The 45,793-nt window shown below is 32.3% G+C and carries 41 protein-coding genes and 2 tRNA genes; 11 read left to right on the top strand and 32 right to left on the bottom strand.

The window, feature by feature from the left end:
• Nucleotides 1-53: 53 nt before the first annotated feature.
• Nucleotides 54-126, top strand: a tRNA-Phe gene (locus FJV36_RS07820).
• Between the two features lie 184 nt (nucleotides 127-310).
• On the opposite strand, the gene FJV36_RS07815 is transcribed toward FJV36_RS07820, so the two are convergent.
• The 7 genes from FJV36_RS07815 to FJV36_RS07785 all read right to left on the bottom strand — a co-directional run bounded on the left by FJV36_RS07815 (nucleotide 311) and on the right by FJV36_RS07785 (nucleotide 4,608).
• A complete protein-coding gene (locus FJV36_RS07815; protein ID WP_158728210.1) occupies nucleotides 311-676 on the bottom strand; it encodes a hypothetical protein in 366 nt (121 codons plus the stop codon).
• Nucleotides 677-738: 62 nt separating this feature from the next.
• Nucleotides 739-1,128, bottom strand: coding sequence for a hypothetical protein (locus FJV36_RS07810; protein WP_158728209.1), 390 nt, complete (start codon nucleotides 1,126-1,128; stop codon nucleotides 739-741).
• Nucleotides 1,129-1,191: 63 nt separating this feature from the next.
• Nucleotides 1,192-2,064: a leucine-rich repeat domain-containing protein gene (locus tag FJV36_RS07805; protein ID WP_158728208.1), complete on the bottom strand. Its 873-nt coding sequence runs from the start codon at nucleotides 2,062-2,064 to the stop codon at nucleotides 1,192-1,194.
• A 30-nt stretch (nucleotides 2,065-2,094) separates the two neighbouring features.
• Nucleotides 2,095-2,625 carry a hypothetical protein gene (locus tag FJV36_RS07800; RefSeq protein ID WP_158728207.1) on the bottom strand — a complete coding sequence of 177 codons (531 nt, stop codon included), beginning with the start codon at nucleotides 2,623-2,625 and terminating at the stop codon, nucleotides 2,095-2,097.
• A gap of 69 nt (nucleotides 2,626-2,694) precedes the next feature.
• Entirely contained in the window at nucleotides 2,695-3,144 is a 450-nt protein-coding gene (locus FJV36_RS07795; protein ID WP_158728206.1) for a hypothetical protein, read from the bottom strand.
• Between the two features lie 5 nt (nucleotides 3,145-3,149).
• Nucleotides 3,150-4,193: a tetratricopeptide repeat protein gene (locus FJV36_RS07790; RefSeq protein ID WP_158980984.1), complete on the bottom strand. Its 1,044-nt coding sequence runs from the start codon at nucleotides 4,191-4,193 to the stop codon at nucleotides 3,150-3,152.
• A gap of 16 nt (nucleotides 4,194-4,209) precedes the next feature.
• Entirely contained in the window at nucleotides 4,210-4,608 is a 399-nt protein-coding gene (locus tag FJV36_RS07785) for a hypothetical protein (protein WP_158728887.1), read from the bottom strand.
• Nucleotides 4,609-4,711: 103 nt separating this feature from the next.
• On the opposite strand from FJV36_RS07785, the gene FJV36_RS07780 reads away from it, so the two are divergent.
• The gene (locus FJV36_RS07780; RefSeq protein ID WP_158728888.1) at nucleotides 4,712-4,924 is read left to right on the top strand and encodes a helix-turn-helix domain-containing protein; all 213 of its coding nucleotides are present in this window, start codon (nucleotides 4,712-4,714) and stop codon (nucleotides 4,922-4,924) included.
• Between the two features lie 98 nt (nucleotides 4,925-5,022).
• On the opposite strand, the gene FJV36_RS07775 is transcribed toward FJV36_RS07780, so the two are convergent.
• The 3 genes from FJV36_RS07775 to FJV36_RS07765 form a co-directional block, all read right to left on the bottom strand.
• A complete protein-coding gene (locus tag FJV36_RS07775; protein WP_158728889.1) occupies nucleotides 5,023-6,174 on the bottom strand; it encodes a hypothetical protein in 1,152 nt (383 codons plus the stop codon).
• A gap of 165 nt (nucleotides 6,175-6,339) precedes the next feature.
• On the bottom strand, nucleotides 6,340-6,780 hold the full coding sequence (locus tag FJV36_RS07770) for a JAB domain-containing protein (protein ID WP_158728890.1): 441 nt from the start codon (nucleotides 6,778-6,780) through the stop codon (nucleotides 6,340-6,342).
• A 76-nt stretch (nucleotides 6,781-6,856) separates the two neighbouring features.
• Nucleotides 6,857-7,264, bottom strand: coding sequence for a hypothetical protein (locus FJV36_RS07765; protein WP_199250894.1), 408 nt, complete (start codon nucleotides 7,262-7,264; stop codon nucleotides 6,857-6,859).
• 265 nt (nucleotides 7,265-7,529) lie between these two features.
• Between FJV36_RS07765 and FJV36_RS07760 the strand changes: the two genes are divergently transcribed.
• Together FJV36_RS07760 and FJV36_RS07755 are read left to right on the top strand one after the other, a co-directional pair.
• Nucleotides 7,530-8,768: an ImmA/IrrE family metallo-endopeptidase gene (locus tag FJV36_RS07760; RefSeq protein ID WP_158728891.1), complete on the top strand. Its 1,239-nt coding sequence runs from the start codon at nucleotides 7,530-7,532 to the stop codon at nucleotides 8,766-8,768.
• Nucleotides 8,769-8,780: 12 nt separating this feature from the next.
• A complete protein-coding gene (locus FJV36_RS07755) occupies nucleotides 8,781-10,481 on the top strand; it encodes a DUF6035 family protein (protein WP_158728892.1) in 1,701 nt (566 codons plus the stop codon).
• Nucleotides 10,482-10,518: 37 nt separating this feature from the next.
• Here FJV36_RS07755 and FJV36_RS07750 read toward each other — a convergent pair whose 3' ends face one another.
• From FJV36_RS07750 to FJV36_RS07720, 7 genes are all read right to left on the bottom strand, one after another.
• Nucleotides 10,519-10,749 carry a hypothetical protein gene (locus tag FJV36_RS07750; RefSeq protein WP_158728893.1) on the bottom strand — a complete coding sequence of 77 codons (231 nt, stop codon included), beginning with the start codon at nucleotides 10,747-10,749 and terminating at the stop codon, nucleotides 10,519-10,521.
• Between the two features lie 102 nt (nucleotides 10,750-10,851).
• The gene (locus FJV36_RS07745) at nucleotides 10,852-11,952 is read right to left on the bottom strand and encodes a DUF3871 family protein (RefSeq protein ID WP_158728894.1); all 1,101 of its coding nucleotides are present in this window, start codon (nucleotides 11,950-11,952) and stop codon (nucleotides 10,852-10,854) included.
• Entirely contained in the window at nucleotides 11,921-12,799 is an 879-nt protein-coding gene (locus tag FJV36_RS07740; RefSeq protein WP_158980982.1) for an AAA family ATPase, read from the bottom strand. The genes FJV36_RS07745 and FJV36_RS07740 overlap by 32 nt, the downstream gene beginning before the upstream one ends.
• Before the next feature lie 199 nt (nucleotides 12,800-12,998).
• Nucleotides 12,999-14,435 carry a hypothetical protein gene (locus FJV36_RS07735; RefSeq protein ID WP_158728931.1) on the bottom strand — a complete coding sequence of 479 codons (1,437 nt, stop codon included), beginning with the start codon at nucleotides 14,433-14,435 and terminating at the stop codon, nucleotides 12,999-13,001.
• 4 nt (nucleotides 14,436-14,439) lie between these two features.
• Nucleotides 14,440-14,724 (bottom strand): helix-turn-helix domain-containing protein, encoded by a 285-nt coding sequence (locus FJV36_RS07730; protein ID WP_158728930.1) that lies wholly within the window; start codon nucleotides 14,722-14,724, stop codon nucleotides 14,440-14,442.
• Nucleotides 14,725-14,782: 58 nt separating this feature from the next.
• The gene (locus FJV36_RS07725) at nucleotides 14,783-15,520 is read right to left on the bottom strand and encodes a hypothetical protein (protein WP_158728929.1); all 738 of its coding nucleotides are present in this window, start codon (nucleotides 15,518-15,520) and stop codon (nucleotides 14,783-14,785) included.
• 11 nt (nucleotides 15,521-15,531) lie between these two features.
• Nucleotides 15,532-16,782 (bottom strand): tyrosine-type recombinase/integrase, encoded by a 1,251-nt coding sequence (locus FJV36_RS07720; RefSeq protein ID WP_158728928.1) that lies wholly within the window; start codon nucleotides 16,780-16,782, stop codon nucleotides 15,532-15,534.
• A gap of 213 nt (nucleotides 16,783-16,995) precedes the next feature.
• Here FJV36_RS07720 and FJV36_RS07715 point away from each other — a divergent pair.
• Nucleotides 16,996-17,081 (top strand) — tRNA-Leu (locus FJV36_RS07715).
• 329 nt (nucleotides 17,082-17,410) lie between these two features.
• Nucleotides 17,411-19,024, top strand: a complete 1,614-nt coding sequence (gene pafA / locus FJV36_RS07710) for an alkaline phosphatase PafA (RefSeq protein ID WP_158728927.1) — start codon at nucleotides 17,411-17,413, stop codon at nucleotides 19,022-19,024.
• A 64-nt stretch (nucleotides 19,025-19,088) separates the two neighbouring features.
• Here the strand turns inward: pafA and lysA are convergent, their stop codons facing one another.
• The 3 genes from lysA to gltB all read right to left on the bottom strand — a co-directional run bounded on the left by lysA (nucleotide 19,089) and on the right by gltB (nucleotide 26,598).
• Nucleotides 19,089-20,309 carry a diaminopimelate decarboxylase gene (gene lysA, locus FJV36_RS07705; RefSeq protein ID WP_158728926.1) on the bottom strand — a complete coding sequence of 407 codons (1,221 nt, stop codon included), beginning with the start codon at nucleotides 20,307-20,309 and terminating at the stop codon, nucleotides 19,089-19,091.
• A gap of 305 nt (nucleotides 20,310-20,614) precedes the next feature.
• On the bottom strand, nucleotides 20,615-22,069 hold the full coding sequence (locus FJV36_RS07700) for a glutamate synthase subunit beta (protein ID WP_158728925.1): 1,455 nt from the start codon (nucleotides 22,067-22,069) through the stop codon (nucleotides 20,615-20,617).
• Between the two features lie 2 nt (nucleotides 22,070-22,071).
• Nucleotides 22,072-26,598, bottom strand: a complete 4,527-nt coding sequence (gene gltB / locus FJV36_RS07695; protein WP_158980980.1) for a glutamate synthase large subunit — start codon at nucleotides 26,596-26,598, stop codon at nucleotides 22,072-22,074.
• Nucleotides 26,599-27,002: 404 nt separating this feature from the next.
• Between gltB and sucC the strand changes: the two genes are divergently transcribed.
• Both sucC and FJV36_RS07685 read left to right on the top strand, forming a co-directional pair.
• Nucleotides 27,003-28,196 (top strand): ADP-forming succinate--CoA ligase subunit beta, encoded by a 1,194-nt coding sequence (gene sucC, locus FJV36_RS07690; protein ID WP_086453873.1) that lies wholly within the window; start codon nucleotides 27,003-27,005, stop codon nucleotides 28,194-28,196.
• Nucleotides 28,197-28,349: 153 nt separating this feature from the next.
• Nucleotides 28,350-29,918, top strand: coding sequence for a YdiU family protein (locus tag FJV36_RS07685; protein WP_199250896.1), 1,569 nt, complete (start codon nucleotides 28,350-28,352; stop codon nucleotides 29,916-29,918).
• Nucleotides 29,919-29,949: 31 nt separating this feature from the next.
• Here the strand turns inward: FJV36_RS07685 and FJV36_RS07680 are convergent, their stop codons facing one another.
• The 3 genes from FJV36_RS07680 to FJV36_RS07670 all read right to left on the bottom strand — a co-directional run bounded on the left by FJV36_RS07680 (nucleotide 29,950) and on the right by FJV36_RS07670 (nucleotide 31,675).
• Entirely contained in the window at nucleotides 29,950-30,471 is a 522-nt protein-coding gene (locus tag FJV36_RS07680) for a hypothetical protein (RefSeq protein WP_158728922.1), read from the bottom strand.
• A gap of 77 nt (nucleotides 30,472-30,548) precedes the next feature.
• Entirely contained in the window at nucleotides 30,549-31,205 is a 657-nt protein-coding gene (locus FJV36_RS07675) for an oxidoreductase (RefSeq protein ID WP_199250895.1), read from the bottom strand.
• Nucleotides 31,206-31,207: 2 nt separating this feature from the next.
• On the bottom strand, nucleotides 31,208-31,675 hold the full coding sequence (locus FJV36_RS07670) for a DUF1456 family protein (protein ID WP_086453877.1): 468 nt from the start codon (nucleotides 31,673-31,675) through the stop codon (nucleotides 31,208-31,210).
• A 132-nt stretch (nucleotides 31,676-31,807) separates the two neighbouring features.
• Between FJV36_RS07670 and FJV36_RS07665 the strand changes: the two genes are divergently transcribed.
• The gene (locus tag FJV36_RS07665; protein WP_158728921.1) at nucleotides 31,808-32,209 is read left to right on the top strand and encodes an excinuclease ABC subunit B; all 402 of its coding nucleotides are present in this window, start codon (nucleotides 31,808-31,810) and stop codon (nucleotides 32,207-32,209) included.
• Here the strand turns inward: FJV36_RS07665 and uvrB are convergent.
• Both uvrB and rlmF read right to left on the bottom strand, forming a co-directional pair.
• The gene (gene uvrB, locus FJV36_RS07660; protein WP_158728920.1) at nucleotides 32,206-34,197 is read right to left on the bottom strand and encodes an excinuclease ABC subunit UvrB; all 1,992 of its coding nucleotides are present in this window, start codon (nucleotides 34,195-34,197) and stop codon (nucleotides 32,206-32,208) included. The two genes, FJV36_RS07665 and uvrB, sit on opposite strands and share 4 nt — an antisense overlap.
• Before the next feature lie 60 nt (nucleotides 34,198-34,257).
• Nucleotides 34,258-35,202, bottom strand: a complete 945-nt coding sequence (rlmF, locus tag FJV36_RS07655) for a 23S rRNA (adenine(1618)-N(6))-methyltransferase RlmF (RefSeq protein ID WP_158728919.1) — start codon at nucleotides 35,200-35,202, stop codon at nucleotides 34,258-34,260.
• A 141-nt stretch (nucleotides 35,203-35,343) separates the two neighbouring features.
• Here rlmF and FJV36_RS07650 point away from each other — a divergent pair, with 141 nt between their 5' ends.
• Nucleotides 35,344-36,228: an alpha/beta fold hydrolase gene (locus FJV36_RS07650; RefSeq protein WP_158980978.1), complete on the top strand. Its 885-nt coding sequence runs from the start codon at nucleotides 35,344-35,346 to the stop codon at nucleotides 36,226-36,228.
• On the opposite strand, the gene FJV36_RS07645 is transcribed toward FJV36_RS07650, so the two are convergent.
• The 7 genes from FJV36_RS07645 to trmD form a co-directional block, all read right to left on the bottom strand.
• Nucleotides 36,225-36,887, bottom strand: coding sequence for a thiamine diphosphokinase (locus tag FJV36_RS07645; RefSeq protein ID WP_158728917.1), 663 nt, complete (start codon nucleotides 36,885-36,887; stop codon nucleotides 36,225-36,227). The two genes, FJV36_RS07650 and FJV36_RS07645, sit on opposite strands and share 4 nt — an antisense overlap.
• 33 nt (nucleotides 36,888-36,920) lie before the next feature.
• Nucleotides 36,921-37,742, bottom strand: a complete 822-nt coding sequence (locus FJV36_RS07640; RefSeq protein ID WP_158728916.1) for a DUF4249 domain-containing protein — start codon at nucleotides 37,740-37,742, stop codon at nucleotides 36,921-36,923.
• A 29-nt stretch (nucleotides 37,743-37,771) separates the two neighbouring features.
• Nucleotides 37,772-40,153 carry a TonB-dependent receptor gene (locus FJV36_RS07635; protein ID WP_158728915.1) on the bottom strand — a complete coding sequence of 794 codons (2,382 nt, stop codon included), beginning with the start codon at nucleotides 40,151-40,153 and terminating at the stop codon, nucleotides 37,772-37,774.
• Between the two features lie 145 nt (nucleotides 40,154-40,298).
• Nucleotides 40,299-42,521, bottom strand: a complete 2,223-nt coding sequence (locus tag FJV36_RS07630) for an NADP-dependent isocitrate dehydrogenase (protein ID WP_158728914.1) — start codon at nucleotides 42,519-42,521, stop codon at nucleotides 40,299-40,301.
• A gap of 265 nt (nucleotides 42,522-42,786) precedes the next feature.
• Nucleotides 42,787-43,137, bottom strand: a complete 351-nt coding sequence (gene rplS, locus FJV36_RS07625; RefSeq protein WP_086453886.1) for a 50S ribosomal protein L19 — start codon at nucleotides 43,135-43,137, stop codon at nucleotides 42,787-42,789.
• Between the two features lie 267 nt (nucleotides 43,138-43,404).
• Nucleotides 43,405-43,773, bottom strand: coding sequence for a four helix bundle protein (locus tag FJV36_RS07620; protein ID WP_158728913.1), 369 nt, complete (start codon nucleotides 43,771-43,773; stop codon nucleotides 43,405-43,407).
• A gap of 302 nt (nucleotides 43,774-44,075) precedes the next feature.
• Nucleotides 44,076-44,753 (bottom strand): tRNA (guanosine(37)-N1)-methyltransferase TrmD, encoded by a 678-nt coding sequence (trmD, locus tag FJV36_RS07615; RefSeq protein ID WP_086453888.1) that lies wholly within the window; start codon nucleotides 44,751-44,753, stop codon nucleotides 44,076-44,078.
• 286 nt (nucleotides 44,754-45,039) lie between these two features.
• On the opposite strand from trmD, the gene FJV36_RS07610 reads away from it, so the two are divergent.
• Nucleotides 45,040-45,672: an SLATT domain-containing protein gene (locus FJV36_RS07610; protein ID WP_158980976.1), complete on the top strand. Its 633-nt coding sequence runs from the start codon at nucleotides 45,040-45,042 to the stop codon at nucleotides 45,670-45,672.
• The last annotated feature ends 121 nt before the right edge of the window (nucleotides 45,673-45,793 follow it).

Here is a 45,793-nt window from a genome sequence, read left to right as displayed (position 1 = left end):
AGCCCATTCTAATCGGATGGGCTTTTTTTATATCATTTACTTTTTACAAGTAAGGTACCTTAGCTCAGATGGTAGAGCAATGGACTGAAAATCCATGTGTCCCTGGTTCGATCCCTGGAGGTACCACAAAAAATTTCCGTAACAAACTTATTTTTAAGTAGTTACGGATTTTTTGTTTTGTGATTTGTACGATTTTTGTATTGCTGGTTTGATATTCATTATTTTAAATGTCCTTTATTTTATTGAAAGTTCAGGTTTCTATATAATTATTGTATTGTTAAAAAACTCTAAATATGATAATTTGATATAATTAGAAAGTTAATATTTTTTCACTTGTTACAATTACACAATATTTTTTACTGCAGGTAATTAACAATAAAAAACAATTTTTAAAATTTTCAGATTCAATCTTTTTGCTAATTTTTAAATTTAGCTTTTCTATTAAATCGGGATATTTATCAGATTCTATAAAATAGAAAATACCAGCAAGAAAATCACAGTTGTAAGCTAATATGGTTTTCTGAACTTCAAAGTCAAATATAGTAATTTTATTGTTTCCTATATATTGGTATACTTCATATCTCAAATTGTTTTCAAAAATAGTTTCTACCCAATCTAAATCAAATTCGTGTTTTTCGTATTGCTCCCCTATTTTGAATCTTATTTTTCTACTCATAGAAATTCATTTAAACAACAAAACCACCTTTTTGAGGTGGCTTTGTTATAGTTATAATCAATTTAGAGCTTTGTAAAAACCATATTTTGACCATTAACAGCTACAGTTATTGTATTTCCATTAACAGCTCCTGTGTAGCTTATATTCTTATTGAACAGTTTATTAAGATTGTTTGGAGATACTTCTATATTAAATGAAAAAGTTGCATTTGGTATATTGTAATTGTATGTTCCAAGTAGGTTTCCATTAGGTTGAGTAATTGAAACTTGTGTTGTAGAGTTTGAAAAATACAGCACAAAATTTGAACCATTTTGAACAGATTTCCATTCTGTTTCTCCAATTGAATCAGGAGCATTAACTGAATTTGTGTTATCTTCACTTTTTGAACAAGAGGTTGCAAGCATTGCAATTGTTGCAATCGTTGCAACTAAAAATAATTTTAATTTTTTCATTTTGGTTTAAATTTATTAAGTTTATTGTTTGTTTTTCAGTTATTTACAATGTATTCTAATCGTTTATTGGATAAAATTTAAAACATAATTAGATTGATAGTAGTTTAAATAAAAATGGGTTTTGTCTTCATCAATAATTGTTGGTCTATTGGTTATTTTTTCTAATCGTTTTGTCATTTCTTGGAATAACTTTTTGTATTTTTTCTCTAAAAATTCTTCATTTTCCGAAATTGTATCTGGAATTTCAATCCATGAAGATTCAGGATGAGCTTCTTCAATTCCAAACATTACTATTTCTATTTTGCTTTCATTTTGAATGATAATCATTTTGTAATAAGGAAAAATAAAATTTTCAAAGCCTGTTTCTCCCGCTCCTTTTATTAGATAATGAACACTACAAATAGGATTATTTTTTAGAATGTTTAATACATCAATTTCATTGTCAATTAATCCTAAATAAAGCTCTTTTATATTTTTCAAATGAGCAATTGGTTTTATAGAAGTACAAGGATTGTTTTCAATATTTAGATGTTCTAAATCAGTATGATTGTATAATGCTTCAATGTTGGTTATTTTATTGTCGTGTGCAATAATTTTTTTCAGTTTGATATTGTTTTTCAATGATTCTAAATTAGTTTCGTTGTAGCAGCTTATATTGATTTCTTCTAAATTGATACAATATTTTAGAAAAGATAAATTAATTTCATCATCTGAAAGGTGTGTCCATAAAAAAGTAATTTTCTCGTAATCTGATGCAGAATAAATCTCTTTAGATTGTAATTTGTAATCTAAAATTTCTTGGACTTTATACATATTGGGATTACAAAAAAAATCGTTCCTTGCTTTTTTACAAGTCTCATAAATTTCTTCTTTTGAAATTCCATTTTCAGCCCAATACAAATGGTTTTGGATTATATATTTTGTGTTTTTATCCATATTTCTCTTTGAAATTGTTAGTAGTTGGGATTAAAAAAGAATTTCATCATCATTTTGAGTATGAAATTTTTGAGGAATGATTTCCCCTCTATATTTTGCTACATAATAGATGTTATTCCAAAAATATTCTTGAAATGCGTAAGAATATTTGAACTCTATTACATCTGTCATTATACCAATTTCAGGGATACTATAAATATCGGAATAACCTAACTCTTCGTTTTTAATTACCCAATCAATAATAGCTCTTCTATTATTTTCTATAAGTTTATATTCTGCTACTATTTCTTTAAAAATCAGCTCATTTTTATGCAATTCAATTGTTGCTAATAAACCATTATAAGCTGTCATAAAATCGCAACCTTGTCTTAAATCAGGATTGTTACAAGTCATTAGAACTCCCATTATACAAGCTTTGCCATTTTCTCTGCAAAATGTTACTTTTTCGTAATAGTCAAATAGAGATTTATATTTTTCTAACCATTTTTTAATTTTTTCTACTTTGGTAGGAATATCTGGATGCTTTTCTCTAAGCTCTAAAAGTGGGTCAAATTCGTCCATTATTTTAAACTGTTTTTCATAAAATTGTTTGTAATTACAACTTTTTGCCTTTAATTTGAGATACTTATTCTAACTTTGGTAGTCTAAACTGTTAATAAATAGTTTTTTGTTGAAGTAAAAATTTCTTCCTCCTTCACTTATCATTTCGTGAGAAGAATTATCATAGTATTCAATTTCAACTTGGTCTATAAATTGTAATGTTTGCTTATTGAAAATGGTACAGATACCATTTTGAAGTGATTCTATCAAAATATATTTAAGGTCTTGTGAACTATAAGGAATTTCATTTTCGAGTTCTTCACAATGCACAATTACATTCTCGAAGCTTCTTATGAAAATTAAATTTGCAAACTTTAGTATAGCATTATGCAATGATTGTTTTTCAAGTATCTCCTTTAACATTTTGTTTATCAAATAAGCTTCAGTAGAGATTATATAATTTTCATCATTTCTTAATAAAATGATTTTTCTACAATTCACAAATTCATATTCTACTGTGTTTGCTTTTATTGTTTTCATTAGGTTTATAATGTTTGGTTTTTTTTATTGGCTCGTAATCTTCTAATAAAAATAACAAGTGTACTAATACTCCCAAGTATTAAACCCGTACCATAATTGAAACTACTTTCAGTTCTTTCAACTCGGTTTCCATAAGAATCGCTAATATCATAAAAAGTTCTACTCTCACTTGTTATCCAACCTATTATCATTGCTATTGTTATACCAAACAATAGAGAAATTATAACACTTTTTATAATGCTTTCTAAACTTTCTTCTTTGCCCAAAGAGTTTATTGAAGCAAAAACATTTTTCAATCTATTTTTTATATTCATCTTTTTATTTGGGATTTTATTTGAAATTATTTCGTTTATTGGTTCTTCTGACATATCAATTTCTTTTTCAATTATTAAATCAGAATTTCCTTTTAGTTTCCTATTTTTGATTAAAACATAAGACAAGTACAATCCATTCCCAACAGAACCATTTGAAAATTTTGGCATTGTTGAAGCAATTTCTTTTGATAGATTAGAAGCATTTGGGTCATCAGGAAATAACGAGAAGAAATCAAGTTGAAACATTTTTGATAAATCACCAAAACTTTCATAATTATATTTTTCACACAATTTACTTACAACGTCTATATTATTCGGGTTTATAGCTATTATCTTATTCAACATTTCTTTAGCTAATTTATTAGAACATATTATTCTGTATATTTCATATAGTTTAATATAAGAATCTTCAAAATCATTTTTAAGCTCAATTGTTTTGTTTAAATCTAAAATAGCTTCATCATAGTGTTTTAAATTAAAATGAGAAAGTCCTTTAAAATAATAAACTCTATAATCATCAAACATTGCTATTGAAGCTTCTTCAAAATCTTTTATAGCTTTATAATATTCTTCCAAAAAGAAATATGAAGATGCTCTAAAAAAGTAAGCAAGTGAAAAAGAATTGCCTAATTTTTGGTTGTCAAGTATTGATTTAGTGAAATAATCAATACTTGATTTGTAGTTTTGTTTCTCATATTCATCAACTCCTAAATTGTAATTTTCAAAATTTATCATTTCTTAATTATTTTTTTTAAATTAACCCATTTAAAACAAGGTAAATTTCTCCGTTAATCACATTTTTTGAAAAATCATTTATATTGATTAAATATTCTTGTGTTAAACCATCTTCTAAAAAATCTCTAATCCCATTATCTACATAATAAATTACTCTATTCGCAATTTGAGAATTAAATGGCACGATAAACTTTATTATTCCTAAAGCTGAATTTTTTACAGTAACAATAACTATATGCTGATTATTAATGTCTCCTTCTCTATATTCAATAGCTTTGTATTTTAAATATTTTATATCTATTTCGCCTGAATTATCTTTACTCTTACAATCTCCACAAAGATTAAAATGCTTATTAAATTCTCCTCCACATTTAACGCAGATTTCATTTTCTTCAAATACTTTTGGGTTAATCATTGCTTTTATTTTTAGCTAAATATTAAATACTTTTTTATCTTTTACGATAACCAACAAAGGCAAAAATAGACAAATTTTGTTTATCATAAATGATAATTAAAATTTGGAAGATTTATTACAAATTAAGGTTGGTAAACGTATTCGGCAAATCAGAATTGAGAAGAAATTATCTCAACAAGATTTAGCGGCTAAATGCAACTTTGAAAAAAGTAATATGAGTAGATTAGAATCTGGCGGAGCTAATGCAACGCTTTCCACTTTGAGTATTGTTTCCAAAGCTTTAGGTATTGAACCTGTTGAACTCTTCAAATTCTGAAACAACTTTAATACTAAATTTTTCATTTGCTATACTTAATTTTTAGCAAATATAAATTCAATAGTAATTAAGGTTTTAGAGTTGCAAATTTGCAAGTGTTATTCTGAAAAATCATCATCAATAAAATAAGGTTCATCAGTTTCTCTCTGCTCTTGAATTAGAACTATTTTGTCTTTTAGAATTGGAATAAATTTAAAATCATTTCCAAAATTTGCACTGGTCACAATAAATTTATCGGCAAATTTATAATCCATTTGTTTGTAAAACGCTGATTTTATTCTTGATATATGGGTGTAAATTGCTTTACTATCGGGTTTAACCAAATCATCAATACTTTGAAGCATTTTATCATAGTCTAACTGATTGGAAATACCAGCATAAAGAGAGATTATTTCTTTTTTGTAACTAGTAAGATGCTTTATGTTTATGCCTTTTGGATTATTGTAAAACAACATATAAACAGCTTTTGTTAAATGACTTAACTGGATTTCAATGTTATTAAAATTGGGCAAAAGTATTCTGAAATCTTCATCAATTACTAAATTATTTTCAGAATTAATGTCAATTGTATTGGTTTCGTTTTCAAGTATTTCTTTTAAAATTGGCAAGGCAAAAAGCAACTGACCATTTTGTTTTAATTCAGCTAATTGCTTTTGAATTTCATTGATTTTAGCCAATGCATCATCATCAAGATTTTCATAAGGATTGAATGATTTTATGTTATCAATCATATCATCACAATCATCAAAACTAAAAATTCTTTGTTCACTTAATGTCTTGAAATACAATAGTGAATCTGTGAAAAAATTATCTTGTATCAAAAATTCATTACATTCAACTATTGTTGATTCATTAACGAATATTAATCCACATTTTATAGTTCCGCTATATCCAAAATAATCTAATATTTTTTGGATTTCTGGTTTTTGGAATATGTTTTCAAATTGAAGCGTTCTGAAATTATCTTCTGATAAATAAGGCAAATAATATTTTAAGATTGCATCAAAGTTTTTAGAAAATTGAATATTTGGTAAATACACAAAGTTTTTATATTCCTCACTAAATCTTTTTTTTATAGTTTCAAGATTAGTCTTAATGTATTGGTTAATAGTATGGTTATTTTCTAAATCAAAAAAAATAACCATATTATCATTAGTGTTAAATTGTGAAAATTCTGAATTGTTTTGAAACTTGAAATTTTCAAATTTTTCTACTTTTCTATCTTCTATGAATTTTTGAGTATCAAACATTACAACCTATTTAGTAATGCCAAAAATAAGATACTTATTCAGAATTTGAACTTTATTAAAGAATTAAAATTTATAGAAATCGCTATTAAGATAATACTGTAATAAAATTCATTTTTATATTGTGTTTTATTCAGCTTGATTTGAACTACTTTACACGCTTAACATTCAGCAAATTTTTTTTTCAGCAAAACTGTAATATCCTAAATGTGAAATAATAATGTGGTCAAAAAAGTGAATATCTAATAGTTTACAAGCTTCTTTTATTCTGTTTGTAATTTCAATATCGGCATCACTTGGAGCTAATTTTCCACTTGGGTGATTGTGGCAAATTACTATGTTTGAAGCATTTGCTTTGAGAACTACACCAAACAATAATTTTATATCCACAATAGTTGAAGACACGCCACCTTTTGACAAGTTGTAAATCCCTAAAACTTGATTGGCTCTATTTAAGAGAAGCACCTTAAATTCTTCTTGTAATTCCATTCTACCAGAATACCAATTAGATTGGAGTATTTCATAAGCAGAATAACTTGTTGTTATATGTTGTCTTATTCTACTATTGGTGGAATAAGAAACTTGAATTTCGGCTATTACATTTTCCATAACATTAAAAAAATAAAAAGTGTTCAAAGGTTAAGTTATCATTTTATTGACTTCTTAAACTCTGAACACTTTGATTTTAGTGAACTAATTCGCCATTTTTAGAGAATGTATTTTCTTCATCATAGTTATTTTTCATAACATCTCTGAAAGTAGTTTTGCTTATTTCTACATTTGGAGTAACAGCTTTTTCATCTTCCACATATTCAAATCTGTGGGTTAAAGTAATTACTTCACCTGTTTCTTTCACTACATATTCATAAGGTTCACTTGCCACTTTTTCAACTTTGCCCTCTAATTCTGTTCCGATTAGAGCTTGACAAGTTGCCTCATCAAAAGTTGATGAAATTGTAGCTTTGTTGGCAGTTACATAAAACTTTCCAGTTTCTTTGCTTTTTACCATTGTTACACCACCTTGAAGTTCTAAAACAAAAAATTCTTTTCCATCTTCTGTTTCACGTTTTTTAAATCCAATAATTCTTACCATTTTTTCTAATTTTTGAGTTAAACATTTTTTCAAGAAACACAATCACAACTTTTAAATACACAGCTATCAACTTGTGTTATCATATTCTGCTGGTAAATTTTGTTTCTTACTCTTTATAGGTGGGGGTTTTGAATTGGTATGAGGAGGGGGTGGTCTTATTTGTTGTTGGGTTGAATTTTCAATGAGTTTGAAAAAAAATACCAAAAAAAATTATAAAACATTTTTACAGAAAAATACTTAAATTTGAAACATACAATCAATATCAATGAATACAGTAAAAATTGGTGATGCCTTTGAAGCAAAATCATATGAATTAATAGAGAAAGCCTTAAATAATAAAGATTTAAGTTTTATTCCTGAACATTGTACTTTATACAGAAAAAAGAAATATCATAATCTAATAAGAGAAAAAGATGTGATTTTTGATTTAGTTATTGAAGTTAAACACCCTGATGCAATAAAGCCAACGATACTATGTATAATTGAATGTAAAAACTACTCAAATCATAGTGTTCCAGTTGATGATTTAGAAGAGTTCAGCTATAAATTACAAAACATTAAAGGATATACTCCTAAAGGGATTGTCATCACAAATAATAAATTTCAAAGTGGAGCTTTTAAGATTGCGGAGAATACTGGAATAATGTTAATTGAAGTTAATGAAGACAACTATACCATTGTTTTACATAAAAATGAAAAGCTAAAAATTCAAACAAAAGAGGAAAATGATTTTGATGAGAAAATCAGAAAACTTATTGAAAATGCTTTATTACCCAAAAAAATTGATGGGTTAAAAAAGTTGAATTCATCAAATATAGAAAATATAGCAAATGAATTTTTAAATAGTTTCAATACAGATATTTTAAATTATGCTTTAGCTACACCGCTTAACAGAATAGTTGAATACTTAAAAAACGAAAAATCAGTTGAAGTTGAAACTTCTAATATAGTTGACACTTTTAATAATAATGTTTTAGGTTACTATGATTTATCAAAGCAAAAGATTCTAATAAATAATTCAATAACAGATACAATTCAATTTCCATTTGTTTTGGCACACGAAATTGGACATTATGTATTACATAGTGATTTAAAAGTAAATCAAACAATTTATGATAATTTCAAAGATATTCAATTTAGTTTTTTTGAACAATCCTATGGGATAAAAAACGAAAAAAATTGGATTGAATGGCAAGCAAATTGTTTTGCATCTTGCTTATTAATGCCTAAAAGTTCAATAATATTGAGATTGATTGCAATTCAAAAAGATTTAGGAATTAGCAAACAAGGGAGTATTTATTTAGATAATCAAGATTGCAACAAAAAAGATTATAGAGAAATTGTAAAATATTTATCTGATTTTTTTGGAGTAGGTAAAATTAGTATTGAATATAGGCTAAATGATTTAGGTCTAATTAATAAAATAGCAATTTCAAAAGAAGATAACGATGCAAAAGAATTTTTGCGAGAAATTTCAAAAATGAATATTAGGAACTACGATTAAAACTATTTATAAATGAATTATGAAAGAAGCATAAAGTTTGCTTTAGATAAATCAACAGGTCAAATTATTGATGCAGATGATGTTTTTGATGATAGACTTATTGGATTTGATTTAAGAAAAAAATACAACAGAGATGAAATCACTCCTTTTTGTTTGGAGTGTGAAAACCAATATTCGGTATCTTCAAGTAAACTTGATAGATTACATTTTAAACACATTCCTACTGATGAGTATTGCATATTAAAAGATGAAAATTTAAGTCCAAAAGTGAGGGAGGAATTTTATGATATTTATAAATCTAAAGAATCTGAAAGACATAAATTTTTAAAAAATCGAATAGGTAGCACATTAAGTCAGGTTGCAGGTGTTTCAGAAATCTACATTGACAATAAATTTATTTTTAATGGAAAAGATAAAAGAAAGCCAGATGTTTATTGTAAATATTTTGACAAAGAAATAGTTTTTGAAATACAATTATCAAAATTATCACAACGATACATATTAAATAGATTTGATTTTTATAGAAAAAAAGGAATTTATCTTATTTGGATTTTAGATAATTTTGATGTCTTGGGACAAACTCAAATGGAAAAAGACATAAAATATTTATCCAAACATCAAAATTTTTTCAAATTAGATGAAGAAACAGATATTTTTAAATTTCAATGCACATATAAATTTACTTTCCTCTCAAATGAGAATAAATTTATGGACAAATGGAATGAGGTATTTATTCCATTAGATAAACTAAAATTTGACACAGAAAATTTTGAAGCATATTTCTATAATTTTGGACAAGAAAAAGAAACTATTCTTGAGTTACAAAAGAAGAATGAAATACGAATTAAAGATGAAAAATTAAAAAAAGAAATTGAAGACCAAAAGGCAAAAGAAGCTAAAGAGAAAGTTGAAGCTGAAAGGAAATTAAAACAAAAAATAGACTACGTTTTAAATGAAATTAAAATATTAAAAGACAAACATATTGCAGTTTATGATAGTGTTACAAACGAATTAAGAGATTTTGAAGAAAATGAATTAGAAGCATTTAATTTAAGACTTAATTTAGATAAAAACAATAAATTAGTTGAATGTTTTACAAATGCAAATTCTGATGATTTTAGTTTTTTAAAGTTTATTTTAAAAGGTGGTTATATAGAATACGACACAAATTTAATAAAAGATTCTAATGGAAACAAAATCATTGACTTTATTTATAATAACAAGCAATTACCTTTTTTATATTTTTTTAAATTACTTCTTAAACGTGGATATAAATTTTGTGAAAAAGATGAGTTTTATATATTAAATTCCTATCCAAATGAAGAACATAAAGCACAAAGTTTAATTACAATTTCATATTTATCAAATCAATTTGAAAATTCAAATTTTATTCAGTATTTATTTGATTTTGAAACAGTTGTTTGTATTATTGAAAGTGCTAAACAAAACAGGATTATAGGATATAAATACAAACCTAATGAATGGATAAATTTTGCAAATAATGTAATTCAATATTACCCGAAATATTGGGAATATATAGAATTAGCATTTAAACAATTTGGATTATTTGATAAGCTTATAGACCTTGATGTTAAAGAAAGTTTTAGAAAAAAACTATTAGCTTTCTATTCTATAAAAAATGAAACTAATTACAGTTTTGATTATTTGTTTTCTGCTTTATATCCTGAAATTGGTGGAGTTAATAGTTTATAAAATAACCCACTTCAAAATAAATGAGATTGAGTTATTTTTAATTTATTGAATTATTTTTCATTTTATCTGTTTCTACCTTTGAAATAAACTTTAAAGCTTTAAGAATGTCATTATAATAAATAATTTCCTTAGGATAATTACATTCTTCATCACTTAAAAGTGAAATTTTTTTCATTTTTTCAAGATGTTTCAAACTAATATTATTTGATGTTATTTGTTCTAAAAGTTTAATTGTGTTTTTTGCAGTTTCTCTAATATCCTCTTTCATAGTTCATTAATATTAAATTGTTATTTTTCAAATATAACATTTTTTTGAAGTATTTCTAATTTTTAAAAAACCCAACCCCAAATAGATGAGGTTGGGTAACATTCAATTCAAAAACCAAGAATAGTTGGTAGAACTATCACTTAGTGCTTTTGATACACCTGTGGCAAAGCCAAAGGCATTAACTCCCCTATCAAGGAATGTGTCAATATAGGAAGCTTTGTTGCTTCCTGTTAGTAAATTGTAGAACTCCCACATATTAATATCTCCGTTAGAATTTCTACAAAAACTTTCATCTTGGTAGTAATCTTTGGCAACATTGGATAAATGACCATCATTTAAAAGCAATTCTGGTAACAAGGATTTTTCTTTTTTAGGCAAATAATTATACAATCTGCCTTTACCAATAATTTGAGCAAAATCTCTTTCAGACAAAGTATAATCCAGCAAACTTTTCATTTCTATTAAATGCTGATTAGCATTGTAAGATTGGATAATTTGCATCATTTTTTCTTCTAAATCTAAATAACTCATTGCTCTAATTTCGCCTTGAAAACCATCTGTACTAATGCAAAGATTACAACAGACCATATTTTGAAATCCGATAAAAAACTTAAATTTTTCGTAGGTTTTCTTATTATACAGATTTTCTAAATTGTAACTTCTTACACCTCCAATTGTTAAGGCTAATTTGTTACCTTTTATATTTTCTGTAATACTTGGAATCCTAACAATAAATCCCATTCTTTCAAAATATTGGGTTTTTTCGTGGTCTTGCAAATCTTTTACATTTTTATGTATTGCTTCGGGAACTCTTCCTTTAATTTGGTGGCTAACTCTAATTTCAGGTTCGTCAAAAGTTTCATTAGGAAACATTTTTTTGATAGCAGAAAATGCCGTTTCTATAAAGTCAGTATGTGAAATAGTAATTTCGTTATCCTTTGTGAATACAGGAATTACACAATTATTTTTCAAGTATGACAAACTTATATCTTCACTATTTGCTGTAATAAAAGGCGAAGTATTTTTAAGGTTTGTATCCACTTCACTAATACCAGCAGCTAATAAAGGAGTGATAATTTCAGCTTCCAATGCCATTGTTTCAAATTGACTTTCATTCAAAAATGATTGTGAATTACCAGCAAAAGAAGATATATTTTCTTCTGCTGGTATATTACGATTTTGTGTGATTGTTTGTAGTTCCATTTCCGTTTTGGGTTATGTTAGATGTTAATTCTTTTAGTAATTTTTGTTTGTTTACAAAATCTTGCTCAATAGTTTTTGATACATCAAAATACGTATTGTAAAGTTCTGTTAGTTCTTGCATATTATTTACTTCAATTACTTTCTGTTGTAACTCGTTTTTTGAAATATTTACAGCTTTTGACCATTGAATTAGCTTTTTCCCTGTGGAACTGTTAATAACAAATTCTGGCTTGTTTGAAAACATTCCAGTCCTATCTTTACTACTTTTAGCCAAGTGGTTTTCATTGATGATTTCAAAATTAACTGTCAGTTCATACTCGAAGCCCTCTCTAGTCTGTTCTTTCGTTCCAAGTTTTGTAACCTTTGACCTACCATTAGAATCAGTATCAAGACTGTACTCAATTTTTCTGCGAACACAAGTTATTACGTGAAGCTTTGAGAGCAATATTGCATCTATAAAAGACTGGTGGCGAGGTGTTACCTTTGCCCAGTCCTGCCATCTACCGCCTAATTTTTCATGAATATCCAAACAGCCACCACTAGCTTGCCATTCAGATGAAATTGAATCAATTACTAAAATTTCCATTCCTGAATTTTCTGCAAGTTTAATTGCTTCAATAAATTTTTCAGGATTATAGGGTGCTTGCAGGTCAATTACATTATAATTACCTAAATTACTGTACAATGATGCAGAATTATTTTCAGTATCAATGACACAAATTTTTGACCAATCTTCTGTCATACCATAAGCCATTAGTAATGCAGAATAAGTTTTGCCAAATCCTGATGCACCAGATAGACCAATGCGAAGTTTTGCTTCTTTTTTTGAAGCTTTTTTAATTTCCATAATTTATAATTGTTAAGATTAATATTTAATTTTGTTCAGTTAAAAATGAAAGGCTACAACCACATTTCAAAAATGTAGTTGTAGCCTTTTTGATGTACAAGAATCCAAAGAAATTATCTTAAAACTTTTTATTAGTTATCAATTAAATAACTTTAGTAAAAGAAAAATTGGATTCTTGTATTTTTGATATTTTAATAAGTTATGCTAAATCATTTTCAAATACCAAAGCATTTAATAATTGCGTTTCAAAAACTCGATGCCTTACATTTCCTATTTTCTTATCTTTAATGAATTTGATTCTGAATTCAGAATTACTAGTTTTATTTTTAATTTCGATATACTCTTCGATTGCTTTATTAAGTTTTGTATTTGAAAATTGGTCTGTTGTTTTGTTTGCTTTTGTGTATTTCATCATTAAATTATTGAAATCGGCAGTAGATATAGCTCCACCTTTTATCCAATTTTCATAATGAATTTCAATAAAATCAAAAACATCTTCACCATAATTTAATTTAAATCTTTTTAATTCCCCACTTCCACTTATCTCAACTTGTTCAATTTGACAATTATTCTCAAAATACTGTTGTATGCAGTGATTGATAAAATTATCATAACCTAACCAATCAGATTGAGACCAAATTTCAGGAAAGTAGCCCCCATGATAAGCATCAACACCATTGTTAATTTTATAAAATGGCGAAAATTCCAAAACTCTAATTCTTCTATTTAATCCACCATCATCTGTAGGAACACTTAAATTTGTTGACACTAAAAATTTTGGCATATCAGAATAATCAATAGTTACTTCATCTTGGTAAAGTTTCTTCTGTTGAGTATTCCCAGTAATTATATTTTTTAAAAATTCCCAATTAAACTTTTTACCAGCATCTGAAATATTAAAAATTCTTTCTCCGTTCCAAGATTGCAATAAACTTGAATCATATCTTATTTGTTCCGCAGAAACTTCTAATATGTTAGTCGTATCTTTTAGTAAAACACAAAATAAGTTTTTACCAGTTCCGCCACCATCTTTTTTATTCTCTACCTGGTCAGTTAATACAAGTAAATATCCTTTTCCCTCTTCATTAAAATCGTGAGCTAAATATCCAATTATAGACTTTGTAAAGTTTGAAATACCAACAGAATTTTTTAAAAATTCAGTATAAAGACAGTCATAGCTTTCAACAGTATGAAATTCTCTATTTGAAATTTTTGAATCCCAAATTAACTTGTCATTTAAAGTTGAATAATCCTTTAAAACTATTTCACTTTCTGACATCACTGCGTAACCATTTGAAAACAATCTGTATGCCGTTTTTCTTTCGTCTTTTAAAATTTTTGATTTATCAAGTTGCTTTAATCTTTTAATCAATCTTTTGCCTTGATTAAGCATATCTCGTTCAAATTTATCTTTTGCTAATAATTCTGATTTTATTTTTGACTCTGTAATAAGTGATTTCAACAAATCAAAAAAATAATTTTCTTCTCTTAGGTAAATTTTATTAGCAACTACCTGAACTAACCTATTATTGTAGAGTCTAAAACCAAGGCTATCACTAACATTTAAAACCTCTTCAAGATTGATTTTAGCAAAAGTCCTCGATGAATTTACCCTCCAAAATTTGATGCTTTCCATAAGGCTATTGTTTTAATGGTATTAAACATTTAAGTATTTCACTTTTTATGTAATATCTCCTATTCGCAATTCCATATGCTTTGATTTTACCTTTTTTAGTCCAAGCCCAAAGTGTGCTTGAATCAATTTTTAAAAGTTTGTAAGTTTCTTCTCGAGTTAGAAGTTCATCATCATTTGTATTAGTGATGTTGCTTTTAAAATTATCAAACTGTTCCTTAACAGTTGATTTTAGCAATTCCTCGAATTGCAGTACATTTAAGTTATGTACGATAATTGAATTTTGTACCATAGTTTATAATTTTAAACATTAAGGCACAAAGACAAGTTAGGGATAAATTAGGGAGTCCCTAATTCGTTTCGTTTGGATTGAAACCGATATTAATTAAATGCTGAATTACTCTTTTTTCAGTAGATTCTGTATATAATGGATGGTTTTTATTTGTTAAATTATTAGAAACAATTGCACTAATTATTGGTTGAATTGTTTTTTTATTTTCTCCAAGAATAGAACATAAAATTGATGCTAAACCATTTCCTGTACTGGTAAACGGTTGCTCTTTAAGAAGAAAACCTATAACTCCAAGTTTATATAAGTAAACCATTTTTTCTTTTGCAGATATTTTGCCTAAATCAATAAAATCAACATTTAAACTATCAAAAATGGGTGATTCTAATTCAGTCAATTTAGTGTTTAAATATTTTTTCCTTTTGTCAAAAGACTTTCTAATTTGAAAAAGTGTGTTACTGTCAAATAAGTCTAAATACCAGATTGAGAGTAATAGGTCAATACTTTTTATTTCACGTGTAATAAAATCACTTTCATTAAAGTTATCATTATCGTTTTCCAATAAAAAAGCATTTAACCTATTTAAATAATGATTCTCATATACACTGAAACTACAAAAATTCCAATAATAATTTTCTAATTTACTTGTTTTAAACAATTGAGTTGAGATATTAAAAATATGAGACTTGATAACTTCTATTAGTTCTTCATTGTTTTTTAATGTTTCAGCTGAAGTCTTTATAATATGCAAATCTTCAATCGCTATATTTAGTTCTGTAAATAATTTTACTGATTCCATAATTTTAGTTTTTAAAAATAGTCGGCTAGTTGATTAGCCTTTTGTGTATCTGATTTTCCAATATAATTTAAAAACATCGCTTCTGTTGAATGTCCTGTTGCACCAATTAATAAAGAAGTTGGAATAGTGCCGTAAAAATTTGTTGCAAAAGACCTTCTCCCAATGTGAGAGGTAACTAACTCAAACTTTTTAAATAGCTTTGTTTCTTTTCTAAAAATCTTACTTTTCGGTTCAGTTTCTAAAATTTTACTTCCATTTACTAACTGGTCAATTTCAGCAATTTCGCATACTTTTTTTATATAGGTATTGTATTTTTGGTCTGAAATCGAATAAGGAAAATTCCCATTTCTCTTTTCAAGAATCTCTATTACTTTTTTGTGTAGAGGAACAGTCATTATTTTACCAGTCTTTTTTTGTGTAAATTCGATTAAGTTTTTTCCATTTTCAACCCTAATTTGTTCACTTGTGAACCGCATAAAATCAGAAACCCTTTGACCTGTATAACAACTAATAATTAACCAATCACGGGCATTTTTTAAACTATCTGTAAGTTTAGCATCTTCAATACTGCTGATTAAATCTAATTCATCAATTGTCAAATAAACATTTTCTACTTTTGTGTTCTTTATTTTTATGTTATCTAACTGGTAACTTATTTCAAGTCCGTTATGCTTTGCGTGATTACAAATTACTTTAATAAATTTTAAAGCCGTTGCAATTGTGTTGGGTGCATATTTATTTGATAAGCAGTATGTTTCAAAATTCGTTTTAAAATTTGAATTAACATCTGTAACATAAAGTGTAGTTTTAAAATGCAACTCGAATCTAACCAATAACTGCTTTATAACATTACACTTTTTTATTGTGTTCGCAGTTATTTCATTCTTTTTAATTTCGATATACTTTTGTGTATATTTAATCAATTCTGTAGGTAATGCTTCAATTGGTACTGGTGGATTGTAATAAAGCTCAATTACGTTAAACAACCACTCTTTGGTAATCAATTCTGTTTTAGTTTTACTAAACTCGGTTAATATGTGATTCTCAATTTTATTAAGCCCTTTATTTATATCAACTTGTTTTGTTTTTAGTTCTGCATCTTTTGTGTTCTTCTTATGCTCTTTGCTCCAATATTCTTTGGTAGTTTCATATTTTGAATTTGCATCTATTGCAAAATCAGAATTATTATGACGAAACAATAATCTAGCAGTAAGCATTGCTTTGGGTTTAGTAGAACGATAGAGAAAATTTACTGTAGCCATATTTTAAAAATTGAAGCAATACAAAAATACAAAATCTGTACGGTATTTGTACGATTACATTCAAACTGATAAAAATCTAATCAAAATACATCAAATATATACCTTGAAAAAAATCTCGTTAAGCATTGATTTTATTACTACATTTGTAATAATATAAAAGAATTTGAATATTTCAGTTTTGTGAGTATAGAAGTACTGGAGGTACCACAACCAGCTCGGATGGTGAAATTGGTAGACACGCTGGACTTAAAATCCAGTGAACAGCAATGTTCGTGCGGGTTCAAGTCCCGCTCTGAGTACATAGAGAAACCCTTCAACACTGTCGTGTTAGAGGGTTTTGTCGGTTATACAAGTCTTTATGGTTCAAGACCTAAATCGGATAAAGTTCAAAAGTTGGGGAGTATGTAAAAAGATTAGACGGTCTGAAGAAGAAGAAATGTATTTTATAAAGTTTGTTAAATGGACTTTTAAGTGACTTTATATAGTCAATTTTTAATCAATTAATCATAGGAGTTCTTTTATCGATTATTATGGAGTTAACAATTTATTAATTTAGTGTCATGAAGTTGTTGTAAAGATTGTGTTTGAATTTTATGTTGTATTTTTGGCTAAATTATAAATATAAAATATGAAGAGAATTATTTTGTTTTTGACAGTTATTTTGTCTTTAAACTCACAAGCTCAGCAGCGCCCTAAATTGGTAGTTGGTATAGTAGTAGATCAAATGAAAATGGAGTACTTATATCGTTTTTCAGATGATTTTTCTGCAAATGGATTTAAAAGATTGATGAATAATGGATACACTTTTCATAATATGCATTATAATTATGTGCCAACTTATACTGCGCCAGGTCATGCTAGTATTTATACTGGTACTACTCCATCAACACATGGCATCGTTGGTAATGATTGGTTTAATAAAGCGACGGGTAAAGATATGTATTGTACTGACGATGCATCTGTTAAGACGTTGGGAGAAGGTACAGATAAAGAGGGTGCAATGTCGCCAAGAAATCTTTTAAGTACTACTATTACAGATGAGTTGCGTATGGCAACCAATTTTAAAGGTAAAGTTATTGGATTGAGTATAAAAGACCGTGGTGCCATTTTGCCAGCTGGACATTTTGCTAATTGGGCTTTTTGGTACAGTTCAACTGGTTCCTTTATTTCAAGTACGTTTTATGGTGCAAATTTGCCAAATTGGGTAACTGAATTCAACCAAGAAAAACGATACTTGAACTATATAAATAGAGGTTGGAATTTATTAAAGCCGTTATCTACTTACAATGAAAGTTTAGCTGATGATAATCCATATGAGGGCAAATTAGATAAAGCAAATGGTCCTGTTTTTCCTTATGATTTGGCTAAAATCTACAAAGAAAAAGGTGCTGATGTTTTGCGAAGTACACCCTTTGGTAATGATATTTTGGCAGATTTAGCGATGAAAGCTATTGAAAAAGAGGAGTTAGGAAAAGACGATATCACTGATTTTCTAACAGTTAGTTTTTCTTCTACAGATTATGTAGGTCATACTTTTGGACCTCGTTCTATAGAACTTCAAGATACCTATTTACGTCTTGATCAAAATTTAGAACAGTTTTTATATTACTTAGATAAAACAGTTGGAAAGGATAATTATTTAGTTTTTTTGACTGCTGATCATGCTGGGGCAGAAAATCCGAATTATTTAAAGGATAATAAATACAATGTAAAAAATGTTCCTACTAAAGGTTTTGTGGAATCCTTAAAGAAATTTTCAAATGAAACATTTGGAGCAGATCTTATTTTGGACTATTCTAATTTCAATGTATTTTTCAATTTGGACTTGGTAAAACAAAAAGGTTTAGAATTGACAAAAGTAAAAGAGAGCTTTAAAGGCTTTTTGATGACACAAGAGCACATCAAAAGAGTGTATACTGAGGAAGAAATTTTAGCTTCTTCAGGTGATGATTATTTTTTAAGTTTTATAGCTAAAGGTTATGATCCTAAACAAAATGGTGATTTAGTGATTCTTGATAAGGCCGGCTATATGGAATATCAGGCTACAGGAACAACACATGGATCTCCAAATAGTTATGATACTCATGTGCCACTTCTTTTTTATGGATGGCATGTTCCGAAAGGAGAGTTACACGCAAAAAAATATATTACTCAAATTGCACCTACGCTGTCTCAGATGTTAAAAATTCCGTTTACGAATGGCACTGAGTCAGAAGTTTTAGAAACTTTACTTGATAAATAATAGTTTTTTTAATTGAAAAAATCCCATTTACAGCTGATTGACAGTGTAAATGGGATTTTTTATTTTAAACAGTTTCTATTGCTTGTGGTAATGGAATTTGATTTTTCAATAAATCTTCAAAGGTTTCGTGGGCTCTGATTAAATGTCCTTCGCCATTCATCCATAAAACTTCGGCTGGTTTGTACCTTGAATTATAGTTTGATGCCATAGAGAAACAATAGGCTCCTGCATTTCTAAATGAGAGTATATCGCCTTCTTTGATTTCTGCAATTCTTCTGTTGTTTGCAAATGTATCCGTTTCGCAAATATATCCTACTACGGAATAAAAACGCTCTTTCCCTTTTGGATTTGAGATGTTTTCTATGTGGTGTTGTGAGCCATATAACATTGGACGAATTAAGTGATTGAAACCACTATCGATTCCTGCAAAAACAGTGGATGTTGTTTGTTTAACGACATTAACTTTTGCTAAGAAATATCCAGCTTCACTTACAAGGAATTTACCTGGTTCGAAAATCAATGTTAATTCTTTTCCATACTCATCACAGAAGGCATTGAATCTTTTTGATAATTTTTTACCCAATTCTTCAATATCTGTTTCGATGTCGTCTTTTTTGTAAGGCACTTTAAATCCGCTTCCGAAATCTAAGAATTCTAAGTTTTTGAAATTTCTAGCTGCATCAAATAATATTTCAGCTGCATACAAAAATACTTCAATATCCAAAATATCGGAACCAGTGTGCATGTGGATCCCCACAATGTTCATTTTTGTATTTTCTACAATGCGAACCAAATGAGGTAATTGGTGGACTGAAATTCCAAATTTACTATCAATATGACCTACAGATATATTGGCGTTTCCGCCTGCCATAACGTGAGGATTGATTCGGATGCAAACTGGTACATTTGGATATTTTGTTCCAAATTGTTCCAAAATTGAAAGATTATCAATGTTTACTTGCACTCCCATTGCTGCAACTTCTTCTATTTCTTCGAGCGATACACCGTTTGGAGTATAAAATATTTTTTCAGGTTCGTAGCCTGCGTGCAAGCCTAATTGTACTTCTTGAATAGAAACAGTATCTAAACCTGAACCCATTTCTCTTAACAATTGCAGTATCGCCACGTTTGATAAGGCTTTCATTGCATAATTGATGCGCAACTGTTTTACCTTAGAAAAAGCTTTGGATAATCTGTTGTATTGAGATTGTATTTTTTCGGCATCATATACGTATAATGGACTACCAAATTGTTCTGCTAATTGTACTAAGTCTTTTGATTGCATAATTATTAATTTTGAGCAAATTTATTACTCTTTATTTAGTCCCACAAGGGAAGATATGAATTCTAACAAATTATAACAAAAAGTTATATTTCAAACAAATCGGGTTTTGAAAAGCGAATTTTCAATTTGGGTGAGGGATGGAAGCGGATAGCCCACAGACGCTGTAGTTTTTACGAAAGCGGCGAGGACTTGAAGCGAACAGCCCGACGCTACCGAAACGATAGTGGAGGTAGGGGCACCTCCTAAAAAATCAAATGACTGCCGATAAACGAATTGACAGTCATTTTTTGATTGTTTAAAACTATTTATAGGCTAGGCAAATCGCCATTTCCTTTGGTTGGTAAATTGGTATAACCCATCAAGTATTTATCTACTTCTCTTGCGGCTTCACGACCTTCAGAAATTGCCCAAACAATTAAGGATTGTCCTCTACGCATGTCGCCTGCAGTAAATATATGCGGAATATTGGTTTGGTAATTGGTAGCTTGATAGTTGTTACGGGTGTCAATTTTGATACCTAGCTGCTCGCTTAATGTTTTTTCAGGGCCTGTAAAACCGAGTGCTAAAAGTGCCAAGTCACAAGGCCAGATTTTTTCGGAACCTTCTTTTTCAATTAATTCAGGTCGCTGACCAGGTGTCATTTTCCATGCCACTTCAACCGTTTTAAGTGCCGTCAGTTCTCCTTTTTCATTAGCAATAAATTCTTTGGTGTTGATGAGCCAGTTTCTGTCACAACCTTCTTCATGAGAGCTAGAAGTTTTTAATTGCAAGGGCCAAAAAGGCCATGGAGTTGATTCGCTTCGGCTTACCGGAGGTTTTGGTAAAATTTCAAAATTTGTGACTGATTTGGCACCATGACGGTTTGAAGTTCCTACGCAGTCTGAGCCGGTATCTCCACCACCAATAACAATAACATTTTTATCAGTTGCTTTGATTTGATTTTGAATTGATTCACCGTATAATGCTTTGGTTTGCTGTGTTAAAAAGTCCATTGCCTGCACCACACCTTTGCTTTCAATTCCTTTGGTAGGTAAACTGCGACGCTCTGTAGCACCACCGCATAATACAACTGAATCGAAGTTATCGAGTTCTGAAATTTCATAATTTACCCCTACATTGACATTTGTTTTAAAAGTAATTCCCTCCGCTTCTAAAACTTTTACGCGTCTGTCGATTATTGCTTTTTCAAGTTTAAAATTTGGAATTCCATAACGCAATAATCCACCAATGGCATTGTCTCTTTCAAAGACGGTAACGGTATGTCCAGCGCGGTTTAATTGTTGTGCTGCTGCCAAACCAGCAGGTCCAGAGCCAATTACAGCAACTGTTTTTCCGGTTCTAACCTCTGGAGGTTGTGGTTTGATCCAACCTTCGGTAAAGCCTCTTTCGATAATATTTTTTTCAATATTTTCGATAGCAACTGGCTCGCTAATTATTCCTAATACACATGATTTTTCGCAAGGAGCAGGGCAAAGTCTTCCTGTGAATTCAGGGAAGTTATTTGTAGATTGTAATATTTTCAATGCACTTTCCCATTCCTCCTGATGCACCATATCGTTAAAATCAGGAATTAAGTTTCCTAACGGACAAGAGCTGTGGCAAAAGGGAATGCCGCAATCCATACATCTGGAGCCTTGTTCTTTGATTTTATCTTTGGGCAACGGAATTGTAAATTCATTATAATTAGATACTCTTTCTAGAGCTGCAACATTACTTTCGTCAGTTCTAGAATATTCTTTAAATCCTCCTATTTTTCCCATGACTATGATGCTATAAGTTCTTTGATTTCTTTAATTTGTTTTTCCTCGGCCAAGCGTTGTAATGCTTTTTTGTAGTCCGTAGGCATCACTTTTACAAAATGGTGCTGTTGATTTTCCCAATCTTCTAAAATTCTTTTGGCAAGAGGACTGCTGGTATAGAGCGAGTGATTTTTAATCAAACGACGTAGTTTGGTGAAGTCGCCCTCTTCTAATGATTCCAAGCCAACCATTTCCATGTTGCAAACTCGTGCATCAAATTTTTTGTTGGGATCAAAAACATACGCAATTCCGCCGCTCATTCCTGCTGCAAAATTCCTTCCTGTTTTTCCTAAAACTACTACAGTTCCTCCTGTCATGTACTCGCAGCCATGATCGCCAATTCCTTCTACAACGGCAGTTGCTCCAGAATTTCGAACACAAAAACGTTCTCCCGCCATACCATTAATATAGGCTTCGCCAGTAATAGCCCCGTAAAGCGCCACGTTACCTATAATTATATTTTCTTCGGGTTTGAAAGTAGCCGTAGGAGGAACTTTAATGATTAGTTTTCCGCCAGAAAGTCCTTTGCCAAGATAATCATTGCAGTTGCCATGAATTTTAAATGATAAACCATTTGTTGCAAAAGCCCCAAAACTTTGTCCAGCAGATCCTGTAAAATCAACTAAAATAGTATCTTCAGGTAATCCTTGTGCGCCATAAATTTTTGAGATTTCGTTACTCAATATGGCTCCTACAGAACGATCGGTGTTTTTGATATCGAAAGTGACTCTTGTTTTTTCTTTTCTGTAAATTGATGGAATCGCCGCTTTAATAATATCAAAATCCAAAACGTGCTCCAAAGCATGATCTTGAGTAGTTGTATTGTGATTGGGAACTTCTTTTGCTTTTTCAGGCTTGTATAAGATGGAAGACAAATCTAATCCACTTGCTTTGTAATGCTTGATGGCTTTGTTTACATTCAGTTTTTGTGATTGTCCAACCATTTCTTTCAAGGTTCTAAAGCCTAATTGAGCCATGATTTCTCGCAATTCTTCGGCAATAAAATACATGAAGTTGATAATGTGCTCTGGCGTTCCTTTGAAATTTTTTCTCAATTCAGGATCTTGTGTTGCAATTCCAACCGGACACGTATTCAAGTGACACGCTCGCATCATGATACAACCTGAAGCTACTAATGGCGCTGTTGCAAAACCAAATTCCTCTGCTCCAAGTAAGGCTGCAATAGCCACATCGCGACCCGTTTTTAATTGGCCATCACATTCTAAAACGATACGGCTTCTCAAATCGTTCAAAATCAATGTCTGTTGTGCTTCCGCAAGTCCAAGTTCCCAAGGAATTCCGGTATGAGTTAATGAGGTCAATGGAGCAGCTCCAGTTCCTCCGTCGTATCCTGAAATTAAAATCACGTCTGCTTTTGCCTTTGCAACTCCAGCGGCTATCGTTCCAACACCGACTTCGGAAACTAATTTAACATTAATTCTAGCTTCTCGATTGGCATTTTTTAAGTCAAAAATTAACTGCGATAAATCTTCAATTGAATAAATATCATGGTGAGGTGGTGGTGAAATTAGTCCAACATATGGTGTTGAATTTCGAGTTTCGGCAATCCAAGGCACTACTTTTTCACCAGGTAATTGGCCGCCTTCACCTGGTTTTGCTCCTTGTGCCATTTTGATTTGAATTTCGCGAGCGTTGGTCAAATAGTTGATTGAAACTCCAAAACGGCCAGAAGCAACTTGTTTGATAGCGCTATTTCTAGAGTCTCCATTTAAGTCTTTTTGAAAACGTTTTGGATCTTCTCCTCCTTCTCCTGAATTGCTTTTACCACCAATTCTGTTCATGGCAATCGCCAGGTTTTCATGTGCTTCTTGGCTGATGGATCCGTAAGACATGGCACCTGTTTTGAATTTTTTTACAATTTCAGTCCAAGGTTCCACTTCATCCAAAGGGATAGGATCTAAGTTGTTGAATTCAAATAAACCTCTTATGGTCATCAAATTTTCACTTTGATCATTGACCATCTTAGAGTACTCCTTATAACTTTCGGGACTGTTTAAGCGAACTGCTTGTTGTAATTTAGAGATTGTTGTTGGATTAAACATGTGCTTTTCACCTGATCTTCTCCATCTGTAAACACCACCAATTTCAAGTGGAAGTAAATTGCTGACTTTGGAATTTGGAAAGGCTTTTTGGTATCTTTTTTTAACCTCTTTTTCAATTTCCATCAAGCCAATTCCTTCAATTCGAGAGGGCGTGTAAGGGAAATATTTAGAAGTAAATGTTTTGTTTAGTCCTAAGATTTCAAAAATTTGTGCCGCTCTGTACGAATGCAAAGTAGAAATTCCGATTTTATTCATGATTTTCAGAATCCCTTTTGCAATGGCTTTGTTGTAATTTTTGATGGCATAATCCGCTTTTACACCAGTGATAAATCCTGCATTTACTTGATTGTGGATAATTTCGTTGACCATGTACGGGTTTATGGCACTTGCTCCGTAACCAAATAATAGCGCAAAATGATGAGGCTCGCGTGGTTCTGCCGATTCGATAAGAATCCCAAATTTTGAACGAACTTTGAGAATGTTTAGCGAATGATGAATATACGAACACGCCAATAACATTGGAATAGGAGCCATTTTTTCGCTTACACCTCTGTCTGATAAAATCACAATATTGCAGCCTTCTGTAACTGCTTTGTAGGTGGCTTGCACTGCTTTTTCAAGAGCGCGCTCTAAGCCGTTTACTCCTTTTTTGATTTCATACAACGTTGATATGGTAACCGATTTGAAATCGGCATGATCGATGTTTCTTATTTTGTCCAAATCTTCGTTGGAGATAACAGGATTTTGGATTTTTAGTTTTTTACAATGTTTGGGAACAATGTCAAAAATATTATAATCGCCACCAATTGCCAAGCTAATATCCGTAATGATTTCCTCGCGAATACCATCTAATGGAGGGTTAGTTACTTGTGCAAAAAGTTGTTTGAAATAATTATACAACAATTGAGGCTGATCAGATAAAACAGCAAGCGGAGTATCATTTCCCATTGAACTTAGCGCTTCGGCTCCTTCGGCACCCATCGGGTTGATGATGGTTTTTAAATCTTCAATCGTATATCCAAAGAGGCGTTGTCTGGTTTCAAAATCAATATTTTCAACCGGAATGAGATTATCAGTGTAGGGAATTTGAGATAGCGATAGTAAATTTTCGTCAAGCCATTGTTTATAAGGGCGCTTGGTGACAATTGCATTTTTGATTTCGTCATCTTCTATGATTCGACCTTCGTTCATGTCAACCAAAAACATTTTCCCAGGTTCTAATCGACCGTGTTGAATTACATCTTCTGGTTTGATATCTAATACTCCAATTTCAGAGGACATAATTACGAAACCACTTTTGGTTAAAGTGTATCGAGAAGGACGCAATCCATTTCTATCCAATAGCGCCCCAATAACGTTACCATCTGTAAAAGGAATAGAGGCTGGACCATCCCAAGGTTCCATAATACAAGCGTTGTATTCGTAAAAGGCTTTCTTATCGTCTGACATCGTTTGGTGTTTTTCCCAAGCTTCAGGAACCACCATCATCATAGCTTCGGGCAAGGAACGTCCAGTCATCAGTAACAATTCAATAACCATGTCCATCGATGCCGAATCTGATTTTCCTTCCAAGATAATTGGAAATAATTTTTTAATGTCTTCGCCAAAAACATCACTTTTCATCAATTCCTCACGGGCACGCATGCGGCTTATGTTGCCACGTAGCGTATTGATTTCTCCATTGTGACACATGTAGCGAAAGGGTTGAGCGAGTTCCCAAGACGGAAAAGTATTGGTCGAAAATCGTTGGTGAACCAATGCTAAACGAGTTACTAAATCATCATCCAATAAATCGGTGTAATACCTACTGATGTCTTCTGGCATGAGTAACCCTTTGTAGATAATAGTAGTAGTAGAAAAACTAGAAAAATAAAACATGTGACTTTCCGAAATTCTTGAGTTCCGAATTGTACGTTCTGCCATTTTTCTGGCGGCAAACATTTTGGCATTAAATTGTTGTTCTGTCAAATCCAAACCTTTTTTGCCTACAAAGACTTGCTTTACGGTAGGTTCTTTTTCTCCAGCAATTCGGCCTAAATTTGAGGGGTCGACCGGAACTTCTCTCCATCCTAAAATTTCTAGATTTTGATCATGAATAGCATTTTCAAACGTAGTTTTACAAAAATTAACTTGATTATTACTTTTTGGCATAAAAACCATTCCAACTGCATATTCTTTAACATTTGGAAGTTCGAAATCACATACTTTTTTAAAAAAATTATGCGGGATATCAAATAGGATACCAGCTCCATCTCCAGTTCTACCATCAGAACTTACAGCGCCTCGATGCTCTAGTTTTATGAGAATATCTAGCGCTTTGTGTATAATATCATTTGACTTAATTCCGTTCAGATTGCAAATGAATCCCGCTCCACAATTATCGTGTTCAAATTCGGGTAAATAAAGTCCTTGTTCTTTAACTATCATTCTTTTTTTTTATGCAAAATTAAATATTTGTTATAATATAAACGGGATATTAGTTAAAACAGAGTGTTTTTTACGGTTGTAATAGAAAAGTATTAAATAAATCGCAATATTGATATTTTGAACCAGCTGATTTGTTTTTTTGATAAAAAGTAAAAGGATTTGCTTTTAAAATAGGGTCCAAAACAGTCTAAAAACGTTCATTTGGGATGTTGAAATGAAATTCTAACAAAATTGTTTGAAAAATTTATATTTTTTAGAAACGTACCGATGTGATATGGGCTAAGATATCTGTTGAAAAATTGAATAATAATTTATTTAAAAAAAATAACAGTTACATTAAATTTTGCTATTTTTGTGCCACTTTATTTCTGGAAGAAATTCAGAAGCCAGTCAAATTCTATATTATGAACATACACGAATATCAAGGAAAAGAAATTCTAGCAAGTTACGGAGTACGCATTCAACGCGGAATTGTAGCAAATAGTCCAGCTGAAGCTGTTGAAGCTGCGAAACAATTAACTGCCGAAACGGGTACAGGATGGCATGTTATTAAAGCACAAGTTCATGCAGGTGGACGTGGAAAAGGTGGAGGAGTAAAACTTGCCAAAAATTTACAACAAGTAGAAGAAATTGCAGGTCAAATCATAGGGATGCAATTGATTACACCTCAAACATCAGCTGAAGGAAAAAAAGTAAGTACTATATTAGTTGCTGAAGATGTTTACTATCCTGGAGAAAGTGAAACATCAGAGTTTTATGTTTCTGTTTTATTAAATAGAGCTACTGGTCGTAACATGATTATGTATTCTACCGAAGGTGGAATGGATATTGAAGAAGTTGCTGAGCACACACCACATTTAATCTTTACTGAAGAAATTGATCCTTCTGTAGGTTTACAAGGTTTTCAAGCAAGAAGAATTGCTTTTAACTTAGGACTTTCAGGAAATGCGTTCAAAGAAATGGTGAAATTCATCGATTCTTTATACAATGCATACATCGGATCTGATGCTTCAATGTTTGAAATCAACCCGGTTTTAAAAACATCTGATGATAAAATTATGGCTGTTGATGCAAAAGTTAACATTGATGACAATGCATTATACAGACAAAAAGCATATGCTGACATGCGTGACGTTCGTGAGGAAAATCCAATCGAAGTTGAAGCAAAAGAAGTTGGTTTGAACTATGTAGATCTTGACGGAACTGTAGGATGTATGGTAAACGGAGCAGGTCTTGCAATGGCAACTATGGATTTAATTAAGTATGCTGGTTTTGAGCCTGCAAACTTCCTTGACGTAGGTGGAACTGCTGATGCAAAACGTGTTGAAACTGCTTTCCGTATTATCTTAAAAGATCAAAACGTAAAAGCTATTTTGATTAATATTTTTGGTGGAATTGTTCGTTGTGACCGTGTGGCACAAGGAGTTGTTGACGCTTACAAAAATATGGGTGATGCTATTAAAGTACCAATCATTGTTCGTTTACAAGGTACCAATGCAGCTATTGCAAAAGAATTAATTGATAATTCAGGAATGCCAATTTTATCTGCTGTTGAATTTCAAGAAGCAGCTGATCAAGTACAAGCGGCACTTTCTTAATTAGAAAATTGTTATATATTAGAAACCTGTTTGCTTTTGTAAACAGGTTTTTTTGTGCCAAATAATTAGTGGAAAGTAAACAACTCATAATATTATTGGAAAGTACAAAACAGTATCGCACGGATCAAGTACCTTTGTTTTTTTAAATTTGATATAATGAAACTTCATATAAAAAATAACTTCACATCTGAATTACCGGCTGATCTTGACCTTGAAAATACTCCAAGGCAAGTTGAACAAGCCTGCTTCTCCTATGTAACGCCAGTAAAACCAAGCAATCCTGAATTAATTCATTCTTCTGCTGAAGTGGCCAATACTATCGGACTTAATGAAGAAGATATTGCATCAACAGCATTTTTAAATACGTTTTCAGGTACTACCATTTATCCTGAAACTAAGCCTTATGCCTTGTGTTATGCAGGTCACCAGTTTGGGAATTGGGCTGGACAACTAGGAGATGGGCGTGCCATAAATTTAACTGAAGTTCTACATAACAATGAATCGTATACGTTGCAACTGAAAGGTGCTGGGCCTACACCATATTCTAGAAATGCAGATGGATTTGCGGTTTTGCGCTCTTCCATTAGAGAATACTTATGTGCCGAGGCCATGCATTATTTAGGAGTTCCCACAACTCGTTCGCTTTCGTTAATTTTATCTGGAGATCCCGTTTTACGCGATGTTTTGTACAATGGAAATCCTGCTTATGAGAAAGGCGCTATTGTAGCAAGAGTGGCTCCATCTTTTATTCGTTTTGGAAGTTTTGAAATTTTTGCCGCGCGTGAAGATCACGAAAATTTAAAATTACTGGCCGATTATACTATTAAACACCATTTTTCACGTATCCAAAAGGAAGGAATCGAAAAATACTTAGCCTTTTTTCAAGAAGTTACTCAAACCACGCTCAATATGATTGTTAACTGGCAGCGCGTTGGTTTTGTGCATGGTGTAATGAATACGGATAATATGTCTATTCACGGGATTACAATTGATTATGGTCCTTACGGTTGGTTAGAAGATTTTAATCCTGGATGGACTCCCAATACTACAGACAGGCAGCACAAGAGATACCGTTATGGTAATCAACCCGAAATGGCATTGTGGAATTTATACCAACTAGCAAATGCATTGTATCCTTTAATTCAAGATGCTAAGCCGCTGGAAGCTATTCTTGAGGCATTCAGTACCAATTACGAAAAGGAGTATTTGAAAATGATGCAAAATAAGATGGGTCTCCAAATCAAAAAAGAAGAGGATGTTGTCTTGATTCATAGTTTGGTTGAATTACTTCAACTAGTAGAAACCGATATGACTATTTTCTTTAGGAATCTAAGCGATGTTACCAAAGTAGCTACTTCGAAAGATGCTTTCAATACTGTTAAAGCTGCTTTTTACAATGAAAAGGATTTAGATGAAACTATCTTGAGTGAATGGTACGATTGGTTTGAAAAGTACAGCATTCGAATTAATGAAGAGGTTATTTCTGATTTAGAAAGAAAAGAACAAATGGATAAAGTAAATCCCAAGTATGTATTGCGAAATTACATGGCGCAATTGTGTATTGATGATGCGGATAAAGGAGATTACGGTTTGCTAAATGAATTATTTGAAATGCTGCAAAAACCTTATGATGAGCAACCTAATTTCCAAAAATGGTTTGCCAAAAGACCGGATTGGGCTAGAGATAAAGTGGGATGTTCGATGTTAAGTTGTAGTTCGTAAAATGGGATTTAAAAAGCATTGAAAGCAGAATCTATTTAACTCCTATGGCTTCATGACCTCTTAATAAAATCTTATTTTTATGATCTAAATTTTCTTTAGTTTTTCCTAATATGTTGATAATATCAAATTTCGTGTCGCTTTTCCTTAAATTGTAAAATGCTTCTGAATTAGTGACTTCAACTTCTAAAATATAGTTGCGGTCTATTTTGAAAGTGTCAATATTGTCTTTTATAAATGCTCCATTTACCATATAAATGACGTCGTTACTTTTAATTTTTGTAAATTCAGTTTTGATTTTTTCTAAAGTTAGAAAGTCGTATTTCTTGGGGTTTTTGGAAGTAAAGTAAATCTGACCACGAAACAAAACAGCATTTATTATGGTGTCCTTTTTGACAACATTCACAGATTCAATTTCATTTGGGTTGATATATTCAATTGCATTTCTTGCAATTAAGTTAGAATCAATAAACACTGCTGGTTCTTCTGTTTTAATATTTTGGCCAAAAAATAATGTTGTAAAAAATAATATCGAGAAGGTAAGGAGGCATTTCATATTTGAAGGTGTGAATTCATTGATACAAACCAAATATACAAAAAATCCCGAACTCTCATTCAGGATTTAGTTAGGTATTAATTTCCTAATTCTTGAATCACATCCGATTCGTAAATATGAAAACCTTTTGTATTTTTTTGCGCTATGCGATAAAGTGCTTTTGCAACTGTATTTCCGTGTATGGCTTTGTATTTTTTTAGTTTTCCAACGAATACAAATGATACTAATTTCATGACAAATGCACCAGCTTTTTCTGCAAATCTAAATTCATTTCGATCACCCAATAGGAGGGAAGGTTGCAGAATGGAAACGTTTTCAAAATTACAAGTTTTAAGAAAATCTTGAATTTCGCCTTTTGTCTTTAAATAAAAATTTGAAGACGTGGCATTGGCATCCAGTGAAGAGATCAATAAATAATTTTTCACTTTATTCTCTTGCGAAAAAAGGGCAAATTGTTTAGGATATTCAAAGTCTACTTTTTTAAATGCTTTTTGGCTATCAGCTTTTTTTATGGTAGTGCCAATGGTACAAAAGAAATCATCGCCTACAACCCATTCCTTATAGCTTTCGGGTTTGTCAAAGTCAATGACGTGTTGGGTTAATTTGGTGTTTTGTATTCCCGTATCTCTTTTTACAAAGGTTACAACGCTTGTGTATTCAGGGCTTTTTAAAAGTATTTGGAGTAATTCAGATCCAATAAGACCTGTGCTGCCAATAATCAAGGCTGTTTTCACAATTATGATTTTTTATTTTTCCCGAAATTATATTTCACTTTCTCCACCACTTGCACTTTTGGAGTCCCTTTAGCAAATGTTTTTTTGAAAGGCTTTTTAGCGGCAGGTTTTGTTTTTGATGGAGCTTCGTCACCTCGTGCTCTTTCAGAATCTTTAGCTTTAGCTTTGAATTCTGTTCTTTCCCCGGCGCCTTCTTTCACTGGAATTTGGGCTTTGTGTTTGGCTAAAACATCATTTGGATTTTTTGGATTTTCCTTAGTTCCACGCAAGTGAATCACTAGTCCGTTCAAGAAATTACGCAATACTTGGTCGCCACATTCCATGTAATTTTCATGTTTTTCATCACGAAAAAAAGCACCCAACTCCGATTTTGTAATTCTAAAATCTACTAATTCTAATATTTCAACTATTTGGTCGTCACGAAGCATAAGTGCCACGCGAAGTTTTTTAAAGATATCGTTATTTGTCATCATATTCTAATTTTATACAAAGGTACGTTTTAAAAGCATTTAGAATACAATTTTCAATTTAGAATTGGTTTGCGATCGCATTTCTACTTGATAATTTAAAATAAAATAATATTTTAGCACAAAATATAGATTATGAACGAATTTGAGGAAAGACGCAGTTTGTTGCTTGAAATGATAGCTTTTTCAACTGTTGATGGAAAATTACACAAACGAGAATATGAATTTCTGTCAATAGTAGCACAAGCTTTAGGAATAGAAAAAGATGTTTTCAAAGATTTATTTCATCAAGAAATTCCTCAATTGCCTATAAAAACAGAGTTTCTGAGAATTCAACAATTTTATAGATTGGCTTTGTTAATGTATTGTGATGGTGTGATACATGAAAAAGAATTAGCGTCTATCCAGCAAATAGCTATTGACATGGGATTGAATCCTATTGCAACGAAACGTATTTTAAAATTAATGAGTGAATCGCCAAATGCTATAATTGATGGAGCGGTTTTATTGAACATTTTTCAGGAGCAGCATAACTAGGTCAATTGACCTTGCAAGGCTTTAATCTCATCTCTAAGTTTTGCGGCTTGCATAAAGTCTAATTCTTTTGCCGCTTTTTCCATGGATTTTCTCTTCTCTCGAATGAGTTTCTCCAGTTCAGGTTTAGACAGATAAAGATTTTCTGGCTCTGCTGCAGTGTTTAAAGTAGCACCTAATTCATAATCTACAAGAGGATTTTTAGTAAAGGCGCTTTCTATTTTTTTGTTCAACGCCATTGGAACCTCGTTATGTTGGGTATTGTAATTGATTTGTTTGGTTCTTCTGTATGAAGTTTCGTCGATGGTTTTTTGCATGCTAGCCGTAATTTTATCGGCATACATGATTGCTTTTCCATTTAGGTTTCTCGCTGCACGACCAATTGTTTGGGTAAGCGATCGATGGCTTCTTAGAAAACCTTCTTTGTCAGCATCTAAGATTGCTACAAGAGAAACTTCGGGTAAATCTAATCCTTCACGAAGTAAGTTGACACCTATTAGAACATCGAAAATTCCTTTCCTAAGGTCTTGCATGATTTCAATTCGTTCCAAAGTATCCACTTCTGAATGGATATAACGACAACGGATATGAACTTTAGTTAAATATTTAGCCAGTTCTTCGGCCATTCTTTTGGTCAAAGTAGTGACTAGAACACGCTCGTCAATTTCGGCTCGAACTTGAATTTCTTCGATTAAATCATCAATTTGGTTCAAGCTAGGTCTTATTTCAATAATAGGATCCAACAGTCCTGTGGGGCGAATCACTTGCTCTACCACAACACCATCTGTTTTTTGTAACTCATAATCAGCAGGTGTTGCCGAAACGTAAATAACTTGATTTTGCATGGCTTCGAATTCCTCAAATTTCAAAGGACGATTGTCCATTGCGGCAGGAAGTCTAAATCCGTATTCAACCAAGTTCTCTTTACGGCTGCGATCACCGCCATACATTGCGCTTACTTGTGAGAGTGTTACATGGCTTTCATCTACGACCATCAAGTAATCTTTAGGGAAATAGTCTAGCAAGCAAAAAGGTCTTGTACCTGGTAAACGCCCATCTAAGTAACGAGAGTAATTTTCGATACCGGAACAATATCCTAATTCCCGAATCATTTCTAAGTCGAAATTGGTTCGTTCTTCCAGCCTTTTAGCTTCAAGATGTTTGCCTATTTCTTTAAAATAATCAACTTGTTTTACCAAGTCTTGTTGGATTTCCCAAATGGCATTTTGCAATACATCTGGCGAAGTCACAAACATATTAGCAGGATAAATCGTTAGCCGATCAAATTTTTCAAGGACTTGAGAATTTTTAGTATCAAAGCTTTCTATTTCTTCAATTTCATCCCCAAAGAAATGAATTCTATAGGCTTCATCGGCGTAGCTAGGATAAACATCAACGGTATCACCTTTTATCCTGAAACTTCCAGGATTAAAATCAGCTTCGGTTCTAGAATACAAACTTTGAACAAGTTGGTGTAATAATTTGGTCCGAGAAATAAGTTGTCCTTTCTCTATTGGGATTAGGTTTTTTTGAAATTCAATTGGGTTACCAATACCATACAAACACGAAACGGATGCTACAACCAGAATATCTCTACGTCCTGAAAGCAACGAAGCAGTGGTTGACATTCGCATTTTTTCTAGCTCTTCATTGATGGATAAATCCTTTTCAATAAAAACGCCAGTAACAGGCATGAAAGCTTCAGGCTGATAATAATCGTAGTACGAAACAAAATATTCTACTGCATTGTTCGGGAAAAATTGTTTGAATTCCGAGTACAACTGAGCCGCTAATGTTTTGTTGTGTGCCAAAACCAGGGTAGGGCGTTGCACTTCTTGAATAACATTAGCTACGGTAAAAGTTTTACCAGAACCGGTAACACCTAAAAGTGTTTGGAATTGATCACCATCTACAATGCCTTGCGCTAATTTTGCAATAGCTTGAGGTTGGTCACCTTTGGGCTGGTAATCGGATACTACTTGAAAATTCATGTCTTGGAATTACTTCACACAAAGATACGACTCAATTCAAGAAAATATGTTTTTAAAAACTTAAAACTTCCATGCTTTTTGTTGTGCTGAACTCAAGAAAGTCCAAGCTAAAATACGGCTTGTTTTTTGGCCTTGAGCCATATCAATAGTTTTGATTTCGACAGCGCTTACTTTGTTTAGTGTTTTGTATAAACTAGAAAGATTTTCTTTTTTGGACACTAAAGTCGTAAACCAAAGACACTGCAGAGGATATTTTGCACTTTCGTAAATCATTTGGGTGACAAACCCAAGTTCTCCGCCTTCACAAAATAATTCGGCATTGTGACCCCCAAAGTTTAAAACAGGCTTTGTCGTTTTACTTGTACCGCTATTAGATTGTAAATTGTTTATTTTTCTTAAGGTACTTTTAGTAGCCTCATCTTGTGATGAGTGAAAAGGAGGATTGCAAATTGTAAAGGTGAATTTATCCTCAGGCGTTATAATATTTTTAAATATAAAACGTGATTCCGTTTGTTGTTGCAAGCTAATTAAATCAATGAGTTTCGGATTGTTTTCGATGATAGTACTGCAGTTTTGAATTGCTTTTGTATCAATATCTGTCCCTACAAAACTCCAGCCGTAAACAGAACAACCAATAAGTGGATAGATGCAATTGGCACCCACACCAATATCTAACCCTTGAACAGTTTCGCCCTCAGGAATGACTCCGTTGTTGCTAGAGGCTAATAAATCTGCTAAATAATGAATATAATCAGCTCTACCAGGAATAGGCGGGCACAAATAATTGTTAGGAATATCCCAATTTTGAATATCAAAGTGCTGCATCAAAAGCGCTTTGTTTAAAGCTTTTACCGCCTCAGGATCACTAAAATCGATGGTTTCAGTTCCGTGTTCATTGGTTTTAACAAATTCACTTAGGGATGGATACGTAGTAATTAATTCTTTAAAATCATACCCTGTCCTGTCCAGATTCCTTGGGTGTAAATTTGTTTTTTCAGTACTCATTTTAAATCGTTCGTTCTTATTTTGGGTGCAAAGATAACCATAAGTAGTTTGCTAATGTAAAGTTAATGTGATTAAACAGCTGGAAAAGAAATCATAAAATTTAATTGAGACTTTTTTTGAAGCTTAAAAACGGCTACTTTTATGAAAAAAATGAATTTTATAGCAGCTCGATTCGTTTTCAAGAAGCGTTATTTAGTAATTTCAATAATAGTACTTTACTTGTTTTTGTGTCAAGCTTGTATGACTATGCGGTTTACTCCTAAAGAAACGACTTCATTTTTTTCAAAATCTCAAACGACGTATCAAGACACGACCTTTCAAAGCGGTGGTTTTAAGTTGCATTATGTAGCCACTGGATCAGATTTAAACCCAGTATTATTTTTTGTTCATGGTTCGCCAGGGAGTTGGAATGCTTTCAAAGAGTATTTAGTAGATCCAGATTTACTAAAAAAATACCGAATGATTGCTATTGACCGTCCTGGATTTGGGTACAGTGATTTTGGGGATGCTCAAAATTTGGCAACACAATCACAGTTTATATCCACATTTATCAAATCTCAAAATTTTAAAAAGCCAGTTACGTTGGTAGGGCATTCATTAGGCGGTCCGCTTGTTGCACAACTTGCGGTTGATCATCCTGAGTGGTATAAAAGGATAGTAGTTTTAGCGGGATCTCTTGATCCAAAAGCTGAAAAACCAGAAAAATGGCGAACAGTAATTAAGACAATTCCGTTGCGATATTTAATTCCAGGAGCGTTGAGACCCTCAAACGATGAATTGTGGTGGTTAAAAAAAGACTTGGTAACCTTAGAAAACCAACTTTATAAAATTGATTGCGAAGTGACCATTGTACATGGCACTAAGGATGTTCTAGTACCTTACAGCAATGTGGATTACATGAAAGAGAAGTTTGTAAACGCTAAAAAATTGACTGTAAAAACCATTCCCGAAGCCAATCATTTTATCCCATGGAGTCATTATGCTATTGTTAAAAGCGTTATTTTAGACGAAGAAACTAAAAATTAATCCAGACATTCCATAAGTAGCAAATCACCTTCTTCATGAAGTATGGTAACTAATCCATCTTGAGCCACGTGGTTACTACTGCCAGTTCGATATCCTATAGTTAAGGTATCGTTTTGAAGCGGATAAAATAAATTATCAGAGTGAATTCCTGTTACTTGTCCTATTGGGATTAATGAAATAGGAGTTTGTGCTGTATACCATTTTTCGAATTTTCTAGGCAACAAAAATACTTTAGAGTGATCGTCTAGAATCACAATTTTCAGTAGGTTTCGGTATTTTGGGATGTTGGTTAGGTTCGTAATCGTATGGTCGGCTCTTTTTCCTGTTGCCCAAACCACATTTACAGCAGGTATTTTTCTATTAATTAAATAATCAAAAGCTTTCTCAAGGTCTGTTTTGTTTTGGTCAGGTGTATGAACAATTTCGAGCGGATATTGAGAAGTTTTATAGATTTCAGGATCAAAACCACGGTCAAAATCACCCAAGAGTACATCTACTTTTATGTCTAGTTCCATAACCCGCACCATAGCAGAGTCTAGTACAATTACAAGAGGAGACCACTCCAGCAATTGACCTAAAAGTTCAGGATTACAGGATGCGCCATTAGCAATTATTAAGGCAGGTTCTTGATCGTCCCGAACGATATGATGTGATGACATGTTTACTAATTTTGGTTTGGAGTACAAATATACTTATTCAACCGTATAATTTCTTACCTCCGTCTCGCTTAATGAAAAATACCCAAGCGGATAGTTTTCTGGTGTGGACGAGTTGATGATATTTCCTCTGACAGTTGCTGGCGGTGCTTGAAATGGCCCACCTCCATTGTTACCAGCAATACTTACTAGAACACTCATATAATTGTAATAGGCTTTTGAAATTCCGATATGCGTTACCTCAATGAGATCCCCTTTCTTAAGTTCGTCGTTTTGAGAAATGCTAAAAAATTCATTGCCATTGAAAAACTCATCTTGATCCACATAATAATCTGCTTTTACTTGATTAGAATAGCTGTATTTGTAGAGGTAATAATTGGCAGTTCCTGCAGGATCTTGGTAAAAAGTTTTAATTTCTTTATTGTTTCCGGTAAAGCCACCTTTGTCATTTTGAACAATTTTGGTAATTGAAGCAACAGGTTTTAATGTTTCTGTGGCAGTATAGGTAACGCCTTTGTTAATGATATTTAGCGTGTAAGTCTCATTAAGAACGGGGTTAAAATTGGTGCAAACATATTCTCCAGGTGTTCCTGTTTCAGTAAAAACAAAAATCGTGTTAGTGCTATTTTTTATAGTCACGGTAGCCCCTGAAACTTTTGGAATTTTAGTGTCATAAAAACCAGTAGTGGTTGATAGTTTAATGGTTTGTACTGTACCACTTGTTCCTTTTTTCCAGTTTATTGCGGCCTCTATAACTAGTTTTGGCGCAGCATTATTCAAGTCAACATTTATTACATCTTCACAACCAGTGGTAATGCAAGCGCTAATTAGGATAAAGAGAAGGATTGCTTTTTTCATCATCTGAAATTTTAAAAATATTTTAAGTACTAAAATTTAAAGTTGTAACTCACTGCTGGAACCATCCCAAAAATAGAGGTTCTTACGGCTTCATTATTGCCTGTGTCTGCGTTTTGTCTAAAATTGATTGACGCAGCATTACGACGGTTGTATACATTATAAATACTAAAAACCCATTCGCCTTTCCATTGTCTATTTTTATTTTTTGTAGGAGTTAAGGTAGCTGCTAGATCTAAGTGGTGGTAGGCTGGTAATCTATTTTCATTGCGCAATCCATAGCTAGGAACAACTATGCCCAAATACTCGTATTGCCCACTTGGGTAGGTTACTGGTTGGCCTGTTTGAAGTGCAAAGTTAGCACCAAAAGACCATTTGTCATTTAAATTATAGGATGAGGTAACAGCAATATTATGTAACTTGTCATATACAGAGTTGTACCACTGACCATTGTTTATCCCTGTTTCTAGCGGAGTTCTTCCCGGTGTTTGTTGCTCGGATTTTGATAGTGTATACGAAATCCACCCGTTTAGTTTGCCTTCATTTTTACGCAACATAATTTCCAAACCGTAGGATCTTAATTGTCCATTTAAAATAATTTGCTCAATAGCTTTATTCGCAATTAAATCGGCACCATCAATATAGTCCAATCGGTTTTGAACCTCTTTGTAATAGGTTTCAACCTCAAGAGAATACATGTCATCATTAAAATTTTTAAAATAGCCCAATGCAACTTGATCTGCAATTTGAGGCTTGATAAAATTGTCACTCGGTGTCCACACGTCTAGCGGAGTAGGAGATGAGGTGTTAGAAATTAATTGTAAATACTGTACCATCCTGTTGTAACTGGCTTTTACAGATTGTTCCTCATTAATTTGGTACGCAATTGACAAGCGTGGTTCAAGATAATTATAGTTCTTAATGACCTTGTTTTTACCATAAAATTGAGAACTTATGGGTGTAGCTTTTTCATAAATTTGCAACTGAGGATCAAAAAGGACTGGATTGTTGTTTTCATAAATATTTACCGTAGATTGCCCTAATCTATAAAACATACTGTAACGAAGTCCATAAGAAAGCGCTATTTTATTAGATATTTCATGATCTGCATTTAAGTAAAGTGCTGGTTCAAAAGCGTATTTTTTATCCAGCTGGTCAAAGTTAATTCCAGAATTTTCATTGCTAGGTTTTATGGTGCCGGGATTGAATTCATAGTAAATGGCGTTCAGTCCATAATTCAATTTGAACTTATCTGAAATGTAGTTTTTAAAGTCGTATTTAACGTTGTAGTTTTTAATACCAGAATCCCATTTGAAACCTACAAAATCCAAATCCAAACCATAATAATAGTCACTGTAGATTAGTGATAAGTTTGAAAATAATTTTTCTGAAAATAAGTGATTCCACCTTAGGTTTAAAGTAGCATTCCCGTAAATATTGGTAAAACTTTCGTTAAGACTGAAAACATCTCGACCAAAATACCCCGACAAGTATAAACTGTTATTCGGGTTTAATTTATAGCTCAGTTTTGTATTTAAATCATAAAAATAAGCAGAGTTGTCTTTTTGCTCTTCAGAAAGTTTCAAGAACAAATGTGCATAAGAGCTGCGACCGCCTATCAAGAAAGATCCTTTGTCTTTTACTAGTGGTCCTTCAGCCAAAATTCTACTGGATATTAACCCAATTCCACCGTTTACATGAAATTCTTTGCTGTTACCATCTTTTTGATAAATATCCAGAACAGATGAAGCTCTTCCGCCATATCGTGCTGGAATTCCACCTTTATACAACTTTAAATCTTTGATAGCATCAGGATTAAAAACAGAGAAAAATCCAAAAACATGTGAAGAATTGAAAATTGTTGCTTCATCTAATAAAATTAAGTTTTGATCAGCTCCACCACCTCGCACATTAAATCCGGAGGCACCTTCGCCAGCATTGGTAACGCCAGGTAATAGTAAAATAGATTTTAAAACATCAACTTCTCCCATTACAACGGGCATTTTTTTGATTGCAGAAATGGAGAGTTTATTCACGCTCATCTCTGGTTTTTTGATGTCAATTTTAGTTTTATTGTCGGTGATAATTACTTCCTTTAAAATGGTTTCATTACCCACTAGTTTGAAATTCCGAATCGTATTTTGGTTCAAATCAATAGATTCTTCAAGCGTTTGAAACCCCAAGTAACTTACTTGTACGGTGTAAATTCCCTTAGGAACTGTGATTGAAAAAAACCCATATTCATTAGTAGTAACACCTGTTTTTAAACTTGGTAAAACAACATTAACGCCTATTAAAGACTCGTTACTGCTTGCATCGATTATAGTTCCGCTAAGGGTGAATTTTTCCTGAGCAAATGAGCAAAATGACGATAGTACAACTATAAAGTACAGAATGTATTTTTTTGAGTTCATTGTTTTATTTTTATCAGAATGAAAGTACAAATTACTCAAATAGTTTGGTAATTTGCATCTAACACATGTTAAGGTATTGCTAAGATAAAAAAAGACAACTTTTTACAGTTGTCTTCTTTTTTTTGTATCACTATTGTTATTCTACTTATGCAATTTTTGCTAAAATGGCATTGAATGTTGCACTAGGTCGCATGGTTTTGCTTGTCAACTCTGGATTAGGTTGATAATGTCCATTGATATGTTGAGGTTGGCCTTGAGCTGCAATAAGTTCAGTATTAATGCTTGCTTCATTAGCTAACAACTCAGTTGCAATAGGAGTAAAAATCGCTTTTAATGAAGGTTCTTTATCTTGAGCAGCAAGAGCTTCTGCCCAGTACATAGCCAAGTAAAACTGTGATCCACGATTGTCAATTCCACCTATTTTACGTGCAGGCGATTTGTCATTTGCTAAGAATTTTTCAGTAGCTACATCTAATGTTTCAGCAAGAACAATTGCTTTACTATTGTGTAAAGTTTGTCCTAAATGTTCTAAAGAAGCTCCAAGTGCTAGGAATTCTCCAAGAGAGTCCCAACGCAAGTATCCTTCTTCTGTAAATTGCTCAACGTGCTTAGGAGCTGATCCACCTGCGCCAGTTTCAAACAATCCACCACCATTCATCAAAGGAACAATAGATAGCATTTTTGCAGATGTTCCTACTTCTAAAATTGGGAATAAATCAGTTAAGTAATCACGTAATACATTTCCTGTTACAGAGATCGTATCTTGTCCTTTTATGATGCGCTCTAAGGTAAAGTTAGTAGCCTCGATAGGGTTTAAAATCTGAATGTCTAATCCAGTAGTGTCAAAATCTTGTAAATAGCGGTTTACTTTTACGATCAATTCTCTATCGTGTGCTCTGTTGTTATCTAGCCAGAAAATCGCTGGAGTATTAGACAAACGAGCTCTGTTTACAGCTAGTTTTACCCAGTCTTGAATCGGAGCGTCTTTGGCTTGACACATTCTAAAAATATCATTTGTTTCAACAGTTTGTTCCATTAAAACAGTTCCATTGGTATCTACTACTCGAACTACACCATCCGTTGCAATTTGGAAAGTCTTGTCGTGAGATCCGTATTCTTCGGCTTTTTGTGCCATCAATCCTACGTTTGGTACACTTCCCATTGTTGTAGGGTCAAAAGCGCCGTGTTTTTTACAAAAATCAATAGTTGCTGTGTACACACCTGCATAACTGCGGTCTGGTATCATGGCAACTGTATCTTGTTGCTTGCCTTCTTTGTTGTACATCTGACCTGAAGTACGAATCATTGCTGGCATAGATGCGTCAACAATAACGTCAGATGGAACGTGTAAGTTTGTAATTCCTTTATCAGAATTTACCATTGCCAATGCAGGACCATTTTCGATAGCTGCGTTTAATGCGGCTTCAACTTCGGCTTGCATTGGGTTGCCCGCTATTTTTGCGTACACATCGCCTAAACCATTGCGGGTGTCAATGTTTAACTCTTGGAATAAAGTAGCATATTTTTCGAATACTGATGCAAAATATACTTCTACGATAGCGCCAAAAATGATTGGGTCTGAAACTTTCATCATCGTAGCCTTCAAGTGAACCGATAGTAAAACGTTTAATTGTTTTGCTTCGGCAATAGTCTTCGCTACAAATGTTTTTAGTGCTTGTAAGTTCAATACAGCGCTGTCAATGATCTCACCAGCTTTTAGCGGAGTGCTTGCTTTTAATATAGTTGTAGTTCCGTCTTTGGCTACTAATTCAATTTTTACATCTGTAGCTTCAGTCAAAGTAACTGACTTTTCACTCCCGTAAAAATCTCCATTTTCCATAGAGGCAACGTACGTTTTTGAGTCGGCAGTCCAAGCTCCCATTGAATGTGGGTTGGCTTTAGCATAATTCTTAACCGCTTTTGGTGCTCTTCTGTCTGAATTTCCTTCGCGTAAAACAGGATTTACAGCAGATCCTAATATTTTAGAGTATTTTGCTTTGATGGCAGTCTCTGCATCGTTTTGTGGCTCTTCAGGAAAGTTTGGTAATTGGTATCCATGAGATTGTAGTTCAGCAATAGCTGCTTTCAATTGCGGTACAGATGCAGATACGTTTGGTAATTTTATAATATTGGCTTCTGGAGTAGTGGCTAGTTGTCCAAGTTCAAGTAAGGAATCAGCTGTTTTTTGATCTTCAGTCAAAAACTCCGGAAAGTTAGATAAGATTCTACCCGCTAATGAAATGTCTCTAGTTTCAATTTCAATGTCAGAAGTTCTTGTAAATGCTTGTACAATAGGTAAAAATGAATAAGTGGCTAGTAATGGCGCTTCATCAGTAAGCGTGTAAAAAATTTTTGATTTCTGTGTCATTTTTTTATTTTTATAATCGAATCACGTTAAATGTAGCTTATTCAAGGAATTTTTTCCTGAAATAAGACGCACAAATATATGAAAATCAGATGTAATTGAGGGATGATTTGTGAGAGAAAAACTCGAATTTCAGGATTACTAACGTACTATTTGCAAATTGTTATATTTCAGGTTACAATCCTACTAAATTCTAAATTTATAAGGAAGTTATAAACAAAAAAAAGTCCCAAACATGTTGGGACTTTTATTATAAAGAGATATTTGACTATCTTCTTTTGTCTTTAATCTTAGCTTTTTTACCAGTAAGTTCTCTGAAGTAGAAAATTCTAGCTCTACGAACTGCACCTTTTTTGTTGATTTCAATTTTTTGTAATGCAGGTAAGTTCACTGGGAAAATACGCTCTACTCCAATTGCACCAGACATTTTACGGATTGTAAAAGTTTCAGTATTAGCTGAACCTCTTCTTTGAATTACAACTCCTTTAAAGAACTGAGTTCTTGTTTTTTCACCCTCTCTAATTTCGTAGAAAACAGTGATCGTGTCTCCAGCTGCAAAAACTGGGAAATCTTTTCTTGTTACAAACTCGTCTTGAACGAATTTCATTAAATCTGCCATGATTGTATTTTATTATGGTTTAATTTAGGTCAACATTCACGGATCTCGCCAGAGGTTAACTTAATGTGGGTGCAAAAGTAAAAAAAAATGTTTAAAGTTTAAAGTTTTTCTTGTTTAAAGTTTAGAAGTTCTTGGTTTTTAGTCTCAGTTTGCAGTTTTCAGTCACGGTAATCAGTCACAGTATTCAGTTAAAGTATTCAGTCTAAGTCTCGGTTTACAGTGTCAGTTTTCAGTTTTCAGTCAAAAATTTCTATGATTTGCTGTGAATTAAATTTTGCAACCAAATTTACTTGGATTATTGATCATGAAATTAATTAACTTTCCAATTTCGATGGTTTGGTTATTTAATTCAGTGAACGTTGCTAAGTCTATATACTCGCACTTTAATGCAAATTCTAGCCATACACTTGTCTCTGAGTTTTCAGCATCGCTGTCTGTTAATTTACTGATGAAATGATTGGGATATCGCCTTTTTCTATAGGCCTCGGCAATGTTAGCTGAAACACTTCTCGAGGAGCGGCGCATTTGATCTGTAAGAGCGTATTTCTCTTCTTTTGGGAATGATTTTGATAAATTAAAGATATTCATTGCTAACAAAAACGATTTCTGAAATGCTGCTAATTCTTTGAAATCCATGATTTTCTTTATTTAGGTTGCTTTTTTTAGTTTTCAGTCTCAGTTTTCAGTCTCAGTTTTCAGTCTCAGTTTTCAGTCTCAGTTTTCAGTCTCAGTTTTCAGTCTCAGTTTTCAGTCTCAGTTTTCAGTCTCAGTTTTCAGTCTCAGTTTTCAGTTTTCAGTTCGTATTTTGTAGTGAAATTACTAAAAAAAAATCAACAACGACTGTCCACTGTGACTGCGACTACCCACTGTGACTGGAGACTGTCCATTTTTGCCAATAACTCGAAAACTGCGACTGCCCACTGTGACTGCAAACTGTCCTAATCCTCCAACAAATCTGGTCTTCTATTTTTAGTATGTTCATAGGCCATATCCTCGCGCCATTGGTCAATTTTGGCAAAGTTACCACTCGTTAAAACCTCTGGAACTTTCCATCCTTTGTAGTCTGCAGGTCGTGTGTAAATAGGTCCTGACAACAACCCATCTTGAAAACTATCAGTCAAAGCCGAAGTTTCATCACTCAATACCCCAGGAATCAACCTGATTAAAGCATCGGATAACACTAAAGCTCCCAATTCACCACCCGATAAAACATAATCCCCAATAGAAATTTCTTTGGTAATAAAATGATCGCGCACACGCTGGTCTACGCCTTTGTAGTGGCCACATAAAATAATAATGTTTTCATACAAGGACATCGTATTCGCCATTTTCTGGTTGAGTGTTTCTCCATCGGGCGACATGTAAATCACTTCGTCGTAGGTACGTTCGCTTTTTAAGTGCGTAATGCAAGCATCAATAGGTTGCACGGTCATCACCATTCCAGCGCCGCCACCATATGGATAATCGTCAACACTTTTTTGTTTGTTAGTCGTGTAATCGCGCAGGTTATGAAAATGAACTTCCACCAATCCTTTATCAATAGCACGTTTCATAATCGAAGCTTCAAACGGGCTTCTCAACAACTCAGGCAAAACGGTAACAATATCAATGCGCATAATTTTTCTTAAAAAGGTTCTAAGCAACAAAGATACAAAGTTGCTAAGGTTTTCTAATAATCAAATACCCATTTCAACCATTAAACTTTTCTTTAGGAGCTTGATCCAGCTATACGTTACAATCTTATACGCCATCCCGGGGTTTCGGGACTATCTGGGCTAAGGCGTCTGTATTTCAAGATAGTTTCCGTTTGTACAAGTTCGAAAATTATTCTTTTGATGTAAAGATAGTTTCGTGATTTGTAACTAATTATTTATATATTTGGGAATAAATTTAGTATGGCGTATGTTAGACAAAGCCACTCAATTGTGGTTTAATTGGTCTGGTATTCTTAGAATCAGATATAAGTTAGGTAACACATTACAAAAAAAACGAAAAATGACCAAAGAAAGTAGATCAACTTTTGTAAAAGAAAAAGGAAAGGAACATTTAGATAAAGATTTTCTCGAAGAACTAAAACATAAAATTTGGTCAACTAAAGGAACTAGATTTTATGCAGACACGAGAAATAAAACAACAGCTAAATACTCGAATTTAGGTCTAGCATTTTTATCAGCTTATTTAATCATATTCGGTTTCTTATCAGTTTACAATTTATATAATCCAAAAGAATACAATCCAAATTTAATTGCATTTGCTATAACGGCAATTTCAATATTTCTACTTATTTTCTCAGTTTTTGAAAACACACAAAATTATTTGGTAAAAGCCAAAAATTTTCACGATTGTGCGCTTGACCTTGCTGATGTTTATAATGAATTACAGAATTACAAATCTTATGAAACTGATGCAACAGAAAAAGAAAAAATGCAATTTTGTTTTAAACTTCAAGAAAAATATCAAATAATCTTACGTAAATACGAAAATCACGAACCAATCGATAATAAAAAATTTCGTTTAAGTTATCCAGACCAATAGCGTCCTAAACATTTAAAAAAAGAAAAGAAAAAGAGGGTAATTTTTGTATCTCAAATTAACTTTGAGTTGCACAACAAAAAAGCCCTCTTCTATGTCAAATATAACTTTGTTTTCTCAAATA

This window comes from Flavobacterium sp. I-STPP5a (genome assembly GCF_009764685.1).
In the GTDB taxonomy this organism is placed as follows: domain Bacteria; phylum Bacteroidota; class Bacteroidia; order Flavobacteriales; family Flavobacteriaceae; genus Flavobacterium.
Note: the sequence above shows the minus strand (reverse complement) of the source record. Positions and strands in the feature narration are given on the sequence as shown.

Excerpts from the sequence above, each read along its gene's own strand:
- FJV36_RS07815 (WP_158728210.1), bottom strand. The coding sequence starts at position 676 with ATGAGTAGAAAAATAAGATTCAAAATAGGGGAGCAATACGAAAAACAC.
- FJV36_RS07810 (WP_158728209.1), bottom strand. The coding sequence starts at position 1,128 with ATGAAAAAATTAAAATTATTTTTAGTTGCAACGATTGCAACAATTGCA.
- FJV36_RS07805 (WP_158728208.1), bottom strand. The coding sequence starts at position 2,064 with ATGGATAAAAACACAAAATATATAATCCAAAACCATTTGTATTGGGCT.
- FJV36_RS07800 (WP_158728207.1), bottom strand. The coding sequence starts at position 2,625 with ATGGACGAATTTGACCCACTTTTAGAGCTTAGAGAAAAGCATCCAGAT.
- FJV36_RS07795 (WP_158728206.1), bottom strand. The coding sequence starts at position 3,144 with ATGAAAACAATAAAAGCAAACACAGTAGAATATGAATTTGTGAATTGT.
- FJV36_RS07790 (WP_158980984.1), bottom strand. The coding sequence starts at position 4,193 with ATGATAAATTTTGAAAATTACAATTTAGGAGTTGATGAATATGAGAAA.
- FJV36_RS07785 (WP_158728887.1), bottom strand. The coding sequence starts at position 4,608 with ATGATTAACCCAAAAGTATTTGAAGAAAATGAAATCTGCGTTAAATGT.
- FJV36_RS07775 (WP_158728889.1), bottom strand. The coding sequence starts at position 6,174 with ATGTTTGATACTCAAAAATTCATAGAAGATAGAAAAGTAGAAAAATTT.
- FJV36_RS07770 (WP_158728890.1), bottom strand. The coding sequence starts at position 6,780 with ATGGAAAATGTAATAGCCGAAATTCAAGTTTCTTATTCCACCAATAGT.
- FJV36_RS07765 (WP_199250894.1), bottom strand. The coding sequence starts at position 7,264 with ATGGTAAGAATTATTGGATTTAAAAAACGTGAAACAGAAGATGGAAAA.
- FJV36_RS07760 (WP_158728891.1), top strand. The coding sequence starts at position 7,530 with ATGAATACAGTAAAAATTGGTGATGCCTTTGAAGCAAAATCATATGAA.
- FJV36_RS07755 (WP_158728892.1), top strand. The coding sequence starts at position 8,781 with ATGAATTATGAAAGAAGCATAAAGTTTGCTTTAGATAAATCAACAGGT.
- FJV36_RS07750 (WP_158728893.1), bottom strand. The coding sequence starts at position 10,749 with ATGAAAGAGGATATTAGAGAAACTGCAAAAAACACAATTAAACTTTTA.
- FJV36_RS07745 (WP_158728894.1), bottom strand. The coding sequence starts at position 11,952 with ATGGAACTACAAACAATCACACAAAATCGTAATATACCAGCAGAAGAA.
- FJV36_RS07740 (WP_158980982.1), bottom strand. The coding sequence starts at position 12,799 with ATGGAAATTAAAAAAGCTTCAAAAAAAGAAGCAAAACTTCGCATTGGT.
- FJV36_RS07735 (WP_158728931.1), bottom strand. The coding sequence starts at position 14,435 with ATGGAAAGCATCAAATTTTGGAGGGTAAATTCATCGAGGACTTTTGCT.
- FJV36_RS07730 (WP_158728930.1), bottom strand. The coding sequence starts at position 14,724 with ATGGTACAAAATTCAATTATCGTACATAACTTAAATGTACTGCAATTC.
- FJV36_RS07725 (WP_158728929.1), bottom strand. The coding sequence starts at position 15,520 with ATGGAATCAGTAAAATTATTTACAGAACTAAATATAGCGATTGAAGAT.
- FJV36_RS07720 (WP_158728928.1), bottom strand. The coding sequence starts at position 16,782 with ATGGCTACAGTAAATTTTCTCTATCGTTCTACTAAACCCAAAGCAATG.
- pafA (WP_158728927.1), top strand. The coding sequence starts at position 17,411 with ATGAAGAGAATTATTTTGTTTTTGACAGTTATTTTGTCTTTAAACTCA.
- lysA (WP_158728926.1), bottom strand. The coding sequence starts at position 20,309 with ATGCAATCAAAAGACTTAGTACAATTAGCAGAACAATTTGGTAGTCCA.
- FJV36_RS07700 (WP_158728925.1), bottom strand. The coding sequence starts at position 22,069 with ATGGGAAAAATAGGAGGATTTAAAGAATATTCTAGAACTGACGAAAGT.
- gltB (WP_158980980.1), bottom strand. The coding sequence starts at position 26,598 with ATGATAGTTAAAGAACAAGGACTTTATTTACCCGAATTTGAACACGAT.
- sucC (WP_086453873.1), top strand. The coding sequence starts at position 27,003 with ATGAACATACACGAATATCAAGGAAAAGAAATTCTAGCAAGTTACGGA.
- FJV36_RS07680 (WP_158728922.1), bottom strand. The coding sequence starts at position 30,471 with ATGAAATGCCTCCTTACCTTCTCGATATTATTTTTTACAACATTATTT.
- FJV36_RS07670 (WP_086453877.1), bottom strand. The coding sequence starts at position 31,675 with ATGACAAATAACGATATCTTTAAAAAACTTCGCGTGGCACTTATGCTT.
- FJV36_RS07665 (WP_158728921.1), top strand. The coding sequence starts at position 31,808 with ATGAACGAATTTGAGGAAAGACGCAGTTTGTTGCTTGAAATGATAGCT.
- uvrB (WP_158728920.1), bottom strand. The coding sequence starts at position 34,197 with ATGAATTTTCAAGTAGTATCCGATTACCAGCCCAAAGGTGACCAACCT.
- rlmF (WP_158728919.1), bottom strand. The coding sequence starts at position 35,202 with ATGAGTACTGAAAAAACAAATTTACACCCAAGGAATCTGGACAGGACA.
- FJV36_RS07650 (WP_158980978.1), top strand. The coding sequence starts at position 35,344 with ATGAAAAAAATGAATTTTATAGCAGCTCGATTCGTTTTCAAGAAGCGT.
- FJV36_RS07645 (WP_158728917.1), bottom strand. The coding sequence starts at position 36,887 with ATGTCATCACATCATATCGTTCGGGACGATCAAGAACCTGCCTTAATA.
- FJV36_RS07640 (WP_158728916.1), bottom strand. The coding sequence starts at position 37,742 with ATGAAAAAAGCAATCCTTCTCTTTATCCTAATTAGCGCTTGCATTACC.
- FJV36_RS07635 (WP_158728915.1), bottom strand. The coding sequence starts at position 40,153 with ATGAACTCAAAAAAATACATTCTGTACTTTATAGTTGTACTATCGTCA.
- FJV36_RS07630 (WP_158728914.1), bottom strand. The coding sequence starts at position 42,521 with ATGACACAGAAATCAAAAATTTTTTACACGCTTACTGATGAAGCGCCA.
- rplS (WP_086453886.1), bottom strand. The coding sequence starts at position 43,137 with ATGGCAGATTTAATGAAATTCGTTCAAGACGAGTTTGTAACAAGAAAA.
- FJV36_RS07620 (WP_158728913.1), bottom strand. The coding sequence starts at position 43,773 with ATGGATTTCAAAGAATTAGCAGCATTTCAGAAATCGTTTTTGTTAGCA.
- trmD (WP_086453888.1), bottom strand. The coding sequence starts at position 44,753 with ATGCGCATTGATATTGTTACCGTTTTGCCTGAGTTGTTGAGAAGCCCG.
- FJV36_RS07610 (WP_158980976.1), top strand. The coding sequence starts at position 45,040 with ATGTTAGACAAAGCCACTCAATTGTGGTTTAATTGGTCTGGTATTCTT.